Below are 57099 nucleotides of genomic sequence, written 5' to 3' on the forward strand. Positions count from 1 at the left end.
GGAATCAAAACCTTGGCGACAGGAATACCGGCTACACGGGCGACTTCACCAGCAACTGAAGCAAATGCGTTGAAGGTGGTGCCGGTCCCCATGAGTACCGAACCGAGGAAAATCAATACGCTGAAAATCACCGCAGTAAGAATCATGGTGTGATTTCCGGTTGGAACCATACTGAACAGCAGGTTAATGACGCCAATTTTCATCATCCCGTGAGCCAATACTTGGGCACAGAGAATAATTGACACAATGCTAATAAATGCTTTTCCCATTTGGTCAAACATAACGGCAAGTTTGCTTAAGGATGCGCGTAAATCTTTTGTTTTTATCAAATCGAAACAGAGTGCCAGGAAAAGGGAGAATAACAGCGCTGACACCACATCTACTTGAAAATGCAACCAACTAGGTAAAACGCCTTCTGATAATTCGGAGAAAATAAACAGCAAAAACATGGGAATCATCGGTAAAAAGGCGTAGTAGAAGGGGATGTCTGATTTTCCCTGTTCGATGTCTTCGGTACGCGGCGTTGACGTGTTGTTGTTACCTGCTGTTCCCGATTTTCTATCCCAATAGCGCAAGACGAACATATGCATCATGCCAATGAAAGGGATGAGGAAAATGGCCACTGGCAGTTGCTCATACACAAAGAAGCCAAAGAGATCGACTTTAGCAACTTCCGCACCGACGATCATGCTCGATGCCGCTGGGCCGAAATCTATACATACGCCAGAGGCAATGATTGCCGCCACGGATTCTTTACTACAGCCGACCGCACACAGCACCGGATACATCGTTGCCATCATCAGCAAACCCAGCCCCGATGCACTGGGAATAAACAGAGCCAGAATCTGCATAAGCATGTAGCTTAGACCCAGCAATAAATAGCGGGATTTGATTTTGCGCAACGGAACCACGCAGAGTGCCACGAGCTTATCTGATGCGCCAATTTCGTTCATATAACGAGAAAAACCGGCAATAACCATGATAGTCAAACCAAGCCCGGCGGCTTGTTGACTAAACGTTTCTTTGATCGCAATAAAGATGTTTAAGAACGATGAGCCAGAGTTGGCTTTGGAAATCGCTTCGCCGGGGGAAATGATAATGGTGGCAAGTAATAACGCGATCCCGCCAGCCAATACGACCGCTTGAGCATACCAACCAGCGACAATACCTCTGGCAACTAAAAATAGTACCAGCGCGGAGAACGCGAAAGTGAAGGTCGTTTTGCCGAAATAGAAGTACATCGCGGTCAGGACGACACATGTCGACAGCAGGAGTAAGCCGGTGCGCAACAGCGAAGTGTGCGTTGTTTTATCAGGCTGCATAAGAGACTCCTTATCCTATTACCTGAGAACGGTGTCGAAGTAACACTGTGAGACTTTTTCCGCATCTACCGCGATACAAACTTCTGATATCGAGGCATTTTTCTGGTTATTGTGCTCACCGAAATAATGGATCGTTTGACCAATGGCAATGCCTTCCGTCACCACCTGGGTGTTTCCGGGCAAAGTCTGGTAGTACTCGGGGTGGATGGCATACATGAAGGCTTGTAAATCATGGGGTCGCATGCCATCAAGCTGGTAGCGTTCTTTGGCGTAACGTACGTAATGACGGGTGATCTGGAACATAATTTTTCCACTTTCACCGCCATCTGTTTCAAGCCGGGATAAACGCGTATTGTCCAGCAGAACTTCATGGGTGACATCCAGTCCGACCATGGTCAGTGGTAAATGGCTATTGAAAACGATGTGTGCGGCATGAGGGTCACGGTGAATATTGGCCTCGGCTACCGGTGATTTATTGCCATAATGCCCGTTGCGGAAAGTGCTTCCTCCCATAATAACGACCTGTTTAATCAGGCTGGCGATATCCGGTCGCAATTTGCAGGCGAGCGCCAGATTCGTGAGCGGGCCGACGGCGATAATGGTGATTTGATGTGGTCGCGCCAGAACGGTATCAATAATAAATTGAGCCGCATGGTATTCCTCTGGTTTGCTTTGAGGCGTGATATCAAAGCAGTCACCCAAGCCATCGTTGCCATGTGCGAAAACGGATGGCGCATTGGCTGCAATGAGGAGTGGTTCTGCACAGCCTTGTACTACCGGGCAAGAAAGACCGAATTTATCTTTCAGGAAAAGTGCATTTCGAGTTGTAACATCCAGCGTGTTATTACCAAAAATGGTGGTGATACCCACCAGATTAATATCAGCGCATTTGTGTGCAAAATGCAGTGCTACCGCATCATCAACACCAGGGTCGGTATCGTAAATAACATCGATCATTGTTTTATTCCTATTGTCAGATAGCTAAAGTTGAAATTACATTTCGCCCATGCGATATAACGCGGCTTCTTGGGTTGGCATATTGGCTGCGCCTTCACGTTCAACGGCCAGAGAAGCGAAAGCGGCCGCATATTTAACGGCATTGAGTACGTCTTTGCCGTTTGCCAGCGCTGCGGCGACGGCGCCATTAAAGGCATCGCCAGCACCGGTGGTATCCGTGACCACTGCCGGGTACGCAGGGATATGTGTGAAGGTATTATTTTGAAGTAATAAAACACCTTCGCTTCCCATGGTGATAATCACAATATCGATACCCCATGATGAAATAATGGAGGCTGCCTGTTTGGCGCTTGGAAGATCGTTGACGTCGATGCCGGACAGTTGTGTTGCTTCTGTTCTATTTGGCGTAATAATGTCGACCATTGCCAGGAATGGTTTTATTTCTTTGGTATAAGGCGCGGGATTAAGGATTATTTTGCACCCTTTTTCCTTTGCTAAGGTCATCATTTGAGCGATAGCTTCAATGTTATTTTCTAACTGTAGTAATAATACGTTGGAGTCTTCTAATTCCGACGCCGCATCATTTATTTCATTTTCAGTTAAGGTTTTATTTGCCCCGGGCGATATTGCAATAACGTTTTCACCATCCTCTTCGGAGACAAATATGACAGCACTTCCGGTTCCATGTTCTTCTGTTTTATATAATGTATAAGATGTCAACCCTGATGAAATAAAATGATCGGAGGCATATTGGCTGAAATGGTCTGTGCCGACTTTTGCGACAAAATGTACGTGGGCATCGGAGCAGTGTACGGCCAATGCCTGATTGCAACCTTTCCCTCCTGGTCCCAGCGTATTTTCAATGGCCACGATGGTTTCACCTTTTTCAGGGAAACGTTTAACTCGTGCGACAATATCAATATTAAATGAACCCAAAACACAAACTTTGCCGGTAGGGACCCCTTTATGCTGTTTATCCATCGTGACCTCATTGCCTGATGTTAAATTGCGAATCAACTGTGTAATGTTTTGTTGTTTACTACTGGTCATTTCTTCCTTCATTAGCACGGGGTTTATTATTGCCCCGCCATGAAAGCGAGTAATAAACCCTTGGGCTTCCAGAAAACGGAGGTCAGAACGAATGGTTGCTGTAGTAACATTAAAATCAGAGGCGATTTTTTCGACTCTCATTTTTCCATTACTCCTGATTTTCATCAGTATTTGTTCTCTGCGACAACCTTGATTCAACATAGATATCCCCTTTTTCCTTTGACAGTATCTCGTTATTAAGAGGCGATAAACGTGATTAGCGACTCTCTATATTCATCAAATCGAAAATTCGAAAATGAGAGTGAAAAATAAACGAAGAACAATATTAATAAAGGAATAATTCGTTAATATTTTTAACCAATAACACCATGATTTTGATTCACCATAGGAAGTAAAACAGTGTGATGAGCTTCTCGTGCAACGTGAATGCTGCCAGGGAGCTGAAAAAATGTGCTGATGTATTGAGTGGTATATGCGCTGTGTTCGCATCCTGCGGGGCCTACGGTGGATCACGTTTCCGCAGATTGAGATCTTTGGTAATAGAAGCAGAACAGGATACATTATTGATATAGACCTCTGTCGCTTTTACATGATGTGGCACAATGCGTGTAGATGGGCTGAGCTTGTAGATTGTCTAAAGAATCAGTTTGCTTTAAGAGGAGTACGCCAGTGTTGGAAAAACTACGGGCGCAGATCGTGCGCCAAGGGCCAGGTTTGTTGGGGAAGCCTTTAAAGTTCACTCCTTTTGCGTTGCAGCGCCAGGTTCTGGAGCAGATGTTGCACTGGCAGTTCCGCCAGGCGTTGGACGATGGCGATTTGGCCTTTCTGGAAGGTCGCTGGTTAAAAATTGAAGTCCGTGATGTTGGCTTGCAGTGGTTTATGACGTTACGTGATAACCGCTTGATCGTAAGCCAACAGGAAACCCCGGATGTCAGTTTTAGCGCAGATGCTAACGATCTCATCCTGATCGCTGCACGTAAGGAGGATCCTGATACGTTGTTCTTTCAGCGTCGTCTCCGTATTGAGGGGGACACGGAACTAGGGTTATACGTGAAGAACTTGATGGATGCGATCGAGCTGGAGACGATGCCGCCAGCGTTGCGTATCGGTTTGGTTCAACTGGCGAATTTTGTTGAAGCTGGCTTGCAGGAGGGCGTGGGGCAAACGGCTGACCACGCACCTGTCTCATGCTAGTCCGTGTTGAAATACCCGTTGATGCAGCAGGAATTGATAGCCTGTTGCGACGTACTTTCCCGACGGGGGCCGAGGCTGACCTGGTGCATCAACTGCGCGAAGATGGACAATTGACGCTGGGTGTTGTGGCGACGGACGATGAAGGTGGCGTGGTGGGGTATGCGGCATTCAGCCCTGTGCTTATTGAGGGTGAAGATCGGCAATGGGTCGCGCTCGCACCCTTAGCGGTCGACGAAAGCCTGCGGCGTCAAGGGCTGGGTGAAAAACTGGTTTACGAAGGGTTGGATACGCTGAACGAATTTAGCTATACCGCTGTTGTCGTGCTGGGTGATCCGACTTACTACTCTCGTTTTGGTTTCACGCTTGCTGCGGAGCAGAACTTGCACTGTCGTTGGCCGGATAGCGAATCGGCCTTTCAGGTTTATCCGCTGTCGGATAATTATGTTGCCGATGACGATTGTGCTGAAGGTGAACAAGGGTTCGACGGTGCGAGTGGATTGGTGGAATATGCCGAGCCGTTTACCCGCTTTTTCTAACGCGATGTGTTAGCAGAGTGTGCCAGCAGATAGCGTATCAATACTGAGTGTCTCAGGCTGGTTCTGCACCAGCCTTTCTTTTTGGCTTTTGTTCAACTGCTTGATGCGATATTCCAGTTTAAGCGCATTTGAGCGATCGCCTACCGGGCACTGAAAGACCAGCGTCAACTCCCCCTTTCCTCGCAGAGATTTTGCCCCTTTTCCCGTTTGATGTTGATTCAGACGGCGACTGACATCCGTCGTGATGCCGGTATAAAGCGAGCCTGATGGAGTACGCAAGAGGTAAACATACCAACAAGGATTTTTTGAATCTTCAGCCATAGGTGAATCGCAGTTTCGGAAACAATACGGTTAATGAGGCGCTTACTGTAATTAGCTTTCACATACAGTAAAAGAATAATGGCGAAAAATAGGGCTTTTTCCCCTTTATTTCCCTCGTGTGACCAATCAGTTCTCCGCAGGTCAATAATTATCCTACTCTGCATACGGTTTCTCTTTGAATCAGGGAGAAACCGCTATGCTTAACTCATCGACAGGGATATTCATAGAATTACATGTGACAAAAATCACATATAATTGTTTTCTATTGCATTCGATTTACATTAAATGTGAAGAAAAACACAAAATAGCCGGGAGCGGCGTGTTCAACTTGTTGAATCATTTCTTTCGGCGCTGAAGTGATCGCGGAAGAAATCGCAGAGGAAGATTGATTGCGGTGAGAGGGATTTCGGTGGCCTCGACAGGTACTTTTCTCAGAGCGCTATCTTCAGGGAACCAAGTCCGCTCGCCAAACGTACTGGTATTCAACGATATCAGGTGATGTTTTTTGCCGTAAACCGGCTGACGAGTTGGAGTGTTGTATGACGACATTAACTGCCGCAGCGCAGCGTGCGCTGGGGTTGATGGATTTAACCACCCTTAACGACGATGATACGGATGACAAGATTATCGCGTTATGTCATCAGGCTAAAAGCCCGGCGGGGAAAACGGCGGCGATTTGCCTCTATCCACGTTTCATTCCACTGGCGCGCAAAATTCTGCGTGAGCAGGGAACGCCCGATATCCGCATTGCCACAGTAACCAATTTTCCCCACGGCAATGATGATATTGATATTGCGGTAGCGGAAACCAAAGCGGCGATAGCCTACGGTGCGGACGAAGTGGATGTCGTATTTCCTTATCGTTCGTTAATGATGGGTGATTCGCAGCCTGGTTTTGCATTGGTCAAAGCCTGCAAAGCAGTATGTCAGGCAGCCAACGTTCTGCTGAAGGTGATTATTGAAACCGGTGAATTGAAACAGGCATCGCTGATCCGTCAGGCTAGCGAGATCGCGATTGATGCGGGGGCTGATTTTATTAAAACCTCGACTGGTAAAGTGTCAGTGAATGCCACGCCGCAAAGTGCGGCGATCATGTTGCAGGTGATTCGTGATAAAGGCGTGGGCGAGCGTGTTGGGTTCAAGGCCGCTGGTGGCGTAAGGAATGTTGAAGACGCTGCCATTTATCTGCAATTGGCTGATGACATCATGGGGCCTGGCTGGGTTAATTCGCGTCATTTCCGCTTTGGGGCATCCAGCTTGTTAGCCAACCTGCTGACGGTGTTAGGCCAGCAGACAGCGGGGCAGCAGAGCAGCTATTAATACATCGTGATGGAAACGCTAGTGCGTCATGGTTTATCCATCATTTTGTTTGCTAAACGGGAGAGGCAGCTTGTTTCTGATCCAGGAAATTATTCGTAAAAAGCGGGATGGTAACGTACTGAGTGCCGAAGAAATCCGTTTTTTCATCAATGGGATCCGCGATAACACGGTGTCTGAAGGGCAAATTGCTGCATTAGCAATGACGATTTACTTTCATGATATGTCTATGGAAGAACGTGTGGCCCTCACGCTGGCAATGCGTGATTCTGGCACAGTGCTTGATTGGAAAGGGTTGAATCTGAATGGTCCGCTGGTAGATAAACACTCAACCGGGGGCGTCGGCGATGTGACGTCATTGATGCTGGGGCCGATGGTTGCCGCCTGCGGCGGATATGTCCCGATGATTTCAGGGCGTGGGCTGGGCCATACTGGCGGTACGCTGGATAAACTGGAATCAATACCGGGGTTGGATATCTTCCCGAACGACAGCGAGTTTCGTCACATTATTCAGCAGGTCGGGGTGGCGATCATCGGGCAGACCAGTTCACTGGCGCCAGCGGATAAACGTTTTTATGCCACGCGAGATATTACGGCAACGGTGGATTCTATCCCGTTGATCACCGCTTCAATTCTGGCGAAAAAGTTGGCCGAGGGGCTCGATGCGTTGGTAATGGATGTCAAAGTGGGGTCTGGCGCGTTTATGCCAACCTATGAGCAATCTGAGCAGTTAGCACAAGCCATTGTCGGTGTGGCTAATAAAGCGGGTTGCCGCACTAGCGCGTTACTGACGGATATGAATCAGGTATTGGCCTCCAGTGCGGGCAACGCGTTAGAAGTTCGTGAGGCCGTTCGTTTTCTGACAGGAGAACATCGTAACCCGCGTTTGTATCACGTCACCATGGCGTTGTGCGAGGAAATGCTCCTGGCTGGAGGGTTAGCTGAGTCGTCCACTGATGCCCGTCACCGCCTACAGACGGTATTGGATAACGGCAAAGCGGCAGAGGTTTTTGGACGTATGATCGCGGCGCAGTGCGGCCCAACGGATTTTATTGAGCACTATACTCGCTATTTACCCGCGGCAACGCTGAGCAAACCTGTTTTTGCCGAGCACGACGGTATCGTTACGGCGATGGATGCTCGGGCATTGGGAATGGCGGTGGTGGCATTGGGCGGAGGGCGTCGTCAGGCAAACGATACTATCGATCACAGCGTGGGATTGGATGAGATAACGTGTCTGGGAAGCCGTGTTGATCAACAACAGCCGTTAGCGGTGATCCATGCGAATACGGAAGCGCAGTGGCAAGATGCGGCGGATGCGGTACGTGCCGCCGTTACGCTCGGTGAGGTTGAGCCTGAGTCCACGCCGATAGTTTATCGTCGAATTTGTGCTGAAGATTAAAATTGATTTGCAGCGTTTAACCGCGCGGGAGATAAACAATGAAACGTGCCTATATTATGGTGCTCGACTCATTTGGTATTGGTTACAGCGCCGATGCAGAACGTTTTGGCGACGCAGGCTCGGATACGCTGGGTCATATTGCGCAGGCTTGCGCGGCAGGAAAAGCCGATGTTGGTCGCAAAGGGCCATTACATTTGCCTAATTTGAGTCGGCTAGGGTTAGGGAAGGCGGCCCAAGCGTCTTCGGGAACCTTCCCGGCAGGTCTGGATGAATCGGTTGAGATTATCGGCGCTTATGCCTACGCCAGCGAAATTTCCTCGGGGAAAGATACGCCGTCGGGACATTGGGAAATTGCCGGAGTCCCCGTACTGTTTGACTGGGGATATTTTAAGGATGAGGAAAACAGTTTTCCTCAGGCATTGCTTGACCTGTTGGTCAAGCGCGCGAATTTACCGGGTTATCTGGGAAACTGCCACGCTTCGGGTACGGTTATTCTGGATCGCTTGGGCGAAGAACATATGAAAACGGGTAAACCGATTTTCTACACGTCTGCGGATTCTGTGTTTCAGATTGCCTGCCATGAAGCGACGTTTGGATTGGAAAAACTGTACGAACTGTGTGAAATCGCCAGAGAAGCCTTAACGGAAGGCGGGTATAACATCGGCCGTGTTATTGCACGTCCGTTTATTGGTGAACAATCCGGTCACTTCGAGCGTACTGGTAATCGACACGATCTGGCAGTTGAGCCGCCCGCACCGACCATGTTGAAAAAACTGGTAGAGGAGAAAGGTGGGGAAGTCGTGTCGGTGGGGAAAATAGCGGATATTTATGCACAGGTCGGCATTACTCAGAAGGTGAAAGCGACAGGGCTTGATGCCCTGTTTGATGCGACCATCAGGGAAATGGACAAGGCAGGGGATAACACCATTGTGTTTACCAACTTTGTGGATTTCGACTCCGCTTATGGGCATCGTCGTGATGTGGCGGGATATGCGGCCGCGCTCGAGTTGTTTGATCGTCGTTTACCGGAACTCTTATCCCGCGTGACGGGGGATGACATCTTGATCCTGACTGCCGACCACGGTTGCGATCCTACCTGGCATGGTACGGATCATACCCGTGAGCACGTGCCAGTGCTGATTTACGGGCCAAATGTCGCCCCCGGTTCCTATGGTCATCGTGAGACCTTTGCCGATATAGGCCAAACGGTGGCAACCTATTTCGGTCTGTCTCCAATGGACTATGGGAAATCGATACTGTGAGGCCAGCGATATCGGTCATGGATCTTTTTATGTTGATGAATAAGGAATAAACGTATGGCGACGCCACATATTAATGCTGAAAGGGGTGATTTTGCGGATGTCATATTGATGCCAGGCGATCCGCTGCGAGCTAAGTATATTGCGGAAACCTTTCTGGATGATGCCCGTGAGGTGAACAATGTGCGTGGCATGTTGGGTTTCACCGGCACTTATAAAGGCCGTCAAGTATCGGTGATGGGGCATGGTATGGGAATACCGTCTTGCTCAATCTATGCGAAAGAACTGATCACTGAATTTGGCGTCAAAAAAATTATTCGTGTGGGGTCCTGCGGTGCGGTGCGTTCGGATGTGAAACTGCGCGATGTGGTCATCGGTATGGGAGCTTGCACGGACTCCAAAGTAAATCGACTGCGTTTTAAAGATCACGATTACGCCGCGATTGCGGATTTCGACATGGTGCGCCATGCCGTTGATGCAGCGAAAGCCCATGGTGTCACTGTGCGCGTCGGTAACATTTTCTCTGCTGACCTGTTTTATACGCCGGATCCGCAGATGTTTGATGTAATGGAAAAATACGGCATTCTTGGTGTGGAAATGGAAGCAGCGGGGATTTATGGTGTCGCGGCTGAGTTTGGGGCGAAAGCGCTGGCTATTTGCACGGTGTCTGACCATATTCGTTCTGGCGAACAAACCTCGTCAGAAGAGCGCCAAAGCACGTTCAATGAAATGATCGAAATTGCGTTGGAATCCATATTGCTGGGTGACCACGACTAAATAATCCTGCCTGGGTCGAATGATCCAGGCAATATTCTCCAAAAATACACAACATCACACGACACGCAGAGCGCGTTTTTCCTCCGAGTTTTTCTTCCTTGCATACCTGATTTCTTTTTTGAGCGAATGTGATTCCCAAAATAATTCGAGTTGCGTGACAAAACGTTATCGTTTGAACAACGCATAAACAGCTTGAGGTATGACGGGGATACAGGCGCGTATGACCCCTTTAACCTGATGTTATCTAGGGATATAAACGTTTCCCTAACTGCGTTGTGTTACTTGCAAAATATCGAGATCATTGCATAATTGCGAAGCAAAATAATAATTATTTTTATTTAATCATTGGGAAAATGACATGACAGCTTCACAGACAACATCGCGTGCGGGTCTCCGTGCGCCAAATTTACTCGCATTATTAATTGGTTCCTTATGCGGCGGCATGGCCATGCCGTTGTGGGCGGAAGAACCGCCCACAACAAACCAGACTACTAAGACATCGGCTGCGTCAGACACGACGGCGAGTAATGACACGATTACCGTTGTTGCGAAACCGGGTAATACGTTCAGGGCTGGTGGTGATGATCTGGTGCCTGCCTATCTGGATGGACAAATTGCAAACGGTGGGCGTCTCGGTTTTCTCGGGCAACAGAATGCGCGAGATGTGCCGTTTAACGTTATCAGCTACACCGACAAGATGATGCTTTCTCAGCAGGCGGAAACGCTGGCTGACGTAGTGAAAAATGATGCCTCAATACAAACCCTGAAAGGTTTCGGTAATTTCATGGAGACGTACCGCATCCGTGGTTTTACGCTCGATGGCGATGATATTACCTTCGGTGGATTGTATGGCGTGATGCCACGCCAAATGGTTTCTACCAATATGGTTGAGCGCGTGGAGGTATTTAAAGGTGCCAGTGCGTTTGTTAACGGGGTATCTGGCAGCGGAATTGGCAGTGGCGTTGGCGGTTCGGTTAACGTTGAACCGAAACATGCGACGGACGATCCACTGACTCGCCTGACCGTTGATTATGAATCGAAGAACAAGATTGGCGGCGGGGTGGATGTCGGTCGCCGCTTTGGCGACAACAACGAGTTTGGCGTGCGTGTCAACGTGTTGCATCGTGAAGGGGAAAGCGCGATTCACGATCAAAAAGATCGCATGTCGATGGCCTCCATTGGTCTTGACTATCGAGGCGATCGCTTCCGCACGTCATTGGATGCAGGCTACCAGCACCAGACCATTCACGGTGGGCGAATTGGAGTTGGTATCGGTAAGGCCACAGAGATCCCTGATGTGCCAGATGCGACGCTAAATTATAATCCTAGCTGGGTTTCTTCTGATCTAAAAACCACTTTCGGCATGTTGCGTAGTGAATACGATATTGCCGATAACTGGACGCTGTATTCAGGGGTTGGCAGCAGTCGTGCCGATGAGTCAGGAAACTACGGGTCGCCAAGGCTTACCGATAATAACGGCAATGCCACAATATCGCGTATGGGTACACCGTTTGTTCGCGACACGTTTTCTGGATTGTTAGGCGTCCGTGGGCAGTTTGATACGGGATTTGTCACACATAAAGTTAATCTGGGGTATTCGGGCGTATATGCAAAAAGCCGTTCAGCCTGGGATAGTTCAGTAAGCAGCAATACCAATATTTATCACCCCGGCTATATAGATTATCCGGCAACGCGGCCTGGTGCTGGGGATATGAATGATCCGAAGGTTCGTAATCGAGTCAGAAGCAGTGGTTTCGCGATATCTGATACGTTGTCTGTACTTGATGACAAGGTCGCATTGACGCTAGGTCTTCGCCGTCAGGAAATTATGGTACGCAATTACAGCTATGAAGGGGTTGAAGAACGAGACAGCGCCTTTAATCGTACCAAAGTCACGCCAGCATACGGTTTGGTCGTAAAACCGTGGGATAATATTTCTCTGTATGCCAACCATGTAGAAGCACTTTCTCCTGGCAAGTCGGCACCGAATAACTTTGATGGCGCACCAGTGGTGAACGGGGGCAATGTCACTGGTATCTATGTCGCAAAACAAAACGAAGTCGGAGTGAAATTTGACTATGAACGCGTTGGCGGATCGTTAGCACTGTTTGAAATTAAGCGCCCCTACGAGATGGTAGATCGCTCGACGATGACTTATGGTCTTTACGGCGAACGTCGTCACCGTGGTATGGAACTGAATGTATTCGGTGAGCCTGTGTTTGGACTGCGACTGAATGGTAGCGCAACATGGATTGCCGCCCAGCAAACTAAAACGCAGGACGGTAAAAATGACGGCAAAGACGTTATCGGCGTGCCACGCTATCAACTGGTGCTGGGTACGGAATACGATATCAAGCAGGTAGAAGGCTTAACGCTGGCGGGTACGGTGATTCGCTCCGGTTCGCAATATGCTAATGCGAATAATACTCTGAAGCTGAAACCGTGGACGCGTTTGGATCTCGGGGTGCGCTATAGCATGCCGATGAACGATCAAACGCTGGTATGGCGCGCTAATGTAGAAAACGTCACCAATGAGAAATACTGGTCTTCAGTAAATGATTCGGGAGCTTACCTGTATCAGGGCGATCCGCGTTCTCTGAAGCTGTCGATGTCCATCGATTTCTAATGTCCCCGAACCCACCGCAAGGTGGGTTTTTTTATGGATGCCGCAGCAAGTGATTAACCGAGCGGTAGTGCCATAATGATCGCATCTTCCCGGCCTTGCACCGTGGGGTAATAGTCGCGGCGTATTGAGACTTCGTTAAATCCCAGACTCTCATAAAGTGCGATAGCGCGGGCGTTTGATGCACGCACCTCAAGCCAGAGCGTCAGAATGTCACGGCGCTCCATGTCTGCTATCAGATATTCCAACAGCTCACGGCCTAGCCCCTGACGTTGGTGGTCAGGGTGTACGGCGATATTAAAAAGGGTGGCTTCATCCAGCACGACCTGCGTAATCGCGTAAGCGGCAAACTGCCCGTGATGGCAGAGTTTCAGGTTGACGTAACGATCGCCCTGATTGCTGATAAAGGTCTTTTCCGTCCAGGGAAAGGCGTGACTGGCTTGCTCAATCTGAAAGGCTTGTGCCAGATCGGCTGGCGTCAGAGAAGATATCGTGTTCATGTTCACAGATTTGTTGCCACAGCGCCCGTTTGGCGTCGGCATTTTGATGAAGTTCGGAAAGCAAAGGGCTGGTCAGCCGAATGCCCTGTAACGTGATGGGTTCTGTCACGCCCAGTGTCCAGCAGTGGCAGCGCGCATTCTGGGGGAGCATCTCAACCTGTTGTGGCGTCAGCCGATAGATCTGCGTAGGCGTGAGCGCCAGACTGCGCAGTACATCGTCTAACAGCGGTTCGTTATCGGCAAGCGGCTCGGCGGACACAATCACCATACGTACCTCGGCAGGCAGCGTGACAGCAATTTCGCCCTGCAACACGGTAGGGCGACGCAGCGTCCACTGCGTGATGCCCAGTTGCTGTAGCAGCCTGTCACGTGTTGATTCCATACGTTATCCTGTCTGGCGTGGGGTAAAGTGATTCCCGCTATGCTAACAAACCCGGTTGGGCTGCGCCAACGTCATGCGGTAATTTCCCTTCTACTATGCTTTCACATCCACTCTGCAATTTCGGCGGTGAGCGTATATAATCCCCCATTCAATGATTAAGGAGCCACAGTCTGATGTCCGCATTAACCCCAGCCAGTGAAGTGATACTGCGCCATAGTGATGAGTTCGTTTCACGTCGGGTGCTGTTTGCCGGTGATTTACAAGACACCTTTCCGGCGCAATTTGAGGCGTCTGATGTGCGTGTCCACGCCACACAATTTCACCATTGGCAGCAGTTAAATCGTGCACAGGGCGATAAGGTTCAATATGGCTTATTGGCCGATGCTGCGCTGGTGGCTGATTGCGATACCTTGATCTATTACTGGCCCAAGAGTAAGCAGGAAGCAGAATTCCAGTTGTTTAATCTATTATCATTGTTGCCAGTTGGTGCCGAGATTTTTGTGGTGGGCGAAAATCGCAGCGGCGTTCGCAGCGCAGAAAACGTATTGAACGGTTTTGTTTCGCTGGTGAAGATCGATAGCGCCCGTCGCTGCGGGCTTTACCACGGCCGTATTGATAAACAGTCATCTTTCCATCTTGATGAATGGTGGGACGACTATGTTATTGACGGTGTGACGGTGAAAACACTGCCGGGCGTGTTTAGCCGAGATGGGCTGGATCCTGGAAGCCAATTACTCCTATCCACATTCGAACCGCATATGAAGGGGAAAGTGCTGGATATCGCCTGTGGTGCGGGTGTTTTAGCCGCTGCGCTGGCGAAGCAATCGCCAAAAATTCGCCTGACGTTGAGTGATGTCAGCGCTGGCGCGGTGGAATCCAGTAAGGCCACAATGATAGCCAATGGCCTGGACGGTGAGGTGATTGCCAGCAACGTGTATTCAGATATCACTGGCCGCTTCGATATGATCGTCTCTAACCCGCCGTTTCACGATGGTTTGCAAACCAGCCTTCAAGCTGCGGAGTTACTCATTCGTGGTGCGGTAGCGCATTTGCCCATCGGCGGGCAGTTGCGTATTGTTGCGAATGCTTTCTTGCCGTATCCCGCGCTGTTGGATTCGGCGTTTGGTAGCCACGAGGTGTTGGCACAAACCGGGCGTTTCAAAGTTTATCAGGCCACGGTGGGCCGTCCACCCCGTGCCGCGAGCAAAGGCCGCCGTTAAGGTTTAACGATTAAATGTTTAAAGATTAATTAGTTAAAGATTGATTGTCGCCATACCTTCTGTGCCGTAGCGTTCTCCTGCTGCGGCCCGAAAAGGAAAAATCGCCTCGATTGCGGTCAGTTCCTCCGTCGTGAGTGTGATATCCAGCGCAGCGATATTTTCCTCCAGATAGCGACGCCGCTTGGTTCCTGGAATCGGAACGATGTGTTCGTCTTGTGCCAGTACCCAGGCTAGTGCTAACTGTGATGGTGTGACGCCTTTTTCATTTGCCAACTGCTTGATTTTCTCTACCAACTGCAAGTTTTTTGCGAAATTTTCTTCACTAAAGCGCGGATTGCGATGACGGAAATCATTCTCGTCTAAATCGGCCAATGTACGAATAGCGCCAGTGAGAAAACCGCGCCCCAGCGGGCTATAGGGAACAAAACCAATCCCCAATCGGCGACAGGTCGGCAGAATGGTGTCTTCTACATCCCGCGTCCACAGGGAATATTCACTTTGTAACGCGGTGATAGGATGAACGCGATGGGCGCGTTCCAACGTTGTTGCCGACGCCTCGCTCAGACCGATGTAGCGGATTTTCCCGTCTTTGACTAAGTCAGCCAACGCGCCAACCGAATCTTCAATGGGTACATGGGGATCGATGCGATGCTGGTAGTAGAGATCGATGACCTCAACGTCGAGCCTTTTCAGACTGCCTTCGACAGAGGTGCGGATGTATTCGGGTTTACCACAAATTCCTCGTCGATCGGGGTACGCAGGATCGCGCAAAATGCCAAATTTGGTGGCGAGAAAAACATGCTGGCGTTTGCCTTTGATGGCTTTTCCAACCAGTTGTTCATTGGTGTGCGGCCCGTACATATCGGCGGTATCGAGTAATGTGACGCCTAATTCCAGCGCACGATGTAGTGTGGCAATGGACTCTTTTTCATCCTGTGCGGTGGAGTAAAAATCGCTCATTCCCATACAACCCAAGCCTAAAGCAGAAACCGATGGACCATTAAGACCTAATTGACGTTGTCGCATTGTGTTGTCCTTATGTAGAGCGTTGTCGATCATGAATATGAATTCTGGTTGTTTATAACAAGAAGATAAATAGTACATTTTGTGCAACACTGTTCAAAAATGCACAACAATGGTGGCGGTGATGGATCAGATTCAGGCGATGCGGATTTTTGTACGTATTGTTGAGTTAGGAAGCTTTAGTCGGGCAGCAGAAAAGCAGGGACTGCCGCGAGCCACCGTCAGCCATACGATCAAACAACTTGAAGCGCGGTTGGGTGTCCGATTGCTGCAAAGAACCACCCGGCAGGTGAATGTTACCGATGAAGGCCAGCTTTATTATCAGCGCTGTACCCACTTGTTGGCTGAAATTGAAGAAGCGGATACGCTTTTTACTCATCAAAAACAGCAACCCGTGGGGAAGGTACGGGTTGATATGCCGCATTCTCTGGCGCGCGAAGTGGTTATTCCGGCTTTGGGGGAGTTTTATCAGCGTTACCCCCAGATAACACTGATGCTAAGCGCCAATGATTCGGCAATTAACGTACTACGGGAAGGGGTCGACTGCGTGCTGCGAGCCTGGCAAGCAGAAGATGATTCATTGGCAACCCGGCATTTACCCTCTATGCCACAAATTACCTGTGCTTCCGCCGCTTATCTGGCGCAGTTTGGTACGCCTGTGTCATTGGATGATCTCTCGAAGCATCAGGCTGTCGGCTATTTTTCATTACGCACGGAGCACCTCTATCCGCTGGAGTTTATTCATCATGGTGAACGGATCACGCAGATGTTACCGGGGAAATTGCAGGTGAATGGTGCCGATGCCTATATCGCTGGTTGCCGTGCCGGATTAGGTCTGATTCAGGCTCCCCGTCGGGGGCTACAGTCTTTTTTGGATAGCGGCGAACTGGTCGAAATATTGAAAGATACTCCACCGCCAGATATGCCACTCTACGTGATGTATCCGCCCGGGCGCTTCCTTGCGCCACGAATTCGGGTGTTCATTGAATGGTTGAATGAACTCTTCTCTCGTCACGCGACGGGACGGTGATTGTTTTTACAGCAAACCTGGTATTTCGGCGGAAATAATCATTGACCTTAACGTTAAAACCTCTAGAATTCGGCCCCGTAGTGGCACGGCAGCTATGCTGTGCGACGGGGTTGCGAAGGTGGCGGAATTGGTAGACGCGCTAGCTTCAGGTGTTAGTGCCTTAACAGGCGTGAGGGTTCAAGTCCCTCTCTTCGCACCACATTCACTACAGATGTTTTGGCTATCAGCAGTGGCTTGATAGTTGTGTCGTTGTATCGCAGGGCATTCATGCGAAGGTGGCGGAATTGGTAGACGCGCTAGCTTCAGGTGTTAGTGTCTTAACGGACGTGAGGGTTCAAGTCCCTCTCTTCGCACCATGCGGTTACATTGTTGGCACAGAGATCATCAATACGGTGGTCATCATTGATATACCAGTGCGAAGGTGGCGGAATTGGTAGACGCGCTAGCTTCAGGTGTTAGTGCCTTAACGGGCGTGAGGGTTCAAGTCCCTCTCTTCGCACCAATATTTGTTTGACGTTATGTCTGTCTGAACCCTGTTTGAGTAACACGTCCAGCGTTACTTTTCTCTCTCTCTTCTTTTCCTTCCCTTCCCTTGATAAATTCAATCCGTTGATGGCCTTGTGGTTATCGAATGCTTTATCCCATCGTAAGATTAAATGTAATGGATAACGCAGCGAGTCCACCCGCGAGTGCTACACACGAAGGGAGGAGTAAGTAGTGCCGTAAACGCTGGTGAAATAGCATGAATATCGTTGCCAACAAAGCAATGGCAATGATCAGCTTGAGATGTGTCAGATTGAGGTCAAGCAGGGTCAGTAACGGCATTAACGCGCAAGGCAGAAGCACGCCCCAGGCGCTGGATAAGTGCTTGCCCAGACACCAACTCACTCCCCATAACCCGCATGCGGTGATCATCGCTGTTAGCATATTGCCGTCACTCAAATATGATAATGATAACCAATATCATATAAGAATTTATATCAATTACCAGTTTTTGTTAGGCGAGGCAGCGAGAAAATCGTACAGTCGCGTTGTGGTGAAAAGAGGGCATCGTCCCTGTCGGCGATGCCCATCAATAACCCTTCCGTTGGTAGCCGTTGTTAATAAATTGACTGATAAAGCGCTTTGATATCCTCTACCGTTGTTGTCCGGGGATTACCGCCGGTACAGACATCGTCAAACGCGGCCTGTGCCAGCGCGGGAATGTCCTCTTCTTTCATGCCGACATGGCGCAATTTTGGCGGGATATCCACATCATGGGATAATTGCTTCACCGCCTGTATCGCGGCTTCTCTGGCTTGAGCAATTGGCATATCAATAGCCTCTTTTACCCCCATGGCAATCGCGATAGCCCTGAATTTTTCCCCCGTATAATCAGCATTGTAGGCCATAATGTGTGGCAGAAGGATTGCGTTGGCGACACCGTGCGGCGTGTTATAGAAAGCACCCAAAGGGTGAGCCATACCATGTACTAAACCCAGACCGACGTTTGAGAACCCCATCCCTGCGATATATTGGCCCAGAGCCATATCCTCGACACCCTGAGCCTTGCCTGCAACGGAATCACGCAGTGAACGACTGATGATTTCAATCGCCTTTAGATGCAGCATATCCGTCAATTCCCAGGCACCTTGTGTGGTGAAGCCTTCAATGGCGTGGGTCAGCGCATCAATCCCGGTCGCGGCTTTCAACGATGCAGGCATACTGCTCATCATTTCGGGGTCAATGATGGCGACAATAGGGATATCGTGCGGGTCAACGCAGACAAACTTACGACGTTTTTCTTCGTCGGTAATAACGTAGTTGATGGTGACTTCGGCAGCCGTTCCGGACGTGGTAGGGATGGCAATAATGGGTACAGAAGGGCGTCGCGTTGCGGCAACGCCTTCGAGGCTACGAACATCGGCAAACTCTGGGTTATTGATAATAATACCGATAGCTTTACAGGTATCCTGCGGTGAACCGCCGCCGATAGCGATCAAGTAATCAGCCTGAGAGGATTTAAACCGTTGAACCCCTTTTTCCACAATGCCAATCGTCGGGTTAGGAATAACCTCATCGTAGATTTCATACGCCAGACCGGCGGCATCTAGCTTTGCAGTGACCTTGCCCGCCACGCCAAATTTGATCAAATCCTTGTCTGTCACCAGCAGCGCTTTTTTAAAGCCACGTCGAGTGACCTCGTCCGCGATATGTGAAATCGCGCCAGCGCCAAAATAGGATGTTTCATTGAGAATCATTCTGTGGGTCATGATAGTTATCTCCGTAATCAATTAATTTTAATGAATTTAAGAAAATTTATATCGGGATACGCTGTGCGGAGCAGGATAGTTATTTGCCTGAGTATGCTCAGATGTTATGCGTTTTTCTCTAACTGTAATCCCGCTGTCGGCCAGCCAGAACCAGAATGTTATGGCCGGTTGATAAATATCAAATTCCCAAATTGTTATCGCTACTAATTGTTATCACTACTATGAGAATAAATTCGTTACAGTGCCTTCAGCTCATTGCCATGTCGTCGGGTACATTGGCATTCACAGGAAGGCCATGGCATTTGATTGAAATAATCTAATTTTGATGAGGATTTATCATTACTTAATCTAATCTGAATGATTTTGTGGGGATGATGTGATTATCTGTTTAACTCTATTTAATCGTCATTAATGTGTGATTAATTCGTTATTTTTTATTTTATATGCTTATTATTTTTAATAAATCAGTATTTAAATCTTATTTGCTGTCGTTTTTTTAGTAACGATTTCATCTGTTCTATATAGTTTAACTTATGTCTGTAAATGTGGTTTAACCCACGCTTCGATGCTAAGTTCAGTGGCAAGATATCGTTTGCGTAACGGGGATATCTCCCTGAATGCTGTATTTTGAATAGAGGGAAAAGATGGCAAAGCAGACTCCGTTGTATCAACAGCATCTGGCCGATGGTGCCAAAATGGTTGATTTTCACGGCTGGATGATGCCGCTGCACTACGGCTCCCAGTTGGATGAACACCACTCGGTACGTCGTGATGCGGGTATGTTCGATGTGTCACATATGACGATTGTCGATCTGCACGGCATCAGGACGCGTGAATTTCTCCGCTATCTGTTGGCAAACGATGTGGCCAAACTGACACTGCCGGGTAAGGCATTGTACTCGGGAATGTTGAACGCATCCGGTGGGGTGATCGACGATCTGATCGTCTATTTTCTGGCGGAAGACTCTTTTCGTCTGGTGGTGAATTCCGCCACGCGTGACAAAGATCTGGCCTGGATCGCTGAACACGCCAGTGCGTTTATGGTTGAGATTCATGAACGGGATGAATTGGCGTTGGTGGCCGTTCAAGGGCCGACGGCACCGGAGAAAGTTCGCTCTTTACTGAAATCGCAGTATGCGTTCAATGATACAGAGATGAAGCAAATTGCGGACATGAAGCCTTTTTTCGGTACACAACTGCACGACTTTTTTATTGCGACAACGGGTTATACGGGTGAAACCGGCTATGAAATTGCTTTGCCACAGGAACAGGTAGTGGGTTTCTGGCAGCAACTTTTGGCTGCGGGCGTCAGGCCTTGCGGGTTAGGCGCTCGTGACACGCTGCGTCTGGAGGCGGGGATGAACCTCTATGGACAAGATATGGACGAACGCGTATCGCCACTCGCTGCAAATATGGGATGGACCATCGCATGGCAACCCCAGGATCGACAGTTTATTGGCCGCGAAGCACTGGAAAAACAGCGTGAAGGCGGGGGGGAGCAACTCGTTGGGCTGGTGATGACCGAAAAAGGCGTATTGCGTAATGATTTACCTGTGCGCTTTACTGATAGTGATGGTGTGATGCAGGAAGGTGTTATTACCAGCGGATCGTTTTCACCAACGCTTGGCGTAAGTATTGCCTTAGCGCGAGTGCCTGCGGGGATTGGTGAACGGGCTATTGTCCAGATCCGTAATCGTGAACACGCTGTGCATGTCACCAAACCCGGTTTTGTCCGTGCCGGAAAACCCATTGTGCAGTATTAATTTATGAATCAAAGGAAAGGAGGATGGCGATGAGCGATGTACCAGCAGAACTAAAATATACCGCTTCGCATGAGTGGGTACAGTCTGAAGGCGAAGGTATTTATAGCATCGGGATTACCGATCATGCACAGGAACTTTTAGGCGATATGGTGTTTATCGATTTGCCAGAGGTTGGCACCATTGTCGCTGCCGGTGATGACTGCGCGGTGGCGGAATCTGTCAAAGCGGCTTCCGATATCTATGCACCAATCAGCGGTGAAATCATCGAAGTGAATGAAGAGCTGGAAAATGCGCCAGAGTTGGTGAACAGCGCACCTTATAGTGATGGTTGGCTGTTTCGTATTCGATCGTCCGATGAATCTGATTTGAACGAGCTGCTTGATGCCGAAGGCTATCAAGCCACGCTGGAAGAAGATGAATAATCGTCTTGCCCCGACCTCTGTTGAGCCGGGGCATTTTTTTGATCGCTATTCGGCCTGTCAGTGCAAGATAGGTTTACGCAGGAAATTTTTGTAATGACGCAGACTCTCAGACAACTTGAACATGACAATGCCTTCGTTGAACGCCATATCGGATCGTCAGCCAGCCAATTGCAGCACATGCTATCCGTTGTCGGGGCGAATTCATTGGACGCGTTAATCCGGCAGATTGTGCCCGCTGATATTCAGTTACCCAGTCCACCTGCCGTCGGTGAGGCCGTCACGGAGCATCAGGCGTTGGCTGAGTTGAAAGCCATTGCCGATCGTAACCAGCGCTATAAAAGTTACATTGGCATGGGATACAGCGCCGTGCTTATGCCGTCGGTGATCTTGCGTAATGTACTGGAAAATCCGGGCTGGTATACGGCGTATACACCATATCAGCCGGAGGTGTCACAAGGGCGTCTGGAGGCATTACTGAATTTTCAGCAAGTGACACAAGATTTAACCGGGTTGGACTTGGCTTCGGCTTCGCTGTTGGATGAAGCAACGGCTGCCGCAGAAGCCATGGCGATGGCAAAACGTATCAGCAAGTTGAAAACCGCACATCGTTTCTTTGTTGCAGACGATGTTCATCCGCAAACGCTGGACGTGGTGCGCACGCGTGCCGAGACGTTTGGTTTTGATGTGGTGGTAGGAAAAGCCGATGCTGCATTAAATGATGATGCTGTGTTCGGTGTATTACTACAGCAGGTGGGCACCACCGGTGAGCTGCATGATTACAGTAGTCTGATGACCGCGTTGAAGGATCGTAACGTGATCTGCTGCATGGCGGCCGATATCATGGCGCTGGTTGTGTTGATTGTGCCGGGAAAACAGGGGGCGGACATTGTTTTCGGTTCAGCCCAGCGCTTTGGTGTCCCTATGGGATACGGTGGTCCACACGCGGCGTTCTTTGCCTGTCGCGATGAATACAAACGTGCCATGCCGGGCCGTATTATTGGTGTATCACGGGATGCCTCTGGAAATACGGCGCTGCGTATGGCGATGCAGACACGCGAGCAGCATATCCGTCGTGAAAAAGCCAACTCCAATATTTGTACCTCACAGGTCCTACTGGCTAACATCGCCAGTCTGTACGCTGTTTTTCATGGGCCTGAAGGCTTGAAACGTATTGCCGGACGCATTCATCGTCTCACGTCGATTCTGGCATGTGGTCTACGTCAGCGTGGTATGACACTGCGACATCAGCGTTGGTTTGATACCTTGACCGTTGAGGTTGAGGATAAGCAGGCCGTGTTGAGTCGGGCATTGAGTTTTGGCGTTAACCTGAGAAACGATCTCGATGGTGCCGTTGGGATGACGCTGGATGAAACGACGACGCGCGATGACGTATTGGCGTTATTCGATATCCTGTTGGGGGACGCACACCAGTTGGATATTGATGTGCTGGACACGGTAATCAGCCAACAGCCGGACGTGATCCCGCTTAGTTTACAACGCCGCGATGCTATTCTTTCACATCCGGTTTTCAACCGATATCACAGTGAAACGGAGATGATGCGTTATTTGCATCGTCTGGAGCGTAAAGATCTGGCGCTTAATCAGGCGATGATCCCACTGGGATCTTGTACGATGAAGCTCAATGCGGCGGCGGAAATGCTGCCGATTACCTGGCCAGAATTTGCGGAACTGCATCCGTTTTGTCCACCCGATCAGGCTATTGGCTATCGACAGATGATCGAACAATTATCGGGTTGGCTGGTACAGCTTACCGGCTATGATGCGGTCTGTATGCAACCGAACTCGGGAGCGCAGGGGGAGTATGCGGGGTTGCTGGCGATTCGTCGCTATCACGAGAGTCGGAACGAGGCTGCGCGTGATATTTGCCTGATCCCTAGTTCCGCTCACGGCACCAATCCAGCCTCTGCACAGATGGCGGGCATGCGGGTGGTGGTGGTGACCTGTGACAAGCAAGGCAATATTGATTTGCACGATCTGCGTGAAAAAGCACAGGCCGCAGGCGAACAGCTTGCTTGCATTATGGTGACCTATCCATCGACTCATGGCGTTTATGAGGAAACCATTCGAGAGGTATGCCAGATTGTGCATCAGTATGGCGGTCAGGTTTATTTGGACGGGGCCAATATGAATGCGCAGGTGGGTATTACCACTCCGGGTTATATCGGTGCGGACGTTTCTCACCTTAATCTGCATAAAACGTTCTGTATCCCGCACGGGGGCGGGGGGCCGGGGATGGGGCCGATAGGGGTAAAGGCGCATTTGGCCCCGTTTGTTCCTGGTCATCAGGTGGTGAAAATGGAGGGTATCCTGACTGAAAAAGGCGCGGTATCGGCGGCACCATTTGGTAGCGCCTCTATTTTGCCCATTAGCTGGATGTACATTCGCATGATGGGGGCCGAAGGGCTGAAGCAGGCGAGTCAGATGGCGATCCTCAACGCGAACTATATTGCCACACGGTTACAGGCTGCATTTCCTGTGCTCTATACCGGACGAGAGGGACGCGTGGCGCATGAGTGTATCCTTGATATTCGGCCGCTCAAAGAAAGCAGCGGTATCACCGAGATGGACATCGCCAAACGTCTGATCGACTACGGTTTCCATGCGCCCACGATGTCATTTCCGGTGGCGGGAACGTTGATGGTTGAGCCGACGGAATCAGAAAGTCAGGTTGAGCTGGATCGCTTTATTGAAGCGATGCTATCGATTCGTGCTGAAATCGCTCGTGTGGTAAGCAGCGAATGGCCGCTGGATGACAATCCACTGGTGAATGCGCCTCATACACAAGCGGAATTAGTCGGCGAGTGGGCGCATCCTTATAGTCGAGAACTGGCGGTCTTCCCGGCTGGAAGCGAACATAAGTATTGGCCGAGCGTAAAACGTCTGGATGATGTTTACGGCGATCGTAATCTATTCTGTTCCTGTGTCCCGATTCACTGCGACTAAATCACATTGAGCAGGGAACTTCTGGTTCCCTGTGCCTTTCTCTGACACCCCTTACTTTTTTCTGTCCCCGAAAATAGTTTTCGACGAGCCTATCGATATCCCTATTAAACTCTATGAAAAAGGTGATGAAGTTAATTTCGTTTTCTGGAATGCTCCCTTATCGAAAGGTAGGATGTTTTTTATAGGTCAACTCGATTCACCCTCACCGAGTGTCTCGCTAAAAATAAAAGAAGAGAAAGGGTTTAATTTTGATTTTTATTTAAGTGATATATTTTCTGATGGCCTAATCAAAGATAAGAATGACTCTCCTGCTATTGAGATTGAACTCTATAAAATAAATCATGATTTAACAGAATCGTTGGTTTCAAAAAAGATCAAAACAAAACATGACTACATAGCCAACTGGAATGATACAACCATCGAACAAAAAATGAGTGACAAAAAGATGAACCGGCAGAAGTCGCACTCACGTTGATTTCGGGAGCGAATGTTCGAGTGGGCGTCCTGTTTTATATCGCAGAAGGCGTATTGGCGATTGGTAGAAAGGCAGTGGAAAAAGAGTGTTTGGGGCTACATACGGCTACAAAAGATACGCTGGATTTGGTATTTTACCACGAAGAAATCACGGTGAAGGTTTGTGTGAATTATACAGTGGGATGTCTTCGGACTCGGAAAAAATCTATACCCGTTATACTTCAAGTTGCATGTGCGTTGGCTGCGTTCAGTCACCCGAATCACTTACCTGAGTAAGCTCATCGGGATTCCTTCGCTTGCCGCCTTCCTGAAACTTGAATTATTTAGGGTATAATAATGATGAAAAGGAATAGGTAATTCATGAAAGTTTTGGAAAAATCATTTCGAAGTATTGGGTTAATGTTTTTTAATATGACCTTTTTCTTTCTTATGTTAGCGGTTTGTCCTGTTAAGGCAAGCGAAGTCGTTAGCGAAAAGTATCTATTTTCTTTTCAGTCACACAAAAGCTCTTGCCTTTTAAGAGTCAATGATCTCCCCGCGGCAGATACCGGACGAGCCAGAGAAGGAACGATGTCGACGGGATTTAACCTGACGGCATTTTTAGAAAATGGACAGAATGATATCGAATTATTAATGGCTCCACTGGATCATAAAAATCCCAAGACTCTGTTCCCAGATTCATCCTGTCAGTTAATCGTCACTAAAAATACAGAGACAATCAGTACAGAAATCGCGAAGTTCAAATTAAGCGTGAATGAAAATGGTAGGATTACGGCGAGCGACTCGGTCAATACGTCTAATAGCGCCACTGTATCTGAAGGCTATACCAAGGATGAAAAAGATTATGGATTCTATAAGGTCACGGGAACTGTGCATATCGCTGGCTTATCGAACTGGGCGTGGGTCAATGCTACCCCTGTTACGGAGAACGATCTGCCTAAGATCAAAATGGCCTATGCAGATATTTGGTCGATGATGAAGGCGCGCGATATTGAGGGCTTGAAAAAAGTCACACAGATCTCAAATGAAGAAATGGCTTTTGCAGAAGGTGCTACAACGGGAATGATGTTTATTTCTACCGATTTTCCACAGCATGTAATTGATAAAGAACTTACGCCTCTACCAATAGAATGGAATAAATATAAAATAATAAAATATCGTGATGGGCGGTTATTTCGTTTAGGTGTAGGTTTTTTCCAGAACTCGCCACTACGATTTGTAAATAGTGATGGAAAAATTGTTTTTGCTTACAGACCTTATTTTTCAATAATAGATGGTAAAGTGGTGCTGGTAAGGTAACGCGGAAAAGGAAGATAACCAATACATTCAGGGGAATATAATGCAATGGTTGGCACGCATAAAATGGTTGGGCGTCGTTATTCTGGGGTTGTTAACCGCCTGTCAGGCGGGAGGACACAGCATGCGGGCGAGTGAGCTTTTTGAGCCATCTGTAGTGGCGGTATTAGAGAGCATTCAAAAAGGTGATGAAGCGGTAGCACGTCATCAACTTTCGCAGGGTGTTAACCTGAATATTCAGGGAAAAGAAGGCATCACGCCGTTACTGTGGTTGATTTATGAAACGAAAAATAAAAAAGCCGTCACGTTGGCGCTTAAGCTAGGCGTCGATCCGAACTATAAAGACGGTTTCGGTGACAGTGCGGTCAATTCCGTGGCGGGCGCAAAAGATCCAGACTGGCTTCGTATTGTTTTGGATGTGGGAGGCGATCCAAATGCGATTGGGCGTCTTGGTCAGCCAGCAATATTTGGTGCTATTGGTGAGGAGCGTTGGGCCGATATCAAATTACTCGTAGAACGAGGCGCCGATTTAAATCTCGTTTCTGGTACCAAAGTCAACAGCGCCCACTATGCTGCTTATCTGAATAAATACGAGATTGTATATTGGCTGATAGAACAAGGTGCAGATATCAATATTTATGATGAGACGGGCAGTAATCTCGCTTTTACCGTTGAAGACAGCTTATCCATTATGTCTACTAAATCCCCTCATTACCCTTGGGCGTTGAAAGTGAAACAGCAACTGCTGGATCGCGGCGTTAAATTTCCACCATTGTTGCCTGCTGAAGTGAGAGAACGTTGGGAAAAGGGTGAACCTCTTTGAAATGGTGGTCTTGGCTTTTGGCTAGCCTGCCGTTATTAACTGCTTGTCAGGCGGGAGGACACAGTATGCGGGCGAGCGAGCTTTTTGAACCACCTGTGGTGGCGGTACTGGAAAGCATTCAAAAAGGTGACGAGTCAGCAGCCCGTCATCAACTGTCGCAGGGTGTTAACCTGAATATTCAGGGAAAAGAAGGCATGACGCCGTTGCTGTGGCTGATTTATGAGACGAAAAATAAAAAAGCCGTCACGCTGGCGCTTAAGCTAGGCGTCGATCCGAACTATAAAGACGGTTTCGGCGACAGTGCGGTCAATTCCGTGGCGGGTGCAAAAGATCCCGACTGGCTCCGCATTATTCTGGATGCAGGGGGCGACCCAAATGCGATTGGGCGACGTGGACAACCAGCAATATTTGGTGCCATTAATGAGCAACGTTGGGACGATATTAAGCTACTCGTTGAGAAGGGAGCCGATCTGAATTTAGAAGATCAAAATAAAAGAAATAGTGCGCTTTACGCCGCTTATGTGAATGAGTACGAAATTGTTTATTGGTTGATTGCGCAGGGTACAAATGTTGATACCTATTCTGCAACGGGCAGTAGTCTGGCGTGGCGGATACACGATAGTTTATCCATTATGTCCACTAAATCGCCTTATTACTCGTGGGTGCTGAAGGTAAAGCAGCAGTTGCTGGATCGTGGCATTAAATTTCCACCGTTATCGCCAACTGAAGTTCGTGAACGCTGGGAAAAAGGAGAATCTCTTTGAGGTGGCGGTATTGGCTAGTGGCTGGTCTGACACTATTAACCGCTTGTCAGGCAGGAGGACACAGTATGCGGGCGAGTGAGCTTTTTGAACCGCCTGTGGTGGCGGTACTGGAAAATATTCAAAAAGGTGACGAAACATCGGCGCGTCATCAACTGTTGCAGGGTGTTAACCTGAATATTCAGGGAAAAGAAGGCGTGACGCCGTTGCTGTGGCTGATTTATGAGACCAAGGATAAAAAAGCCGTCACGCTGGCGCTTAAGCTAGGTGTCGATCCGAACTATAAAGACGGTTTCGGCGACAGTGCGGTCAATTCCGTGGCGGGTGCAAAAGATCCCGACTGGCTCCGCATTATTCTGGATGCAGGGGGCGACCCAAATGCGATTGGGCGACGCGGACAACCGGCAATATTTGGTGCCATTAACGAAGAACGCTGGGCTGATATTAAATTACTCGTAGAGCGTGGCGCTGACGTCAATTTAACGGATGGGCAAAAAACAACGAGTGCTCACTATGCTGCTTATCTCAACCAGTATGAAATCGCCTATTGGCTGATTGAGCAGGGCGCTAATGTTAATACCTATTCGGCTACGGGAGCCAGCTTAGCCTGGAGTGTTGAGGACAGCTTATCCATTATGTCCCCAAAATCGCCTCATTATCCTTGGGCGCTGAAGGTCAAACAGCTGTTGTTGGATCGCGGCGTTAAATTCCCACCGCTGCCGCCTGCTGAAGTGAGATCGCGCTGGGAAAAGGGATTACCGTTGTAATAGATTGACCCGCTGGGGTTGGCGGGCCAAGAGGGTGAATTAAGCTTTTCTTGTACAAATAGCCAAGCCCGTAAATGGAATAACGAGATAGGCAGAGAGAAATATAGTGCCAGGGTTGTTCACCAAGAGCCTGCTAGCCCAGGAGTCAGGATAAATTTTGGATGGGGAACTTAAAAATGCTGATAAACATAGAAGTACGTTAGAACCACGGAGACATCATAGACCATGATATTGAAAAATATTTATCTTTTCCCTGAATTAGACGATTATGGAAGGGAAGTAACGTATCCTTTCAAGGAGCAAAGTAGGTCTATATGTAATTTTCTTGAAAGGAAAATAAAAGATTTAAAATATAATACCGAAGGATTTAGAACGGTTTGCTTTGTCGGCAAAAAACATCCATCTAAAGATGTTTTGGTTAATTCATCAAATGTACTTAATGTTGATGTTTATATTGATGAAGCTAGATATAAAAGTACAGAAATTGATTGTTTGAATGATTATTTTATTGAGGTTTTAAAGTCAGGATTGGATAAGTGTGGCGAGGTGTTGCCGGTTTCTGAAATAACGTCTTCTATTTGTGAATTTGAGCGTAGAGGGTATGTGAATGAATGGGTGCATAAAAGAAAGGTTTTTAAAAAACAGAATTTAATATGTTCTCTTGTTTGTAATCATTCCATTAGTGATTTTCAACTTTCATTAAAAGTTATGCGAGGGGGAGATATTTTGTTTGATAATGTAATATTAATTACTCCACCCGATGAACTGGCATATCATTATAAATTTAAGGATGTTGTTATGGAAGGAGAGGAAATAATAATAACAACAAAATTGCATGAAGAACCCGATAACGTTTTATTTAGATTGAAAGTAAGCTAGAAAATGGATTAGTCACCATGTTGGTTATAACTCTAAAACGAATGAAATGACTATACCCAAAATAATTCAAGTTTCAGGAAAAAAACGGCAAGGCGTTTTTGAACAGCGCTTGCGCTGACCCCAACGGGGCGAGGCTTATGGATGAGTCGAGTAACGAACGCAGCCAACGTACATGCAACTTGAAGTATGACGGGTATATGATAACTTGTCACACATGAATGTTATAGTTATCTGCATGTAGGTAGCGCTCACAAGTTTGAGGCTGATACTGGATTTAAATATGGATCTCAGGGGCTATAGGTGAGGCTGCGAAAAGAAACAAACGGGTAAAGGTAAAAAATAGGAGGCGATATGGCGAATGTTCATTTTTTTTCTGATCCAAATATAAGATTTAAGCATTCCCTTAGTGGACTATCAGAACAAAAAATTAATTCTCTAGAAATAATTGAATCCATTGTTAATGTAATCAGTCCGTTTTTTGAAAATAATGGATTCTCATTAAAGAAACAGCGTTTTTTTGAGTTTGATGCTGAGGGGGGTAATAAATATCAATATGAGATTCTTGTTTCAAAAAACAAAGAATATTTCTCACTTTCTTTAAGGTTGAATCTATTAAATGAAAGCCTAATGCATTCTGTAAATGGTGTTTTAGAGCGTGTTTTGAAAGATGAGAGATATAAATACCCTCCCAACTGGAGTGATAAGGACATAGAAGGATCTATAAAAACAAGATTAAGTAATAGCACAGTTGCTTCTCTAAGTGATTGGAGATGCTTCAAGGATGGTAATGAGTCTTTAGATGAATTTAGGAAAAGGTTTTCAATATGGATGTGTTTTTTTGATGAATTGGATGAAGTAGGTAATTGGCGTGAACAGGTGATTAAAAGTGCTAATTATTCTTTGGGTTGGTTCTCCGCCGTATCCAATGAAGACTGGATTGTAGAAAATACATTTTATCCATCATTGGTTATTTTAAAAATGAAAGGTGAAGATAAAATATCATCTAAATATAAAGATGTTCTTTTGAAATCTAGGGATAAGCAAGAGGTTGAGTTATTTTTTGAACACTTAATGTCTTAATTTTCAATTATAAATCCGGAAGCGATCTGACGATCCTTCCGGCTTTTTATTTTATGGTCAGAACTGCTGCTATAAATTAATCTTCGTCTCAATGATCCTCCTCCCACTTTCTACCATGGCGGTAACGGGCATCCTGGTGATAACACCGGACTTTTCGAGCAGCGGCCCTTAAGGTTGATGGCGGAGGATAGATTGGAGATAAGTTATCTGTTCATCATGTTATTCCTATTGAGGTTTAGGAAAAAGAATCGTGAGTTTTAGGCAAGAAAAGAATGAGTGATAAAAATTAATTCATATTTTAATGGAATAAATATTCATGAATATAAAATCGTAATGGATGTTGATTTAGGAAAAGATATAAGTATATTTCGTAGTAGTAATCATAATGATTATATCAGACGATGTTCGTTGAGAATTTAAAAATATTAAATTTATGTATGGTTGTAAATAGTTATATACAAAAGATGCTGTAAGAAGACTTTAAATTGATATAAAATGAATTGTGATGTGGTGATATTACCACAAACTAAATGTGGGAGGATGGATTAATGTACTATGTTTTAATGAATGATTACCATTCTTCTTTAATTCCGCGGTATCTTCACGCATTGGTTGATACTGAAAAGCAGGTTAGTGATAAATGGGAGTATGAAGGTTCAAAGTATTCATTCCCAAATTACATCTTGGATGATTCTTGTCCTGATAATTTGTTTTTATTATGTCGTAGAAATATCGGTGCATTGAAGTTTAATTATTACAATCATGGCATGGGGCATATAATGTCTGATGCTTTTTTTGAAAAGATTAATGGTGTTGATACAAGTCATTTTGTGACTAAGAATATAACTGCTGTTTCTATTAAAGATGGCGCTACGTTGCGCAGTGATTTAAAATATGTTTATTTTATAGGTGATAATGAACTTATAGATACATCTAGCTCTACATTGGAAGAGGATCGACGTGGGAATTTGGTTCCATATGATTTGAAATTTAATGAGAGTGTGAGTAAGTACGATATTTTTTCAATTAGTAAGACATTGCTTCATCACTTTTTATTTGTGTCTGAATCATCTATTGATGTTTTTTCAAAAATAAAAGGTGTGAAAGTTGTTCCAGTAGATAAAGCACTTGATCATTATTGTATTGACTATAGATATGATCTATCTGGTAATAAAAAAATAACTAAAAGAAAATTACCTTGATGAATAGATAAATAATGGCTGGAAGCGATCACAAAGATCCTTCCAGCTTTTTTATTTTTTGCGATCTATATTATTATGCCAGCATATTCCCTAAATCTGCCCGAATTGTTAACCTATCGAGTAGTACGTCAATACTTAACGGTTGACCAAGTAACCCGCTCAGAGTGAGCCAGTTGCCTGCCAGTGTCAGTTTACCGTTGTCACTTACCCAGTCTGTGCCTTCTGCCTCATTACCGTCCCGTTCAATCATAATGTCGGCGAGAGAAGAGCATTGGAGCAGTAACGGCAGTGGTACGCTACGTCACAAACGGAACCTGACGGGCTGTTGCTGCGTTAGGCGAGGCTATTTGGCTACGACAGTGAACAAAACCTGTGTGAGGTGTCGTAGATGGCGCATAGCCTGGATAATTCGCTGAAAGTGCAGAATGCGGTGGACCGGGTAAGTTTACCGGACGGTGCGCGGTGGCGGTCTTGTTACTATGCGTTTGGTCGCCGAATTCAGAAGATGTGCAAGGGACAACTCTCCTCAGCGCAGGCGGTAGCGTGGGTGGTACATCGGTGGGATGGAGACCAGTTTATCGGTCAGCAGCAGTACCGTGTAGACGATTTGGCGGCGTGTGAAGCGCAGCAAGGAAGGGAAACTCCCCGAGTTCCATGTATATTGATCCAAAAACAGAAAAAGTTGTTCAAAATGCAATATATGATGACAATGGCAATGTAATTGGACATGTGGATTTAAAAAAATCATGGGATAGAATCTGGTCATTATCACCTGTTCTCTGAGCCTAATAATCCAGCATCTGGACATGGTCCCTGGTAAACCACGTTATCCTCATTCAGATATACCTTCAGTATGGGATGCTCTTCTCCCGGGAATTGAATCTCGCACACCTATAGGAAAGTGAGATATTTTATGATCATAGATATGCTAGATGAAATAATGAATGGGTATGATGGGCTTATTAAAAAAATTAACTTTACTTCTTTTGACAGTGTAATTGTTGAAGTATCGGTTATAAGGAAGTCCGATAATGAATGGGTTAATGTAAAATTTGAATTGAAAGGGTTGGTTGAATTTACTGTTAAGCAAAAAATCAAATGTAGCAATACAGTAATGAGTAACGGTATATCTTATCAATGTATAGATGAGATTCATTATATTGATTTTTCTCCATATTCTGATGCTATGGAAGATATTAGTGATTACCGTATGTCAGATGTATATTTTGTTGCAAAAGAAATTGAATGTAGTATTACATCTTGAATCTGATATATAAGATGGATGAGGTTTTAATTATTAAGTTATTGGTTTCCTAATATCAGCTCTAAAGGTGTTGTAGGTGAAAAATCCGCTAAAATATAAAAGTGTTAAGAGAGGCTGGCATTCAGGATATTAGTACTGTGCATTACAAAGAAACAGAGTTAAAAAACGGTGTTTTTTCTAATCGAATTAACCCAAAACAAAGAATATTGGTCGTAATGTGATTGATAAATTTAACCATTCAATTAAATCATTTAATATTGAGATAAATGGAGAGGTGGGGAATGGAAAGCGTGCGGGAGGACAGTTGCATAAATATTATTGATGTGTTTTTTTATAAGCTTGAAAACTTTATCAATCCAAGATGTTACAGAAAAGATTTTTTACCTTATTATTATAAGGAGGATGAAAGAGATCTCTATTTGATTTCTGTTAGAAAAGAAAATGGTAGATTGCATCCTTTGACAAGATGGTATGATCTTTTCCCAAAAGGGAAAGTAGATAAGATAATACGGGGCATAGGCTTTAGTGAAAACGATTGTTATGCTATAAAAATAATGCTTTCCAGATTTGGTTATTTATTACAAATAGATAACAGACAACGGATGAATAAAGATATTCATGTCCTTTTTTATGTTTTTAAGTTAACGTTTCTAAAATTAAATAAAAGTGATGAGAGAGATGTAAATTATTTTTTCAAATTCTTATGCTTTGAGCTCGGCATTGATGATGATGTGTACAATAGATTTTATGTTTATAATAACAAATTATTTCTGAAGTCGGAAAAACTAGGTGATATTAATCTTTATGAATATATAATCGAATTTTACGATAAAGTTGAAGATATTAATGATAAGGAAGCCATTATAAATATTAAATCATTCCAACTTTCTGTCATTGATTTTTTATTCTCAGAAAAATATAAAATCCCTCTCCCCCCGATTAATGATGTTAACAAAGAACTTATTAATCCTGAGTTTTTTTTGTTAAGTTACAACAAATCAAAGAAAATAATATTTGATTCTTTAATAGACTGCTTTAATAAGTATCAGTCAAATGGAAACTTATTTATATCAAATTTTATATTAATGAATTATTCTTATTATGTTTTAAAAAACAATAATAAAAAAATAATGTCACTTAAAAAATATGTTGGTGATGATGCGATTTTCTCTTCAATCATATCATCTATAGCGTTCAGGGGGATTATGGTTAATGAAGAGAGTTTCATAAAAATAGGCCTTGCTGAATATTTGAATTTACCTGATAGAGAAGAAACTATTCTATATAATCTTATATACACCGTGTGATTATTTAAAATATATAGTGTGGTTCACTATATATTAATAGCGAAGACGGTTTTAACCTCTATGTTTATGTTCCAAATCCGATTATGTTGTTTGATCCTTTGGGTTGGCGGGATGTAGTTTAAATCATAAAGATGTTCATGTCATGTAATGCGCGATTAAAAATAAAATCGATACTCATACTGTCTTAGATAATGCTGAAACTATTATCTAATAGCTCATTGAACGCATCTGATTTACCTGAAAATTAAATTATTAAAAGATTATTAAAATAAAATATAGATGCTCGGTCATCGCCGTTTGGCTGCATTTAAAGTAGCTAGCAATTAATGAAGTGCCAGTATAATGGGCGAGACCTAAAGAAATAGCAGGTTAAATGTGAAAAATGACCACGAAGACCAACGGGGAAATATTATTTTAAAACGAGGTAATGGAATGAATCAGATTATAGGAGGTTGATATGAATGATGATTGTCATCCATCGGTGGATTTAGTTAAAGCTCCAGTGAGAAATAAAGAAGATATCGTAAAATTGATTAATTTTTTGGCTGATGATGTAAGAAAAAATCCCCAAAAATGGGAGAATAAGGATCTTCCTACTTATTTAGAAGCAATGGCATCATGGATTGAAGATATGGATGGGTTTTACAAAAATGTGAATCGACCAGAACCTAATATCGACTGGGCTGGCTTGGCCGATATATTACAAGCTGCAAAAATATATGAGTAATTCAAGATGCCGGAAATGATCCATTCGATCTTTCCACCTTCCATTATCCGATAATCGCTTGCCATGAAGCATGGGTGCGCTCTGGGTAAGATCAACTTGGCAGATTAAACACTTATACGTATGTTAAAAACCTATCACTTGGAGCGATCCACTAGGGTTATCATCTGTCAGTTCTAAAACTGTTTTATTCATCATCAAGATGAGATCAATCCAATATTTGATAATAGAAGAGATGTTAATGAGCTTAAAGATCGGTTAATAAATGCCCCATCATACGCTAATCAAATTGAACCGGTTCGCGAAGCTAGCATGAAATATTTATTCTTGATGTACAGAAAGGGTTTATTTCTCAAGGTGCATATAAACATTCAGTATTTAGTTTAGATAACAGGCGTTTTTATGCAGCTAAAGAGGTTTGAGTCCCTAAGATAGGCGTGGTAAGTCGATAAAAACAAGAGGTTGTAGTTAATATGAACATGAGCGCTGTAGAAACCAAGTATGGTATCATTTATGGGAGGGATGCTCTTATTTTATTAAATACTGAGTTGAAGCTTCACCCATTCGAATTAATTATTAAATCATCTTTGTCTCTGGCAGCATGTAAACCAATAATAAGGCATGAAGAGGATGTTTCTATAATTTTTTTATTTTCTAATATAGAGATCTTAACCATATATAAGGTCGATGATTATCCCTATGAAAAATATACTTCATCAAGTTTTGATGAAGTTGAAGGGGAATATAAAAAAGATAATAGGAGATTAGTATTAAGCACCTACGATCATGTTTTTGATGTTGTTGGTAAGTGTAAAGTAATATATGAATAGTTGAGGGGTAAATTGAAAGCGATCCTAATGATCCTTCTGGTTTTATTTTATCTGCTGTTTATTCCGTGTTATGTCAGAGATTAATTTCCGTTCAACCATCAGTCTTCCGCGCCCAACCTTCACCGTTATCGGCCTCCCGGTCATAAACACCGGTTCTTCCAGTCAGCGGCCTTTAAGGCTAACCTCTGATAGTGGGGCCTCACCGTACCGGAGCAAAAAATATTATCGCAAGTGCTGAGTGATAACGCAGTTGGGATATTCGTTTCGATTAAGGACAGTCTTTCAGTACGGTTAGCAGGGCCAGTAGGTAGACCAGCATGAGGCTATCAGAATAAGAGGGCATGCCGTTATTACAAATGAAGATATATAAAAATCGTAATTGTCTGTTCTCATCCTAGAGTGCTAATGATGGTGAATATATTTTTAAATTAAGGTGAGTTATGTTTTATGAGAAATTAAATGAAATAACTGTAGTTGTTGATTCTGGGATTTATTTTGAAATGAGAGATTTTTTCCTATCGCAAGAGTTTATCTTGAATTGTGAAATAAAAATTATTGAAGACGGATATGAGGTCTTATTGAAAGGGAATGCTTCTAGTGAAGTATTTTACAATAAGATGTTTTTTTCATTTGTTAGCTTTGTTCAATATTCATTTCTAACCTGTTATGCAAGATGTTTTGTTGGTGGTAACCTTGTCTATGAGTTAATTACTGCAAATGAAAAAATGAAGGGTTTTTATTGTAAGGTGACAATTGAATAATGTGGATTTTTAAGTGAATTATTCTTATGTTAGTGTTACTACCACTCCGTGGAGTGCTGAATGGGTCTTTTTTTCAATAGAAAAATATGAAAATGGATTTTTATTTTAAATAATTTAAATGGTATTGAAAGAGATAAGCTATTTTCACTGATGATTTTCTTTTTTGATAAGTTATCCACAAAGTATGAAGTAGAAGAAATTTAAATAATAAAGTTAGAGTCGGTTTTAACAATCCTTCCAGATTTATTTTATTACCGCTCAGTTGCGGTTGTTTAATGATTAACTATCTACTTATATCTAATGCCTGGCCGCAGAGGGATGTTCATAACCAGTTAATGTGAGCTGATCAGCTAGGGTTGACGGGACAAGAGGGTGAAAAAAATAAACCAAATGGTAACGCTAAGTACTCTCAGAAAGCCCAACATGATTATGAGATTATCGATAACGGTACGGGAAATGTAGTTAAAATTGGTGTGAACTAATTCAAACTGAAGTCGGGTCAAATGGTGAATTAAGTTCTTCTCGTGAAATACTCACGTCCGTAAATGGAATAAAGAGGTAGGCAGAGAAATATAGTTCCATAATTGTTTGCTAAGAGCCTGATGGTCTGAAGTCAGGAAAAAGTTGGAATGGAAAATAAATAAAGGCAATAAATATATACGGATTTTAGATCCTAGGGATGTAAGATATCATGATATTAAAAGATATATATCTTTATCCAGAGATTCAGGATTACGGAGAGGAATTTACATATCCGTTTAAAGAGTTAACTAGGTCGTTATGTAATTATCTTGGTCGGAAGGTAAAAGAAGCTAAATGTGAGACTATAGGGTTTAATAGAGTGTGCTTTATTGGTAGAAACGAACCAAATAGTCAACCATATGTAAACTCAAGCAATGTTCTTGGTGTTGAGATATTTATTGACGAAAGTGAATATCGGAATACGTCGAAAGATGCATTGAATAAATATTTCTCAAGGCTTGTCATGGATGGCTTAGATAAGGTTGACGATAGATATCATTTGCCTAAGGACATCATAGTTAATGCAATCAATGAGTTTGAGCAGTCTGGGTTCGTAAATGAATGGATTTTTAAGAAAAAGAAATTAAAAGGTTATAAGATGACAGGTGTTTTGAAATGCCGGTTAACTTTAGATAGTTTTTTTCTTGATTTTGAAATTATCAGTGGGAACAATTCTATTTATAAAGAGAATATCATAACAGATCATCCCAATGATTTTGTGTTTTACTATCATCTTAATAAATTTAATATCACTGAAGATTATGTTGTTGAAGTTATAAATAAAGCTAATAATGTCATATACTCAAAACAGTTGGCTGGTTTTTTAAGAGGTAAATAATAAAACCTGGAATCGGTTACCCAGTTTTTTCAACCATTTTATGGTCAGGTTAGTCGCTATAAATTAATCTGAGTTTTACTCAAGATGAACCGGGGCAATGGCTGAGGTATCAATTACTTTCCATAGTGAAAACGATTAAATTAATGGTTTAAAGTATGAGTCGGTTCTGACGGAGTAGGGAGAGTGTATAATAATTTCCCTCCGTCAATGAATTGTGGTAATTTTAATAAATGGGAAAATTATGCTGGAAAACAAGGTCATTTTATTTTTAGAGGGAATATATGAATTTTCTTGATGAAGCAGAAGAAAAAATGAAAGAGAGCGGTGAGAGGATTCGGTTCACTGGTGGTGTTGGCGAGGAAGAAATAAATGAGTTTGAAGCTTTGCTTGGTGTCGACTTTCCTGTGTCGTATAAGCTTTTTTTGAAAAAATATGGAGCGTTATCTTTTTGTGGTAATACATATTATGGAATTACACAAGATGGTAAAGACGCTAATGAGGTCCCTTGTGTTTATTTTTTAACAAAAGATGCAAGAGAACAGAATGATATCAATAGTGCAATGATAAAAATTAAATCATCGGGTTATGGGCCTTCTTATGCTATAGATACTGATGTAACGGGAAAGGCCGGTGAGTCAGTAGTGGTAGAAACATCTTTGGCTTTTAAAATGCATGGTGAAAAAACTATTATTGCAGATAACTTCGGCGATTTTTTTCTCAATCAAATAAAAGAATCACTGGCTTAATTATTTTTGGATATGTAATGAAAACTAGAAGTGATCTGAAAATTTCTCCGATTTTATATAATGAAAATGGTGATGTAATTGGGAATGTGGATTTTAAAAGTAATGGTATGGAATCTGTCAATTGTTATTTAGGGTATAGCGCTTACCCATCAATGAATCTAAGTTATTTTAATTGATGAGGGAATTTTGTAAAAAAAAGATGCTTGATTTTTTTAGGAAAAACCGATGATTGATGAGTTATTTCTTAAAGTTGAAAGAATAATGACTGACAGTGGAGAATCTCACTATGGCAGTGGCACTGCCTTAGACGAGGATATTATTAATTATGAGTCGGTCTTAGGTGTTTCATTCCCCGAGTCATATAAGATTTTTCTCCGCAAGTATGGAACACTCACATTTAATGGAGAATCATTTTACGGTATATCAAAAAAAGGTTTTGCAGCTACCTCAGCTCCTGATGTGCGATATGTGACGCTCGAAGCGAGAAAACTAGGTAACATTGATAACGCGATGATACAAATAAAGTCATCTGGTTATGGTCCAATTTTTTCTATAGATACATTAATGCTGGGTAAAACGGGAGAAGCTGCTGTTGTAGAAACTGAGCTTTCATTCAAGAGAGGTAATAATAAAATCGTGATCGCACAAAGCTTTGCCGATTTTTTATTGAGTGAAATAGAAGAGTCTCTGATTTAATTTTTTTATTTTATGATTAGGTTATCTACTATCAATTAATCTCCGATTCAATAATAATCCTGCCGCATTTCACCATTATGGTATCAGACATCTTGGTGGGTTAGTGACCAATGTATCTGCCAGCAGCAGTGTATAGGTAGGTGTATGTCGTGGAACTTTGGAAGAGAGTCGGTCCGTCTATATGCTTGAATCGTTGCCGCTTAATGCTCGGTATTCGGTTAATATGTTATACACTCAAACATCGAAAAATCTTTGGAGATTGCGAGACTATCTGTGAGTGAGGTAAATTAGGTGGTAGGATATTGTATACGGAATAGATGGTGGTATGAAAGCACCTAGGCTTTATGGAAGAATCGATCAGGATAAATCATGAAAATATCTTTCCATGCTGTAAATAGATTAATAAAAATAAATTGGTTTTCTCATGTCGGTGACCAATTTTTTGTACCTAATGTTAAAGTCGCGAACTCTTTTGGCGAAGCGATGTTATTTTTAAGTAGCCCTGATTGGGAAAATGTTACATTGGAGGAGTCCAACGATATGTCTGGGTATCTTTCAATTAAATATCCCTCTGCTTTACAAGAATGGAATAGCCTGGCGATAGACGCTAAGACTTTTTGGCGAGATGAATTATCAAAAAGAATACCTGATTTAGATGGTTTTGATAATGTTTTGCTTCTACAGTGTATTGAATGGGATATTATTCACTACTTAATTGAAGATGCATATAAAGATAAAATAAAAAAATCACTATTTTTTGATTCTCTGATTTGTATTTATGAATCAGGACACATTCCCTGCGGTTGGGACGGCAACTGGCCTAATGGTAATTTAGTCGTTTATTGATATATAAAATGGCAGGATGCGATCACTCGCTCCTTCCAACCTTTAAGGGAACTGGACCTCCTCCGTGTGAGGTTGTGAGATATAGAACGATTCACTGTCGGTCGTTCGTAGGGAATGATATGAAAATATATGATGCCATTATTTATGAGTACAATGATAAGTATTTTATTATTCAACGCTCCAGACAAGATAAACGTCGGACAGATAGTCCTAGTGAAAATGTTGCATTAGCTGCTGCGTTGCCAACAAATGTTGATATCATTACGTTAGGTAAAGAAGCACTGACGGCGATAGATAATTATGATGTTATTGACCCTGCATATAAGCCGTGGGAACTGAAAGAGTTACGAAAACAGCTTTGTGGTTGGGTGGGGGCAAGATCTTATACTGGCTTATTAAAGAATTGCCGGATCGTTCTTCTTTATAAAGACTTTGATGAGGGAAAAATAAAAGTTATTCCTTTTGATAATCACAATATCAAGGCATGGGAAAGCATGATGAGCGATGATATCATCATTCTTCCTATTGACGCGGCTATCGATAATGTAGGTATAGCAATAGATAAGGCTCTCTCGATATCGACATATCATCCAGAACGAAAAAAATAAACTACTGCTAGATTTAGCTAGTCAATTTATTTTATTAAAAATTGGAATGAATAATGGCGTCAAAGAAAGGAAAATATCGACTGATAATTTTATCGAATCAATTAGATGAAGTGAAGATATGATCGATGTATTTATATGGCATAAGGGTAAGGTTGATAATGAGAAATATAATTAATTACCCAGATGATATTGATTTTCTGTCGTTTTTTGAGTCAGAACCATCTTATATATCTTCTGACTTACAATGTGTGGCCTATACAGTATCCAATCATGGTGTGACTATTGAGTTTTCATATAATGTCATGGAAGGTTGGATTCAAGTGAAACTCTATTCTAATGAACATGTAGTAAGTCAGTATCTGACAGAAGGGGTTAAAGATATTGTATTAAGAAAAGACAAAAGCGGTGAATATGTTTTTATTGAAGTTCTTTTGTCTGAGGTGGATACAAAGATAGAAATAGCGTGGAATCCATTAGTCTCTGTAAAAATAAATTCACTTATAAATAGTTAACTTTATTTTATATAAAACATGGGAAGACCTAAGTAATCGCAATGATCCTTCTATGTACCACAGTGATTGATATCCAAGTCAATCGCCAAAATGACACTAACGTGTTGAAAAATTTATGGTTACTCTTTAGTTGGTTTAATGACATAAGTGAAATAAAGTGTTTAAAGTTAGGGATGAATATGGTGTACTTGGTGGTATGGGTATATCAAAGATATCTGAAGAAATAGGGAGGCTAGATGATAAGTATATCTGATCTTGCCAAAAAAAGGATTGAAGGGATAGATTGGTTTAATCGTGTGAGTCAAGAATGTCATGACTCTTTTTATAAAGTGGTTAATTTCGATAGCTTTATTATTTTAATTCAAAGTGATGAATGGGAAAATTCCACATTAGATGCTAGGAATGAGATTACTGGTTTTTTGGCTAAAAAACATGCTGTGATTTACCAAAACTGGAATAAACTAGCTGAAGAAGCCCGAGAATTTGTGGAGAATGTTATTATACCAACGGTTCCAAATATAGATGAAGTTGATATGAATATAGTATTAACTAATGTAAAGTGGGACTTAGTTAATTATTTATTAGAAGACGCATATAAAGAAAAATTAAAACAACCTCTCTTTTTTTATAAACTGGTGTCTGTTTATGAACGTGGGCATATTCCCTGTGGTTGGGATGGCGAGTGGCCTAATGGTAATTTTATTGTTTATTAATAATGGTTTTAAACTATTGGATGATTTATAGGGATTTATATGCAAAAGCATAGCTCAATTGTTTATGAATTCGGTGATAAATATTTTATTATTCAGCGTTCGAGGCAATCAAAGAATATGGCTGAGAGTCCTAGTGAAAATGTTGCATTAGCTGCTGCGTTGCCAACAAATGTTGATATCATTACGTTAGGTAAAGAAGCACTGACGGCGATAGATAATTATGATGTTATTGACCCTGCATATAAGCCGTGGGAACTGAAAGAGTTACGAAAACAGCTTTGTGGTTGGGTGGGGCAAGATCTTATACTGGCTTATTAAAGAATTGCCGGATCGTTATAAAACATGGGAAGACTAAAGTAATTGCAATGATCTGGCCAGCGATGAGGAAAGTATTCCTTTTTACTGTAGTAAATGCTTGCAACAAATTGAGAATTAGGAAGTGAAATGATGAAGCTCAGGGAAGTGTTAAGTATTTACTGGAATAGTACGCTTGGAGAGGTTGAAGGACAAACGTTTTATTCATATTCTAATGATGTGAATTATTCTTTGCCAAGATTTCCTGCAATGATCTGGGATAATGTTGAGTTTAAATCTCAAAAAATATTTGGTGATGATTGGGTGGTATGGTTATGGGACGTTAAGTTCAATGAGTATCAAAATGACTGGCTTAATAAAACAGAGAAAACATTATTGTATTTTATTGAAAATAGAGCAGTGGTGAGTTGGTGTGGGGTGGATAGCTGCTTTTCAGATCCTCCAGGATTATTTGATCCTGGCGAAATGTCTGAAGGAGTATACGCAGCAATGGGGAATGATAAAAAATTTATTTGCCATGTTAATTTCAATGATGAGTATAATAACTTAGAAATAGAAGAGTTAATAAAATTGAAGTCGATGTTATAATTCTCTTGGTTTGTAGTTGAATATAGGGTGTTAATATGGATGTTATAAGTAATTTTAAATTAATAGATAACCTTGGTGAATATGATAAAGTGAGTAATGTTAATCATTTAATCATTTAATCATTTAATCATTTAAACGTTTTTGAGTTATTGCCATATGGCATTTCATGGTTATGCAACGAAAATAAGCAAGAGATTATTTATACAGACAAGATAATACCCCTGCCTCTTCAGGATAATTCCGGAATCGCGTTAATTAAATCACCATTTAGTAAAGAAGATAGTCAGGCTTATATTATAAATCCTCATGGTGATATTTGTTTTGATATAGGTGAGTCTATTAGAAAGAATGAAAGAGATGCCATTATGAGTGATGTGTATTATATATTTAATGATCTTTTTTTCTTTTTTAATGTAAATGGATGCGACTATAGAATTCAGGTTGAACCAAAGGTAGGAATCGTTGGGGAAGTGATTCTCTCTTATTAAGAACGTATTGCAGGCAGAAAGTGATCGCAACGATCCTTCCGGCTTTTTTTAAACGAAATATTTTTATTGTGCGTTCTGTTGTTACCTATTGCTGGTTTAATAGGAAACGATAGATTAGCAAGGAAATTATTCCCCTCCGAAAACAAACTGTCATTTAACTGACTCCTTTCTGACATGCTTGCTCTCTATGGTAATGCCTCTGTGTTTCACATTGAGTCACCATCACGCTATGCGAGCAAAATATTTCCCTTATCTTGTGTTGTTGCCGACGCTGGTTTTTCTCTTCGCTTTCACCTATTTCCCTTTATTCCGTTCGGTTATCGACAGCTTGTATGACACCCGGTTGAATGCCGGTCAGCCACGGTTTGTCGGCATGGATAATTTTGTTCGTCTATTACAGGACGATGTGTTTTGGCAGGCATTGTTGAATAACCTGTTGTACATCCTGATGACGGTCATTCCTGGCGTCTTGCTGGCGCTGCTGCTGGCGGTTCTACTGTGGGAAAATTCGCGGATTAACCGTTGGCTACGTACCGCTTTTTTCTTCCCGATGATTATTCCGTTAGTGAGCGCGGCTACGCTGTGGCTGTTCATCTTTATGCCTGGGCTGGGTCTGCTGGACTATTATCTGGCAAAAGCATTCGGGCCGATGAATAACAACTATCTTGGCATGAGCGACAGTGCGCTCGTGGCCGTGAGCGTTATTGGCATTTGGAAATTTGCCGGTTACTACATGCTATTTTTCCTGGCTGGATTACAGTCTATTTCTACCTCTGCGCGTGAGGCCGCCTTGATGGAAGGCGCGTCTCGGCGTCAGGTTTTTTTCTACGTGACCCTACCGCTATTGCGGCCCACTATCGCGTTTGTGGTGACCATCGCGTTCATTTATGCCATTACCCAAATTGACCATGTGGCAGTGATGACGCGTGGCGGGCCGAATAATGCCACCACTGTACTGCTCTACTACATTCAGGATCTGGCGAATGATACCCACGATCTTGGCAAAGCCTCTGCCGCGACCTTTTTAACGTTGGTGCTGCTGTTTGTATTTTCCATGATGAACCTGAAAGTGTTGGAAAAAGGAGCGCACTATGAACGTTGAGAATCGCCATCCACTGCGTGTGACCACGCATTTTACGTTACCGCTATTACTGATTTGTGCCGCGATACTGTGGGTTAGTCCGTTTATCTGGATGTTGTCTTCTTCTGTCAGTACCGGCAGTTTCGGTAGTGACATGGCATCGTTGCTGCCACGCCTGCCGCTGACGCTGGATAACTTTCGTGACGCATGGGATAGCGCCGATTGGCTACGTCTTTACGCGAATACGCTGATCTTTGCGATCGGGACGTTTCTGGTACAGCTGGTGACGATAACGACCGCTGGCTACATCTTCGCGTACCACCAGTTTCGAGGCAAAACGCTGTTGTTTTATCTGTTGTTAATCCAACTGATGATCATGCCGGTTGTCATGATGGTGCCCAATATGATGACGCTGAAACAGCTTGGGCTATTGAATACGCTAACGGGTGTCATGATGCCGTATTTCGCTTCGGCATTTGGTGTGTTTCTGATGCGCCAGGCCTTTCTCAATATCGCCAAAGAAATAGAGGAAGCGGCGTTGATGGAAGGGTGCCGCTGGTGGCAGGTGGTCTTTCACGTCCTCATCCCCATGACCTGGCCGTCTATTCTGGCGTTTGCCACGGTCAGTATTACCTATCACTGGAATGAATATCTCTGGCCGCTGATGGTACTGAACGATCCCGATAAACAGGTTTTAACGATCGGGTTGGTGTCGTTTGCCATGGGTGCAGAATCCGGTGGGCAATGGGGATTGATCTGTGCGGGAACCCTGTTGGTTTGTTTGCCGCTGATGCTGGCGTTCGTGCTGTTCCAGAAACAGTTTCTCAGTAGTTTTGGCTTTTCAGGCATTAAATAAGAGGTGGGAGTGATGTTACTGGCACAAATTTCCGATCTGCATTTCCGCAGTGACGGCCGCAAGTTATATGAGTTCATTGATGTGAATGGCGCGAACGCTGATGTCATTAATCAGCTCAATGCGTTGCCTGAACGTCCGGATGCTGTCGTCGTGAGCGGCGATATCGTTAACTGTGGCCGACCACAAGAATATCAGGTGGCGCAACGAGTCTTACGCATGCTGGATTATCCTTTGTATGTGATTCCGGGAAATCATGATGATAAACGCCATTTTTTGAATGCAATGCGCCCACTCTGTCCGGCGCTAGGTGACGATCCCGAAAATATCCGTTATGCGGTAGACGATTTCCCCATGCGTCTGCTGTTTATTGACTCCAGCCTGACCGGACAGTCTAAAGGCTGGTTGACGCCGTCAACGTTAGGTTGGCTAGAGAAGCAACTGACCGACAATCAGGAGCGTGAAACGGCTATTTTTATGCACCATCCGCCAATTCCTCTGGGTTCCGCACAGATGGATCCTATCGCCTGTGAAAATGGTCATGAGTTGTTGATGCTGATTGAGCGGTTTCCTCAACTGACGCGGATATTCTGTGGCCATACCCATCGGTTAATCATGACGCAGTATCGTCAGGCCATTATTGCTACGGTCCCCGGAACGGTACATCAGGTGCCTTATTTTCATCATGATGCGGCACCTTACTACAATCTGGAGCCAGCTTCCGTCGTGATGCACCGTTATGTTCCGGTGACGGGGCTGGTGAGTTACAGCCAGGCGCTTACATCCTTTTCCGGTCCTTATCTCTATGACCCTCGTATCAGTTGCCCGGTGGATGAGTAATGTCTGTGATTCAGTTACGCAATATTAGTAAACAATTTGAACAAACTCAGGCGTTGGCCTCGTTGTCGTTAGATATCGCTGACGGTGAGTTTCTGGTGTTAGTGGGGCCATCAGGCTGCGGTAAGAGCACCTTGCTGCGCATGCTCGCGGGCCTTGAGACGGTGAGTGCGGGGCAAATCTTGCTGGGGCAAGAAGACATCACTGCGTGGAGCCCGAAACAGCGTAATTTCTCGATGATTTTTCAGAACTATGCACTGTTTCCTCATTTGACGGTAGAGCAAAACATCACGTTCGGTATGCGCATGCGTGGCGAACCGAAGTCGGACTATCCGCAGCGTGTGCGGCGAGTCGCGAGCTTGTTACAGCTTGAGCCGTTACTCAAACGTAAACCCGGAAAACTTTCCGGTGGTCAGCGTCAGCGCGTTGCGATGGCGCGAGCGATTGTACGCGATCCTCGGTTGTTTCTGATGGATGAGCCATTATCAAATCTGGATGCCAGACTGCGCAGCGAAGTCAGAGACGGCATTATGGCGCTACACCAGCAGTTAAAAACCACCACCGTGTATGTTACCCACGATCAAATTGAAGCCATGACAATGGCAGATAGGATCGCTGTGCTAGATCGCGGCGTATTGCAGCAAGTTGGTACGCCAGAACAACTTTATTCCCATCCTGCCAATACCTTTGTTGCTGGTTTTATTGGTACGCCCGCGATGAACATGCTCACGCTGCCTTGCGCTGATGGACAGGCGTTTTTGCAGGAGCAAACCATTGTGTTGCCAGCCAATGAAGAAACACACGCAGCAACGGAAGTGCTGTTGGGGATTCGCCCCGAACATATTACCGAACAGGCCGCATCAGACGGTGGATTGCGGCTACCGGGGACGGTAAAGCAGCGGGAATTGTTTGGCGCAGAATACCTGATTCATGTGGAGACTCCGCTGGGTGATATTCGCTATCGCCGACCCAATCGTGATGGCGTACCGACTGTCGGTATGTCCCTTGTGCTTCATTTTTCACCGCAAGATTGCCATTGGTTTTCTGGGCAAACCGCCCGTAATTTATCCCAGGAGAAAAGAAATGCGTAAGCCCCGTATTATTGCGCTGGCGATGACCATGCTGTTGTCTGGTTCTGCGCTGGCAAAGCAAAGTATTGATTTCATGTTCCCTGCGCCGGTTGACGGTAAGCTGACCATGGAAATGACGCGCATCATCAAAGAATACAACCAGTCGCAGGATCAGGTCGATGTTCGCGGCATTTTTACCGGTGGTTATGACACGACCAAAGTGAAAGCCGAAGCGGCAGCCAAAGCGGGCGATCCTCCGGCGCTGGTGATTATGTCTGCCAATTTTACGGCTGACCTGGTCATCAAAGATGAAATTCTACCGATGGATGAGTTGTTCAAGTTTGGCAACGAAAAAGCGACGCCGTTTCTGACAAAGAATTTTTGGCCTGCGTTACATCAGAATGCGCAGGTATTAGGAGAAACCTATGCCATTCCGTTCCATAATTCGACGCCCATTCTTTATTACAACGAAGATATGTTGAAGCAGGCTGGTTTTAACGAGCCGCCGAAGAATTGGGATGAAGTGGTAACGATAGCGAAGAAGTTGACCGACCCGGCAAAAGGGCAATGGGGGATCATGATGCCATCCACGAATGACGACTACGGTGGTTGGGTCTTGTCGGCACTCGCTCGAGCCAACGGCGGTGCGTATTACAACGCTGATTATCCCGGTGAAGTGTATTACAACACGGCGTCCACCAAGGGAGCGCTACAATTCTGGCGTAATCTGGTGCATCGCGACAAGGTAATGCCGGGTGGGGTGCTTAACTCCAAACAAATCAGCGCGGCATTTTTCTCCGGTAAGCTGGGGATGGCGATGCTCAGCACTGGGGCGTTAGGCTTTATGCGTGAAAACACCAAAGACTTCCAACTGGGTGTCGCCATTATGCCAGAAAAAGAACGGCGTGGCGTAACCATTGGTGGTGCCAGTTTGGTGAGTTTTAAAGGTATTTCTGAAGCGCAAAAGAAAGCAGCCTGGCAGTTCATGAGTTATCTGATTAGCCCGGAAGTGAGTGGAAGTTGGAGCCGTTTTACGGGCTATTTTGCTCCTCGTATGGCTGCGTATGACCTGCCGGAAATGAAAACGTATCTGGCTAAGGACCCACGCGCAGCGATAGCGTTATCTCAGTTGCAGTATGCCCACCCGTGGTATGCCACCTATGAAACGGTTGCGGTGCGTAAAGCGATGGAGAATCAATTGGCAGCCTTGCTCAACGATCCCAAATTGAGTGTAGATCAGGCAGCGATGTCGGCGCAGCAGGAAGCGGATACGATTATGAGACCGTATGTGGAAAAAACGGCATTGGGCTTACCGCAATAATAAGCAGGCGATTTGTTCATTTTCATGAATGATTTTACCTTCTCTCGTAATCAAAGCCTCGACATAATGCCGAGGCTTTATTGTCAATAATCTGTTATTAAATATTAAGTTATCGTGCTCTTAATGTTAAATGACGACCCCAATCAATCTGCTCTCCACTCAGGAAAGATATAAAATCCGCTTTGTCATTTTTTGTGATACAGTGCTGGCGATTTTATGATAATGCACATCATTATCGTTCGCATTTTGCCTCTTATTCGTACTTCTCAAGGTCATCTTTAGGCATACATTCTGATCTGACGGAATCATCACGAGGCGATATTGCGTTACGCACACTTATCCTAAAAGGAGACATTTATGCCTTTCCACGGCAGGGGAAACCGTGTTGACACTCTTACGTCGTCAGCCATGAAAAAGACGTTTTCTATTTCGTTGTTAACGTTGGCGATGCAGGCTGCATTTAGTCCGGTATCAGCTTACGCTGCGCAGCCTACAGGTTCTGACGCGTCATCTGCACAGAATGTATCGCAGGACATCGTTGTGACGGCAAAGGCCGATGATTTAAACGGTGGACAGCAAGATTACAGTGCTAAAACGACGCGTGCAGGCACAAAAATGCTGATGGCACCGCGTGATATTCCGCAGTCGGTCAGTATCGTGACGGAACAACGGATGCAGGATCAAAGTCTACAATCCGTGGGAGAGGTTTTACGTAATACGACAGGGATTTCTGCCAGCATTGCTGACGAACGCTCCAGTTTTTATTCTCGTGGTTTTTCCATCAACAGCTACCTCTTTGATGATATCCCAACTTCCGTCGATGAAGCCTGGAACTTTGGCGATGCGGATGACGACACTGCGATTTTTGACCGTGTTGAAGTGGTGCGCGGTGCAACTGGCTTGATGACCGGCGCAGGTAACCCGTCGGCATCGGTCAATATGGTGCGTAAACATGCTGATAGCCGTGACTTTGTCGGTAATGTCAGCGCCAGTTATGGCTCGTGGGACAAACAGCGCTACGTCGCGGATCTTTCTGCTCCTCTGAATGAGGACGGCAGCGTGCGTGGTCGTGTCGTGGCGGGCTATCAGGATCAAAATAGCTGGTTGGATCGCTATCAAAGAGACAAAAAATTTCTTTACGGCGTTGTGGATGCGGATATCACCGACAACACGACGCTGTCGCTGGGTTACAGCTATCAGACGATCCACACCGATGGGGCGACTTGGGGCGGTGTCACACCATGGTTTAGCAATGGTGAGCGTACGCACTTCAATCGCAGCATGAACCCTGCCGCTGATTGGACTAACTATGAGACCGAATCGAAAAAAGTTTTTGCAAATCTCAGGCAGGATTTTGACAACGGCTGGACATTCCGCGTCAACGGTACCCATGCCGAATCGAATATGGGCGGCAAATTGCTGTATGTAGCCGGTTTTCCTGACCAAACGACGGGGATGGGCTCGATCGGCTATGGCACTAACTATACGGGCGAACGCAAACAGTTGTCCGTTGATAGCTATGCCAATGGGCCTTTTGAACTATTGGGCCGCCAGCATGAACTGGTGACGGGCGTTAGCTACAGCCGTCAGCACAATAGTTATTATGGTTCTCCTCTGGAGTTTCCAAATATTGGTAGTCTTTACCAGTGGAATGGCAGGGTTCAAGAGCCAGCTTGGGGAGAAAAATCGCAGACGTCTGATGATACCGTACGGCAGAAAGCCGCCTACAGCGTGGCACGTTTCTCGTTGGCCGATCCGCTGCATCTTGTCCTTGGCGCGCGCTATACGCAGTGGCAAACCAACGGCAGCAGCGCTGATATGAAGAAAAGCAATATCACACCGTATGGCGGCTTGATTTATGACATCAACGATACGGTATCGGCTTATGCCAGCTACACCTCGATCTTCCAGCCACAGAGCCGACGTGATAGTAATAGTAAATATCTGGCGCCTATCACCGGTAAAAACTACGAAACCGGCCTGAAAGCGGATTGGTTTAATGGCCGCTTAACGTCAACGCTTGCTGTGTTCCGTATTGAGCAAGAAAATGTGGGGCAGGCAGATGGGAATAAATTTGTTAATGGCACCACTGAACAGGCTTACTATGCGACACAGGGCGCGGTGAGCAAAGGGGTCGAGGTTGAGCTAAATGGCGCAGTGACGGATAACTTGCAGTTAACCTTTGGTGCGTCACGTTATGTGGCAAACGATAGCAAGGGCCGTTTCAATAGCAAGATGCCACAGACGCAGATCAAATTGTTCACCCGTTACCAGCTTCCTACGCTACCTGAGCTGACGGTTGGCGGTGGGGTAAACTGGCAAAATCGTACGTTCCAGGAGGGAGCCGGGCCGCAGGGGACGACGCGCATTTATCAGGCAAGTTACCCGCTGGTTGATCTGTTTGCCCGTTATCAGGTGACAAAACAGCTTGCTGTGCAGGCTAACGTCAAAAACCTGTTTGATCGCAGCTATTACACGTGGCTCAGCAATGCTTCTTCTACTTATGGCGAGCCGTTAAACTATTCACTGAATATGTCCTACACATTTTGATCGAATATCCCCCGGTGTGGTGCCGGGGAGTGTCACGATCCTGCTTTTTTACAATAACCACCCTTTGGCTTTCGCCTCTTCCAGATGCTGTTTCAGGTATTGCCACAGTTCAGGATTAATCTTGGCGATGAAGTCGGCACGACCTAACACCTGTTCCAGACGGATACCATTTTCTATCCAACTCTGACCATCGTTATGCAAATTCATCAGGATTGGCATGATGCGATCGAGCATCAGAGCAAACTGTGCGTTGGCGGTTTCCCCTGCCTCATATTCCAGCCAGAGATCGTGAAATTGCTGGCACTGGGGTTCGGGTAACAGCCCGAAAATACGTCCGGCAGCCGCTACTTCTTGGTCGTGAATGGCAAGCCGGGCGGAAAGATCATAAACCATCACGTCGCCCGCATCGATTTCAACGATGTCATGGATGAGCGCCATCTGGATCACGCGCTGAATATCTACTCCTTCACCCGCGTAAGGAGCCAGTGCCATCGCGGCGACGGCAAAATGCCAACTGTGTTCGGCAGAGTCTTCATGACGTTCGCTACCGATGATTTTTGAACGGCGCTGAACGCACTTCAATTTATCAATTTCCATCAAAAAACCGATAACGTCGGTAAGTGAACCGAAATGAAGAAGGGACGGCGTTGACGACATGGAAACCACCTTTTGCAGTTAAAACTGAAGGAAAGGCACGAACGTTAAAACCGGATAGCCATGAGCGTGGAGTCAGTAAAAACGACAGAGCCTTTCAAAAATGGACATACCTATACCCAGGTAGATTTCGAGGTGCAGGGCAGGTCATCAACCTGCAACGGGAAAGATGACGGGTATCGAAGCCGGTCATTGTAGGGGAAGTCATCGGAAATTTACATGACTGATTACGGTAGAAACGGATGCCGTGTAATTATTTTAGCTTACACGTGTACTCTGAAATTATTCTCGGTTATGCTGCTCAAAGGTTAAACATTGGCATGAAGCAATGTGTCTTTTCTCTTTCACACGATGGGTATGAAGGCCGTATTAATGGAATTGCCTGCAAGCTTATAAAGGTCACTATGTCAAAACGTATACAGACGCCGGAATATTCGCTGGCAGAGGAAATCGCAAATAGCGTAAGCCATGGAATAGGCTTTGTTTTTGGTATCGTAGGGCTGGTCCTGTTGCTGATTCAGGCGGTAAACAACAACGCGAATAGTATTGCAATCACCAGCTATAGTCTCTATGGCGGTAGCATTATCCTGCTGTTTCTCGCCTCAACGTTGTATCACGCTATCCCTTCCCCACGGATCAAACCCTGGCTGAAGAAATTTGATCACTGTGCGATCTATGTGTTGATCGCGGGAACCTATACGCCGTTTCTGCTTGTTGGTCTGGATTCACCCTTGGCGGATGGTCTAATGGTGGTGATTTGGAGCATGGCGCTGCTAGGTGTCATTTTTAAACTGGCTTTCGCTCATCGCTTTGAGGTGCTTTCACTGATCACCTATCTGGTGATGGGGTGGTTGTCGCTGGTGGTGATTTACCAATTGGTCATAACGCTTTCTATTGCTGGCGTAACGTTATTGGCGGTTGGCGGGATTGTTTACTCACTGGGAGTTATCTTCTACGCCTGCAAACGGATCCCCTATAATCACGCCATCTGGCATGGTTTTGTATTGGGCGGCAGCGTGTGCCATTTTCTGGCGATTTATCTGTATGTGTAACGTTGAGCGCTTTTCGCCTCTGGCTTTCGGCAAAAATGATGCCGCTGATGCGGCACCTTCATCTCGTTAAGCGATAGTACGATGTTTAATCCGTTATTTCATAAGGAAGCGCTTGGATCCTCAATTGGCTATCGGCATCTTCTCTAACGCGCAGCAGACTATCGGCTTCCAAATCGTTATTCATCACTACCTGAACCCACACGCTTTCGTCCTGTAGGCGCGAGGCAGCCAGTACCGTACCGGTGCGCCGCCAGTTTTCGCCCAATTGCAGTTCCAGATCGTCCCCGGCTTCCGGTACACGACTAGCCTTACCAGCCAGCCAATAGAGTGCTCGTTTATTGGCACCACGATATTTGGCTCTGGCTACCATCTCTTGTCCTGCATAGCACCCTTTGCTGAAGCTAATCCCCTTTAATGCCTGTAAATTGGTCGCCTGAGGGATGAACTGTGCACTGTTTGCGCTGTCAATAATCGGCAAGCCGGATTCGATATCCAGCGCCAGCCATTGGCGGCTATCATTTAACGCTATTTTCCCTGCAAGTTGTTCGAGCAATAACGCGCATTGCTCTGGTGTCAGGACCAGCAGGAAGCGTTCTGTCGGAAGGGAAAAATGCAGGAAGGTTGCGCCTTCGGATTGAACGAGCGGATGTTCGGCATCCGGCAGCGTGCTGAATACGGAAGATAATAGCGAGCGGATCTGATCGCCGGCCGCGCCCAATAAAATGACATGATCATCTGCCGTTATCGTCGTTTTCGAAAAAACGGCATATTTTTTCAGCTCGCTGAGTTGGGTATCGCGCAAATTGCGGCGTTCAATAAAGGCGAAGCCATCGTTATGTTGAAAAAGGCGCAGGTTGCTCCACATTTTGCCTTTGGCATCGCAGTGTGCGCAAAGAATGTGCTGATCGGCGGGGAGTGCGGCAACATCAGCGGTCACCTGGCCTTGCAGGTATTTAATGGTGTCCGGGCCTGTTAGCGTGACTAGCGCCCAGTCATCCAGAGACATGAGCGTGGCGGGAAGTTGGCCTGAAGCGAGTGGGGCTTTTGATGCAAAAGGAAATTGGTGAGCCATATTACAATCCTGCTTGGGTGCGATATGCGAATGGCCTAATGGTAAAATAGCGGCGAAGCTTTGCAAGTGGTTATTGTGCGAACACGCGTGAGATTCTGCCGGGAAGGCGGCGTCAATGCCGTGGTAAAATATGTCAAAGTGTTACTATTAGTTGAATACCTGTTGCGGAAATCGGGTTACACTAACGGCAAGTATCGATAGCAAGGTGGATATAACGTATGGAAATCGATAATAAGTCACGGATTCACTGGGCGTGCCGTCGCGGCATGCGTGAATTGGATATTTCTATTATGCCTTTTTTTGAGCATGAGTATGACGCGTTGAGTGATGACGACAAACGGACGTTTGTGCGTTTGCTGCAATGCGACGATCCCGATTTGTTTAACTGGTTGATGAATCACGGCGAGCCCCAGGACCAAGCGTTAAAACGTATGGTTTCCCTTATCCAGACGCGAAATAAAGATCGTGGCCCAGTGGCAATGTGATATTCGTGTTTCCTGGCGTATGCAGCTTTTGTCACTGATTGTGCATGGGCTATTTGTGTTGCTGATACTGCTGGCGCCTTGGCCTGATGGCTATGCGGTACTCTGGCTGGGATTGGTCACGTTTGTGGTGTTTGGTTTTATTCGCAGCCAACGCAATATTAAATCCCGGCAAGGGGAAATTTTGCTGCACAGCGAGACAAACCTGCGCTGGCAGCAGCAGGAATGGCAGATCGTCAAGCGTCCCTGGATGCTGAAAAATGGCATTTTGCTTTCGCTAAAAGCGTCTGATGGAAAAGGGCAGCAGCGATTGTGGCTCGCGTCGGATAGCATGGGAAATGACGAATGGCGTCATTTACGCCAACTGCTGTTACAGCATAAAGGTTGGGTCAGGTAGCGTAATAGAAAAAATCACCGCGATGATTTACGGGGATTGCCGCAGCAGGTATCTTACGCGCTGTTTAATGAGAGATAAGCTGATGACATCCCCGACGAACCCTAACTCGTCCCCAAAAAATAACGCGTCCCCGAGAGATGATGTGTCCCTAAAAAATAGGCTGCACCCGCGTAACCGCCACCGTGGGCGTTATGATTTTACAGCATTAAAACAGAGCCACCCGGCGCTGCTACCGTTCGTGAAAATGAATCCTCATGGCGATGAATCTGTGGATTTTGCCGATCCTGACGCGGTGAAAGTGTTGAATCAGGCATTACTCCGCCATTTTTATCAGATTGAAAACTGGACGATACCGGATGGGTTTCTTTGCCCGCCCGTTCCTGGGCGAGCGGATTATATTCACTATCTTGCCGATCTGCTCGCAGAGGATAATCGTGCCGTTATACCGCGTGACGCGTCTTTGCTGGATGTCGGCTGCGGTGCGAATTGCATTTATCCACTGATTGGACACCGTGAATACGGTTGGCGTTTTACGGGGAGTGAAATCAATTCGCAGGCGATGCAGGCCGCGAATGCCACGATAGAGGCTAACCCTGGTTTAAATCGCGCCATTCGTTTGCGGCGTCAGAAGGATAGCAAGGCTATCCTGAGCGGCATTATCCATAAAAATGACACCTTTGATGCCGTGCTTTGTAATCCGCCTTTCCATGCCTCCGCTGATCAGGCGCGCCAAGGCTCGCAGCGTAAGCTGCATAATCTGGGGCTGGATAAGCATTCTCCGCTTAATTTTGGAGGACAACAGAACGAACTCTGGTGCGAAGGCGGTGAGGCGGCGTTTATCGGTCAGATGATCCGGGAAAGCGCCAGTTTTGCACGGCAATGCCTGTGGTTTACTTCATTGGTTTCACGTAAGGAAAACTTACCTGAATTGTACCGAGCGCTGGAGGCGGTCGGCGCGAAAAAGGTCAGAACCATCAATATGGCGCAAGGGCAGAAGCAGAGTCGTTTTGTTGCGTGGAGTTTTTTTGATGGCTCAGCCCGTGCCCGGTGGTTACAGCGGCGCTAAGCCAGACATGGTCATAATTGATACCCGTTTGCCGGGTATCAATCCATTTTCACAGCAGAGGGGCCATTTCCAGTAAAATCTGTTCGCACCACTGCTCAATTCTCTCATCGCTCAGATCGTATTGATTAACTTCATCCAATGCCAAACCGACAAATTGTTTACCATCGGCGGTCAGCGGTTTGGGGCTGGTAAACTCGTAGCCTGCGATTGGCCAATAACCGATAAATTTCACCCCTAAAGGGCGTAACTGATCGTGTAGCATGCCCAGCGCGTCAAGGAACCATTCGCCATAGCCGAGTTGGTCACCCATACCATAAAGCGCCACGATTTTGCCATTGAGATTCAAGGTGGCAAGCTGTCCCCAGACATTTTCCCAGTCTTCCTGAAGTTCGCCGAAATCCCAAGTCGGAATACCTAAAATCAGGATGCTGTAATCTTCCATTTTCTGTGGATCAACATCTTTGACGTTGTGCAAATCCACCAGATCTTCGCCCAGAATATCGCGAATTTTCTCCGCTGCCATTTCGGTATAGCAGGTGCTTGAGCCGTAAAACAGACCAATTTTCATATATAGGAAAGCGCTTTTGAAACCAATGGCGATGAGAATACCACAAGTTGTGGTAGTGCAGAGAGGGGAAGCAGGACGTGATATTCCCGTCATACTTCAAGTTACTTGTGCATTGGCTACCTTTAAACTTAGTGGTATATAACAAATATATATAAGTAATGTATTATACATTCTTCCGGCCTATATCGACTCCCGATACGATAACTCGTATTTTCATGAAATCGTCAACCTGATGGCTCCATCTACCCGGCCGGGTGGGGTAAATCGTTCAGGTGGCAAGAAGTAAGTATAAGGATCATTTCGCTATGATCGTTCTTTCGGACGTAGATAAAATTTTTGATAGCTCGCAGGGCCGTATCGTTGCCGTAGACGGTGTGAACCTCACCGTTGAACAAGGTCAGATTTACGGCATTATTGGTTATAGCGGTGCAGGCAAGAGCACGCTGATCCGATTGCTGAACGGTCTGGAAACGCCGACGAGTGGCAGCATTGTTGTGAATGGGTTTGATATTGCCCGTGCCAGCGCTGATGAACTGCGTCAGGCTCGATTAAAAATTAGCATGATATTTCAGCATTTTAATCTGCTGTGGTCACGTACCGTTAGTCAGAATATTGCTTTTGCTTTGCAGATTGCCGGTGCGCCTAAAGCGCGGATCGCACAGCGTGTGGCGGAGTTGATCGCGCTGGTTGGTTTGCAAGGTCGTGAAGACGCTTATCCTTCGCAGTTAAGCGGTGGACAGAAG

General features: G+C 45.1%; 60 protein-coding genes and 3 tRNA genes (2 of these 63 running past the window's edge). 50 read left to right on the top strand and 13 right to left on the bottom strand.

Annotated elements, in window-relative coordinates; all coding sequences use genetic code 11:
- The 3 genes in view from dcuC to ACKPVM_RS15215 are tightly spaced (at most 36 nt apart) and all read right to left on the bottom strand, a layout consistent with a single transcriptional unit that may run on beyond the window.
- Positions 1–1322, bottom strand: the 5' portion of a protein-coding gene (gene dcuC, locus ACKPVM_RS15205) for a C4-dicarboxylate transporter DcuC (RefSeq protein WP_409310289.1). The gene continues 169 nt to the left of window position 1, outside the view; the window shows 1322 of its 1491 coding nt (coding positions 1–1322); it begins with the start codon at positions 1320–1322; its stop codon lies beyond the left edge, outside the window.
- A gap of 18 nt (positions 1323–1340) precedes the next feature.
- Complete coding sequence (locus tag ACKPVM_RS15210) at positions 1341–2279, bottom strand: nucleoside hydrolase (RefSeq protein ID WP_409310291.1); 939 nt, start codon at positions 2277–2279, stop codon at positions 1341–1343.
- Positions 2280–2315: 36 nt separating this feature from the next.
- On the bottom strand, positions 2316–3530 hold the full coding sequence (locus ACKPVM_RS15215; RefSeq protein WP_409310292.1) for a PfkB family carbohydrate kinase: 1215 nt from the start codon (positions 3528–3530) through the stop codon (positions 2316–2318).
- Positions 3531–3998: 468 nt separating this feature from the next.
- Here ACKPVM_RS15215 and ubiT point away from each other — a divergent pair, with 468 nt between their 5' ends.
- Positions 3999–4523, top strand: coding sequence for a ubiquinone anaerobic biosynthesis accessory factor UbiT (gene ubiT / locus ACKPVM_RS15220; protein WP_409310294.1), 525 nt, complete (start codon positions 3999–4001; stop codon positions 4521–4523).
- The gene (locus ACKPVM_RS15225) at positions 4517–5059 is read left to right on the top strand and encodes a GNAT family N-acetyltransferase (RefSeq protein WP_409310296.1); all 543 of its coding nucleotides are present in this window, start codon (positions 4517–4519) and stop codon (positions 5057–5059) included. Before ubiT ends, ACKPVM_RS15225 begins: the two co-directional genes overlap by 7 nt.
- 9 nt (positions 5060–5068) lie before the next feature.
- Here ACKPVM_RS15225 and ACKPVM_RS15230 read toward each other — a convergent pair whose 3' ends face one another.
- Positions 5069–5380 carry a GIY-YIG nuclease family protein gene (locus ACKPVM_RS15230; protein WP_409310298.1) on the bottom strand — a complete coding sequence of 104 codons (312 nt, stop codon included), beginning with the start codon at positions 5378–5380 and terminating at the stop codon, positions 5069–5071.
- Between the two features lie 539 nt (positions 5381–5919).
- Here ACKPVM_RS15230 and deoC point away from each other — a divergent pair.
- From deoC to ACKPVM_RS15255, 5 genes are all read left to right on the top strand, one after another.
- A complete protein-coding gene (gene deoC, locus ACKPVM_RS15235) occupies positions 5920–6699 on the top strand; it encodes a deoxyribose-phosphate aldolase (protein WP_409310300.1) in 780 nt (259 codons plus the stop codon).
- A 70-nt stretch (positions 6700–6769) separates the two neighbouring features.
- Positions 6770–8098 (top strand): thymidine phosphorylase, encoded by a 1329-nt coding sequence (deoA, locus tag ACKPVM_RS15240; RefSeq protein WP_409310302.1) that lies wholly within the window; start codon positions 6770–6772, stop codon positions 8096–8098.
- Between the two features lie 38 nt (positions 8099–8136).
- Complete coding sequence (gene deoB, locus ACKPVM_RS15245; RefSeq protein ID WP_409310303.1) at positions 8137–9360, top strand: phosphopentomutase; 1224 nt, start codon at positions 8137–8139, stop codon at positions 9358–9360.
- A 54-nt stretch (positions 9361–9414) separates the two neighbouring features.
- Positions 9415–10134, top strand: coding sequence for a purine-nucleoside phosphorylase (gene deoD, locus ACKPVM_RS15250; RefSeq protein WP_409310305.1), 720 nt, complete (start codon positions 9415–9417; stop codon positions 10132–10134).
- Between the two features lie 358 nt (positions 10135–10492).
- Positions 10493–12760 carry a TonB-dependent receptor gene (locus tag ACKPVM_RS15255; RefSeq protein ID WP_409310307.1) on the top strand — a complete coding sequence of 756 codons (2268 nt, stop codon included), beginning with the start codon at positions 10493–10495 and terminating at the stop codon, positions 12758–12760.
- Positions 12761–12813: 53 nt separating this feature from the next.
- On the opposite strand, the gene rimI is transcribed toward ACKPVM_RS15255, so the two are convergent.
- A complete protein-coding gene (gene rimI, locus ACKPVM_RS15260) occupies positions 12814–13257 on the bottom strand; it encodes a ribosomal protein S18-alanine N-acetyltransferase (protein WP_409310309.1) in 444 nt (147 codons plus the stop codon).
- Positions 13202–13639, bottom strand: a complete 438-nt coding sequence (locus tag ACKPVM_RS15265) for a DNA polymerase III subunit psi (RefSeq protein ID WP_409310311.1) — start codon at positions 13637–13639, stop codon at positions 13202–13204. The genes rimI and ACKPVM_RS15265 overlap by 56 nt, the downstream gene beginning before the upstream one ends.
- A 173-nt stretch (positions 13640–13812) precedes the next feature.
- Between ACKPVM_RS15265 and rsmC the strand changes: the two genes are divergently transcribed.
- Positions 13813–14859: a 16S rRNA (guanine(1207)-N(2))-methyltransferase RsmC gene (gene rsmC, locus ACKPVM_RS15270; RefSeq protein WP_409310313.1), complete on the top strand. Its 1047-nt coding sequence runs from the start codon at positions 13813–13815 to the stop codon at positions 14857–14859.
- A 33-nt stretch (positions 14860–14892) separates the two neighbouring features.
- Here rsmC and ACKPVM_RS15275 read toward each other — a convergent pair whose 3' ends face one another.
- Positions 14893–15885, bottom strand: a complete 993-nt coding sequence (locus tag ACKPVM_RS15275) for an aldo/keto reductase (protein WP_409310314.1) — start codon at positions 15883–15885, stop codon at positions 14893–14895.
- A 121-nt stretch (positions 15886–16006) separates the two neighbouring features.
- Here ACKPVM_RS15275 and ACKPVM_RS15280 point away from each other — a divergent pair, with 121 nt between their 5' ends.
- The 4 genes from ACKPVM_RS15280 to ACKPVM_RS15295 all read left to right on the top strand — a co-directional run bounded on the left by ACKPVM_RS15280 (position 16007) and on the right by ACKPVM_RS15295 (position 17414).
- The gene (locus ACKPVM_RS15280; RefSeq protein WP_409310316.1) at positions 16007–16912 is read left to right on the top strand and encodes a LysR family transcriptional regulator; all 906 of its coding nucleotides are present in this window, start codon (positions 16007–16009) and stop codon (positions 16910–16912) included.
- A 112-nt stretch (positions 16913–17024) separates the two neighbouring features.
- Positions 17025–17111, top strand: a tRNA-Leu gene (locus tag ACKPVM_RS15285).
- A 70-nt stretch (positions 17112–17181) separates the two neighbouring features.
- Positions 17182–17268 (top strand) — tRNA-Leu (locus tag ACKPVM_RS15290).
- Positions 17269–17327: 59 nt separating this feature from the next.
- Positions 17328–17414: transfer RNA gene (locus ACKPVM_RS15295), tRNA-Leu, on the top strand.
- 134 nt (positions 17415–17548) lie between these two features.
- Here ACKPVM_RS15295 and ACKPVM_RS15300 read toward each other — a convergent pair.
- The gene (locus ACKPVM_RS15300; protein ID WP_409310318.1) at positions 17549–17839 is read right to left on the bottom strand and encodes a DUF1435 domain-containing protein; all 291 of its coding nucleotides are present in this window, start codon (positions 17837–17839) and stop codon (positions 17549–17551) included.
- A gap of 173 nt (positions 17840–18012) precedes the next feature.
- On the bottom strand, positions 18013–19164 hold the full coding sequence (gene fucO / locus ACKPVM_RS15305) for a lactaldehyde reductase (protein ID WP_409310320.1): 1152 nt from the start codon (positions 19162–19164) through the stop codon (positions 18013–18015).
- Positions 19165–19808: 644 nt separating this feature from the next.
- Here fucO and gcvT point away from each other — a divergent pair.
- The 11 genes from gcvT (at position 19809) to ACKPVM_RS15360 (ending at position 31595) form a co-directional block, all read left to right on the top strand.
- On the top strand, positions 19809–20927 hold the full coding sequence (gene gcvT, locus ACKPVM_RS15310; RefSeq protein WP_409310322.1) for a glycine cleavage system aminomethyltransferase GcvT: 1119 nt from the start codon (positions 19809–19811) through the stop codon (positions 20925–20927).
- Positions 20928–20956: 29 nt separating this feature from the next.
- Positions 20957–21349, top strand: coding sequence for a glycine cleavage system protein GcvH (gene gcvH, locus ACKPVM_RS15315; RefSeq protein ID WP_409310323.1), 393 nt, complete (start codon positions 20957–20959; stop codon positions 21347–21349).
- Positions 21350–21442: 93 nt separating this feature from the next.
- The gene (gcvP, locus tag ACKPVM_RS15320) at positions 21443–24313 is read left to right on the top strand and encodes an aminomethyl-transferring glycine dehydrogenase (RefSeq protein ID WP_409310325.1); all 2871 of its coding nucleotides are present in this window, start codon (positions 21443–21445) and stop codon (positions 24311–24313) included.
- 31 nt (positions 24314–24344) lie between these two features.
- A complete protein-coding gene (locus ACKPVM_RS15325; protein WP_409310327.1) occupies positions 24345–24788 on the top strand; it encodes a hypothetical protein in 444 nt (147 codons plus the stop codon).
- Between the two features lie 359 nt (positions 24789–25147).
- Positions 25148–26086 carry an IdsF gene (locus ACKPVM_RS15330; protein WP_409310329.1) on the top strand — a complete coding sequence of 313 codons (939 nt, stop codon included), beginning with the start codon at positions 25148–25150 and terminating at the stop codon, positions 26084–26086.
- 121 nt (positions 26087–26207) lie between these two features.
- Positions 26208–26906 carry an ankyrin repeat domain-containing protein gene (locus ACKPVM_RS15335; RefSeq protein WP_409310406.1) on the top strand — a complete coding sequence of 233 codons (699 nt, stop codon included), beginning with the start codon at positions 26208–26210 and terminating at the stop codon, positions 26904–26906.
- 65 nt (positions 26907–26971) lie between these two features.
- Complete coding sequence (locus ACKPVM_RS15340) at positions 26972–27670, top strand: ankyrin repeat domain-containing protein (protein ID WP_409310408.1); 699 nt, start codon at positions 26972–26974, stop codon at positions 27668–27670.
- 65 nt (positions 27671–27735) lie between these two features.
- Positions 27736–28434, top strand: a complete 699-nt coding sequence (locus tag ACKPVM_RS15345; protein WP_409310410.1) for an ankyrin repeat domain-containing protein — start codon at positions 27736–27738, stop codon at positions 28432–28434.
- Positions 28435–28659: 225 nt separating this feature from the next.
- Positions 28660–29313 (top strand): hypothetical protein, encoded by a 654-nt coding sequence (locus ACKPVM_RS15350; RefSeq protein WP_409310331.1) that lies wholly within the window; start codon positions 28660–28662, stop codon positions 29311–29313.
- A gap of 351 nt (positions 29314–29664) precedes the next feature.
- Complete coding sequence (locus ACKPVM_RS15355; RefSeq protein ID WP_409310333.1) at positions 29665–30393, top strand: hypothetical protein; 729 nt, start codon at positions 29665–29667, stop codon at positions 30391–30393.
- A gap of 548 nt (positions 30394–30941) precedes the next feature.
- A complete protein-coding gene (locus ACKPVM_RS15360; protein ID WP_409310335.1) occupies positions 30942–31595 on the top strand; it encodes an Imm43 family immunity protein in 654 nt (217 codons plus the stop codon).
- A gap of 73 nt (positions 31596–31668) precedes the next feature.
- On the opposite strand, the gene ACKPVM_RS15365 is transcribed toward ACKPVM_RS15360, so the two are convergent.
- Positions 31669–31845, bottom strand: coding sequence for a SymE family type I addiction module toxin (locus ACKPVM_RS15365; protein WP_409310337.1), 177 nt, complete (start codon positions 31843–31845; stop codon positions 31669–31671).
- A gap of 138 nt (positions 31846–31983) precedes the next feature.
- Between ACKPVM_RS15365 and ACKPVM_RS15370 the strand changes: the two genes are divergently transcribed.
- From ACKPVM_RS15370 to fhuE, 22 genes are all read left to right on the top strand, one after another.
- Positions 31984–32316: a hypothetical protein gene (locus ACKPVM_RS15370; protein WP_409310339.1), complete on the top strand. Its 333-nt coding sequence runs from the start codon at positions 31984–31986 to the stop codon at positions 32314–32316.
- A 192-nt stretch (positions 32317–32508) separates the two neighbouring features.
- Positions 32509–32859 (top strand): hypothetical protein, encoded by a 351-nt coding sequence (locus ACKPVM_RS15375; protein ID WP_409310341.1) that lies wholly within the window; start codon positions 32509–32511, stop codon positions 32857–32859.
- Positions 32860–33140: 281 nt separating this feature from the next.
- Entirely contained in the window at positions 33141–34166 is a 1026-nt protein-coding gene (locus tag ACKPVM_RS15380) for a hypothetical protein (RefSeq protein ID WP_409310343.1), read from the top strand.
- Between the two features lie 457 nt (positions 34167–34623).
- Positions 34624–34893: a DUF7660 family protein gene (locus ACKPVM_RS15385; RefSeq protein ID WP_409310345.1), complete on the top strand. Its 270-nt coding sequence runs from the start codon at positions 34624–34626 to the stop codon at positions 34891–34893.
- A 470-nt stretch (positions 34894–35363) separates the two neighbouring features.
- Positions 35364–35720, top strand: a complete 357-nt coding sequence (locus ACKPVM_RS15390; RefSeq protein ID WP_409310347.1) for a hypothetical protein — start codon at positions 35364–35366, stop codon at positions 35718–35720.
- A gap of 440 nt (positions 35721–36160) precedes the next feature.
- Entirely contained in the window at positions 36161–36481 is a 321-nt protein-coding gene (locus ACKPVM_RS15395; protein WP_409310348.1) for a hypothetical protein, read from the top strand.
- Positions 36482–37172: 691 nt separating this feature from the next.
- Positions 37173–37841: a hypothetical protein gene (locus ACKPVM_RS15400; protein ID WP_409310350.1), complete on the top strand. Its 669-nt coding sequence runs from the start codon at positions 37173–37175 to the stop codon at positions 37839–37841.
- 281 nt (positions 37842–38122) lie between these two features.
- The gene (locus tag ACKPVM_RS15405; protein WP_409310352.1) at positions 38123–38587 is read left to right on the top strand and encodes an SMI1/KNR4 family protein; all 465 of its coding nucleotides are present in this window, start codon (positions 38123–38125) and stop codon (positions 38585–38587) included.
- A gap of 225 nt (positions 38588–38812) precedes the next feature.
- Entirely contained in the window at positions 38813–39283 is a 471-nt protein-coding gene (locus ACKPVM_RS15410) for an SMI1/KNR4 family protein (protein ID WP_409310353.1), read from the top strand.
- 369 nt (positions 39284–39652) lie between these two features.
- The gene (locus ACKPVM_RS15415) at positions 39653–40129 is read left to right on the top strand and encodes a hypothetical protein (protein ID WP_409310354.1); all 477 of its coding nucleotides are present in this window, start codon (positions 39653–39655) and stop codon (positions 40127–40129) included.
- 119 nt (positions 40130–40248) lie between these two features.
- Positions 40249–40737, top strand: coding sequence for a contact-dependent growth inhibition system immunity protein (locus tag ACKPVM_RS15420; RefSeq protein ID WP_409310355.1), 489 nt, complete (start codon positions 40249–40251; stop codon positions 40735–40737).
- Positions 40738–40895: 158 nt separating this feature from the next.
- Complete coding sequence (locus tag ACKPVM_RS15425; RefSeq protein ID WP_409310357.1) at positions 40896–41249, top strand: hypothetical protein; 354 nt, start codon at positions 40896–40898, stop codon at positions 41247–41249.
- A 236-nt stretch (positions 41250–41485) separates the two neighbouring features.
- Positions 41486–41962, top strand: a complete 477-nt coding sequence (locus ACKPVM_RS15430; RefSeq protein WP_409310359.1) for a hypothetical protein — start codon at positions 41486–41488, stop codon at positions 41960–41962.
- A gap of 39 nt (positions 41963–42001) precedes the next feature.
- Positions 42002–42280, top strand: a complete 279-nt coding sequence (locus tag ACKPVM_RS15435) for a hypothetical protein (RefSeq protein WP_409310361.1) — start codon at positions 42002–42004, stop codon at positions 42278–42280.
- A gap of 126 nt (positions 42281–42406) precedes the next feature.
- A complete protein-coding gene (locus ACKPVM_RS15440; protein WP_409310362.1) occupies positions 42407–42865 on the top strand; it encodes a hypothetical protein in 459 nt (152 codons plus the stop codon).
- 149 nt (positions 42866–43014) lie between these two features.
- On the top strand, positions 43015–43353 hold the full coding sequence (locus ACKPVM_RS15445) for a hypothetical protein (RefSeq protein WP_409310364.1): 339 nt from the start codon (positions 43015–43017) through the stop codon (positions 43351–43353).
- 229 nt (positions 43354–43582) lie between these two features.
- The gene (locus ACKPVM_RS15450) at positions 43583–44455 is read left to right on the top strand and encodes a carbohydrate ABC transporter permease (protein WP_409310366.1); all 873 of its coding nucleotides are present in this window, start codon (positions 43583–43585) and stop codon (positions 44453–44455) included.
- Entirely contained in the window at positions 44445–45290 is an 846-nt protein-coding gene (locus tag ACKPVM_RS15455) for a carbohydrate ABC transporter permease (RefSeq protein WP_409310367.1), read from the top strand. Before ACKPVM_RS15450 ends, ACKPVM_RS15455 begins: the two co-directional genes overlap by 11 nt.
- 12 nt (positions 45291–45302) lie before the next feature.
- Entirely contained in the window at positions 45303–46127 is an 825-nt protein-coding gene (locus ACKPVM_RS15460; protein ID WP_409310368.1) for a glycerophosphodiester phosphodiesterase GpdQ, read from the top strand.
- Positions 46127–47215 carry an ABC transporter ATP-binding protein gene (locus ACKPVM_RS15465; RefSeq protein WP_409310370.1) on the top strand — a complete coding sequence of 363 codons (1089 nt, stop codon included), beginning with the start codon at positions 46127–46129 and terminating at the stop codon, positions 47213–47215. The genes ACKPVM_RS15460 and ACKPVM_RS15465 overlap by 1 nt, the downstream gene beginning before the upstream one ends.
- A complete protein-coding gene (locus ACKPVM_RS15470) occupies positions 47208–48515 on the top strand; it encodes an ABC transporter substrate-binding protein (RefSeq protein WP_409310372.1) in 1308 nt (435 codons plus the stop codon). Before ACKPVM_RS15465 ends, ACKPVM_RS15470 begins: the two co-directional genes overlap by 8 nt.
- 408 nt (positions 48516–48923) lie before the next feature.
- Complete coding sequence (gene fhuE, locus ACKPVM_RS15475; protein ID WP_409310374.1) at positions 48924–51065, top strand: ferric-rhodotorulic acid/ferric-coprogen receptor FhuE; 2142 nt, start codon at positions 48924–48926, stop codon at positions 51063–51065.
- Between the two features lie 48 nt (positions 51066–51113).
- Here the strand turns inward: fhuE and ACKPVM_RS15480 are convergent, their stop codons facing one another.
- On the bottom strand, positions 51114–51722 hold the full coding sequence (locus tag ACKPVM_RS15480; RefSeq protein WP_409310376.1) for an HD domain-containing protein: 609 nt from the start codon (positions 51720–51722) through the stop codon (positions 51114–51116).
- Positions 51723–52123: 401 nt separating this feature from the next.
- On the opposite strand from ACKPVM_RS15480, the gene trhA reads away from it, so the two are divergent.
- Positions 52124–52771, top strand: coding sequence for a PAQR family membrane homeostasis protein TrhA (trhA, locus tag ACKPVM_RS15485; RefSeq protein ID WP_409310378.1), 648 nt, complete (start codon positions 52124–52126; stop codon positions 52769–52771).
- A gap of 85 nt (positions 52772–52856) precedes the next feature.
- Here trhA and ygfZ read toward each other — a convergent pair whose 3' ends face one another.
- A complete protein-coding gene (gene ygfZ / locus ACKPVM_RS15490; protein ID WP_409310380.1) occupies positions 52857–53843 on the bottom strand; it encodes a tRNA-modifying protein YgfZ in 987 nt (328 codons plus the stop codon).
- A 218-nt stretch (positions 53844–54061) separates the two neighbouring features.
- On the opposite strand from ygfZ, the gene sdhE reads away from it, so the two are divergent.
- The 3 genes from sdhE (at position 54062) to rlmF (ending at position 55788) form a co-directional block, all read left to right on the top strand.
- A complete protein-coding gene (gene sdhE / locus ACKPVM_RS15495; RefSeq protein WP_409310382.1) occupies positions 54062–54328 on the top strand; it encodes an FAD assembly factor SdhE in 267 nt (88 codons plus the stop codon).
- Positions 54309–54722 (top strand): protein YgfX, encoded by a 414-nt coding sequence (locus tag ACKPVM_RS15500; RefSeq protein ID WP_409310383.1) that lies wholly within the window; start codon positions 54309–54311, stop codon positions 54720–54722. The genes sdhE and ACKPVM_RS15500 overlap by 20 nt, the downstream gene beginning before the upstream one ends.
- Positions 54723–54864: 142 nt before the next feature.
- A complete protein-coding gene (gene rlmF, locus ACKPVM_RS15505; RefSeq protein ID WP_409310385.1) occupies positions 54865–55788 on the top strand; it encodes a 23S rRNA (adenine(1618)-N(6))-methyltransferase RlmF in 924 nt (307 codons plus the stop codon).
- Between the two features lie 49 nt (positions 55789–55837).
- On the opposite strand, the gene fldB is transcribed toward rlmF, so the two are convergent.
- Positions 55838–56356 carry a flavodoxin FldB gene (gene fldB / locus ACKPVM_RS15510; RefSeq protein WP_409310412.1) on the bottom strand — a complete coding sequence of 173 codons (519 nt, stop codon included), beginning with the start codon at positions 56354–56356 and terminating at the stop codon, positions 55838–55840.
- A 305-nt stretch (positions 56357–56661) separates the two neighbouring features.
- On the opposite strand from fldB, the gene ACKPVM_RS15515 reads away from it, so the two are divergent.
- On the top strand, positions 56662–57099 hold the 5' end (the start) of the coding sequence (locus ACKPVM_RS15515) for a methionine ABC transporter ATP-binding protein (RefSeq protein WP_409310387.1). 588 nt of this gene lie beyond the right edge of the window; 438 of the gene's 1026 nt are visible here — the first part of the coding sequence; the start codon lies at positions 56662–56664; its stop codon lies off the right edge, out of view.

It is taken from the genome of Pectobacterium hainanensis (assembly GCF_046237015.1).
Taxonomy (GTDB): Bacteria; Pseudomonadota; Gammaproteobacteria; order Enterobacterales; family Enterobacteriaceae; genus JBJYIN01.

Bases quoted from the DNA above. Each gene is read 5' to 3' on its own strand.
- ACKPVM_RS15210 (WP_409310291.1), bottom strand. From the start codon at position 2,279: ATGATCGATGTTATTTACGATACCGACCCTGGTGTTGATGATGCGGTA.
- ACKPVM_RS15215 (WP_409310292.1), bottom strand. From the start codon at position 3,530: ATGTTGAATCAAGGTTGTCGCAGAGAACAAATACTGATGAAAATCAGG.
- ACKPVM_RS15225 (WP_409310296.1), top strand. From the start codon at position 4,517: ATGCTAGTCCGTGTTGAAATACCCGTTGATGCAGCAGGAATTGATAGC.
- ACKPVM_RS15230 (WP_409310298.1), bottom strand. From the start codon at position 5,380: ATGGCTGAAGATTCAAAAAATCCTTGTTGGTATGTTTACCTCTTGCGT.
- deoC (WP_409310300.1), top strand. From the start codon at position 5,920: ATGACGACATTAACTGCCGCAGCGCAGCGTGCGCTGGGGTTGATGGAT.
- deoB (WP_409310303.1), top strand. From the start codon at position 8,137: ATGAAACGTGCCTATATTATGGTGCTCGACTCATTTGGTATTGGTTAC.
- deoD (WP_409310305.1), top strand. From the start codon at position 9,415: ATGGCGACGCCACATATTAATGCTGAAAGGGGTGATTTTGCGGATGTC.
- ACKPVM_RS15255 (WP_409310307.1), top strand. From the start codon at position 10,493: ATGACAGCTTCACAGACAACATCGCGTGCGGGTCTCCGTGCGCCAAAT.
- rimI (WP_409310309.1), bottom strand. From the start codon at position 13,257: ATGAACACGATATCTTCTCTGACGCCAGCCGATCTGGCACAAGCCTTT.
- ACKPVM_RS15265 (WP_409310311.1), bottom strand. From the start codon at position 13,639: ATGGAATCAACACGTGACAGGCTGCTACAGCAACTGGGCATCACGCAG.
- rsmC (WP_409310313.1), top strand. From the start codon at position 13,813: ATGTCCGCATTAACCCCAGCCAGTGAAGTGATACTGCGCCATAGTGAT.
- ACKPVM_RS15275 (WP_409310314.1), bottom strand. From the start codon at position 15,885: ATGCGACAACGTCAATTAGGTCTTAATGGTCCATCGGTTTCTGCTTTA.
- ACKPVM_RS15280 (WP_409310316.1), top strand. From the start codon at position 16,007: ATGGATCAGATTCAGGCGATGCGGATTTTTGTACGTATTGTTGAGTTA.
- ACKPVM_RS15300 (WP_409310318.1), bottom strand. From the start codon at position 17,839: ATGCTAACAGCGATGATCACCGCATGCGGGTTATGGGGAGTGAGTTGG.
- fucO (WP_409310320.1), bottom strand. From the start codon at position 19,164: ATGACCCACAGAATGATTCTCAATGAAACATCCTATTTTGGCGCTGGC.
- gcvT (WP_409310322.1), top strand. From the start codon at position 19,809: ATGGCAAAGCAGACTCCGTTGTATCAACAGCATCTGGCCGATGGTGCC.
- gcvH (WP_409310323.1), top strand. From the start codon at position 20,957: ATGAGCGATGTACCAGCAGAACTAAAATATACCGCTTCGCATGAGTGG.
- gcvP (WP_409310325.1), top strand. From the start codon at position 21,443: ATGACGCAGACTCTCAGACAACTTGAACATGACAATGCCTTCGTTGAA.
- ACKPVM_RS15330 (WP_409310329.1), top strand. From the start codon at position 25,148: ATGAAAGTTTTGGAAAAATCATTTCGAAGTATTGGGTTAATGTTTTTT.
- ACKPVM_RS15335 (WP_409310406.1), top strand. From the start codon at position 26,208: ATGCGGGCGAGTGAGCTTTTTGAGCCATCTGTAGTGGCGGTATTAGAG.
- ACKPVM_RS15340 (WP_409310408.1), top strand. From the start codon at position 26,972: ATGCGGGCGAGCGAGCTTTTTGAACCACCTGTGGTGGCGGTACTGGAA.
- ACKPVM_RS15345 (WP_409310410.1), top strand. From the start codon at position 27,736: ATGCGGGCGAGTGAGCTTTTTGAACCGCCTGTGGTGGCGGTACTGGAA.
- ACKPVM_RS15350 (WP_409310331.1), top strand. From the start codon at position 28,660: ATGATATTGAAAAATATTTATCTTTTCCCTGAATTAGACGATTATGGA.
- ACKPVM_RS15355 (WP_409310333.1), top strand. From the start codon at position 29,665: ATGGCGAATGTTCATTTTTTTTCTGATCCAAATATAAGATTTAAGCAT.
- ACKPVM_RS15360 (WP_409310335.1), top strand. From the start codon at position 30,942: ATGTACTATGTTTTAATGAATGATTACCATTCTTCTTTAATTCCGCGG.
- ACKPVM_RS15365 (WP_409310337.1), bottom strand. From the start codon at position 31,845: ATGATTGAACGGGACGGTAATGAGGCAGAAGGCACAGACTGGGTAAGT.
- ACKPVM_RS15370 (WP_409310339.1), top strand. From the start codon at position 31,984: ATGGCGCATAGCCTGGATAATTCGCTGAAAGTGCAGAATGCGGTGGAC.
- ACKPVM_RS15375 (WP_409310341.1), top strand. From the start codon at position 32,509: ATGATCATAGATATGCTAGATGAAATAATGAATGGGTATGATGGGCTT.
- ACKPVM_RS15380 (WP_409310343.1), top strand. From the start codon at position 33,141: ATGGAAAGCGTGCGGGAGGACAGTTGCATAAATATTATTGATGTGTTT.
- ACKPVM_RS15385 (WP_409310345.1), top strand. From the start codon at position 34,624: ATGAATGATGATTGTCATCCATCGGTGGATTTAGTTAAAGCTCCAGTG.
- ACKPVM_RS15390 (WP_409310347.1), top strand. From the start codon at position 35,364: ATGAACATGAGCGCTGTAGAAACCAAGTATGGTATCATTTATGGGAGG.
- ACKPVM_RS15395 (WP_409310348.1), top strand. From the start codon at position 36,161: ATGTTTTATGAGAAATTAAATGAAATAACTGTAGTTGTTGATTCTGGG.
- ACKPVM_RS15400 (WP_409310350.1), top strand. From the start codon at position 37,173: ATGATATTAAAAGATATATATCTTTATCCAGAGATTCAGGATTACGGA.
- ACKPVM_RS15405 (WP_409310352.1), top strand. From the start codon at position 38,123: ATGAATTTTCTTGATGAAGCAGAAGAAAAAATGAAAGAGAGCGGTGAG.
- ACKPVM_RS15410 (WP_409310353.1), top strand. From the start codon at position 38,813: ATGATTGATGAGTTATTTCTTAAAGTTGAAAGAATAATGACTGACAGT.
- ACKPVM_RS15415 (WP_409310354.1), top strand. From the start codon at position 39,653: ATGAAAATATCTTTCCATGCTGTAAATAGATTAATAAAAATAAATTGG.
- ACKPVM_RS15420 (WP_409310355.1), top strand. From the start codon at position 40,249: ATGAAAATATATGATGCCATTATTTATGAGTACAATGATAAGTATTTT.
- ACKPVM_RS15425 (WP_409310357.1), top strand. From the start codon at position 40,896: ATGAGAAATATAATTAATTACCCAGATGATATTGATTTTCTGTCGTTT.
- ACKPVM_RS15430 (WP_409310359.1), top strand. From the start codon at position 41,486: ATGATAAGTATATCTGATCTTGCCAAAAAAAGGATTGAAGGGATAGAT.
- ACKPVM_RS15435 (WP_409310361.1), top strand. From the start codon at position 42,002: ATGCAAAAGCATAGCTCAATTGTTTATGAATTCGGTGATAAATATTTT.
- ACKPVM_RS15440 (WP_409310362.1), top strand. From the start codon at position 42,407: ATGATGAAGCTCAGGGAAGTGTTAAGTATTTACTGGAATAGTACGCTT.
- ACKPVM_RS15450 (WP_409310366.1), top strand. From the start codon at position 43,583: ATGCGAGCAAAATATTTCCCTTATCTTGTGTTGTTGCCGACGCTGGTT.
- ACKPVM_RS15455 (WP_409310367.1), top strand. From the start codon at position 44,445: ATGAACGTTGAGAATCGCCATCCACTGCGTGTGACCACGCATTTTACG.
- ACKPVM_RS15460 (WP_409310368.1), top strand. From the start codon at position 45,303: ATGTTACTGGCACAAATTTCCGATCTGCATTTCCGCAGTGACGGCCGC.
- ACKPVM_RS15465 (WP_409310370.1), top strand. From the start codon at position 46,127: ATGTCTGTGATTCAGTTACGCAATATTAGTAAACAATTTGAACAAACT.
- ACKPVM_RS15470 (WP_409310372.1), top strand. From the start codon at position 47,208: ATGCGTAAGCCCCGTATTATTGCGCTGGCGATGACCATGCTGTTGTCT.
- fhuE (WP_409310374.1), top strand. From the start codon at position 48,924: ATGAAAAAGACGTTTTCTATTTCGTTGTTAACGTTGGCGATGCAGGCT.
- ACKPVM_RS15480 (WP_409310376.1), bottom strand. From the start codon at position 51,722: ATGTCGTCAACGCCGTCCCTTCTTCATTTCGGTTCACTTACCGACGTT.
- trhA (WP_409310378.1), top strand. From the start codon at position 52,124: ATGTCAAAACGTATACAGACGCCGGAATATTCGCTGGCAGAGGAAATC.
- ygfZ (WP_409310380.1), bottom strand. From the start codon at position 53,843: ATGGCTCACCAATTTCCTTTTGCATCAAAAGCCCCACTCGCTTCAGGC.
- sdhE (WP_409310382.1), top strand. From the start codon at position 54,062: ATGGAAATCGATAATAAGTCACGGATTCACTGGGCGTGCCGTCGCGGC.
- fldB (WP_409310412.1), bottom strand. From the start codon at position 56,356: ATGAAAATTGGTCTGTTTTACGGCTCAAGCACCTGCTATACCGAAATG.